The sequence below is a fragment of the Cryobacterium breve genome, assembly GCF_004402375.1.
Classification (GTDB): domain Bacteria; phylum Actinomycetota; class Actinomycetes; order Actinomycetales; family Microbacteriaceae; genus Cryobacterium; species Cryobacterium breve.
The window spans coordinates 1-56,131 of the sequence record NZ_SOGJ01000005.1; the positions used below are offsets into that span (position 1 = coordinate 1).

General features: G+C 67.5%; 54 protein-coding genes (1 of these 54 cut by a window edge). 9 read left to right on the plus strand and 45 right to left on the minus strand.

Annotated features, from left to right (window positions below):
- Positions 1–120: 120 nt before the first annotated feature.
- Complete coding sequence (tyrS, locus tag E3O65_RS00775; protein WP_241985564.1) at positions 121–1,422, minus strand: tyrosine--tRNA ligase; 1,302 nt, start codon at positions 1,420–1,422, stop codon at positions 121–123.
- 124 nt (positions 1,423–1,546) lie between these two features.
- Between tyrS and E3O65_RS00780 the strand changes: the two genes are divergently transcribed.
- Together E3O65_RS00780 and E3O65_RS00785 are read left to right on the plus strand one after the other, a co-directional pair.
- Positions 1,547–2,260 carry a DNA-binding protein gene (locus E3O65_RS00780; protein ID WP_241985565.1) on the plus strand — a complete coding sequence of 238 codons (714 nt, stop codon included), beginning with the start codon at positions 1,547–1,549 and terminating at the stop codon, positions 2,258–2,260.
- A complete protein-coding gene (locus E3O65_RS00785; RefSeq protein ID WP_134361855.1) occupies positions 2,257–2,931 on the plus strand; it encodes a hypothetical protein in 675 nt (224 codons plus the stop codon). Before E3O65_RS00780 ends, E3O65_RS00785 begins: the two co-directional genes overlap by 4 nt.
- A 167-nt stretch (positions 2,932–3,098) precedes the next feature.
- Here the strand turns inward: E3O65_RS00785 and E3O65_RS00790 are convergent, their stop codons facing one another.
- The 18 genes from E3O65_RS00790 to infC all read right to left on the minus strand — a co-directional run bounded on the left by E3O65_RS00790 (position 3,099) and on the right by infC (position 21,102).
- On the minus strand, positions 3,099–3,710 hold the full coding sequence (locus E3O65_RS00790; RefSeq protein WP_134361856.1) for a DNA-3-methyladenine glycosylase: 612 nt from the start codon (positions 3,708–3,710) through the stop codon (positions 3,099–3,101).
- Positions 3,707–5,149 carry an argininosuccinate lyase gene (gene argH / locus E3O65_RS00795; protein WP_134361857.1) on the minus strand — a complete coding sequence of 481 codons (1,443 nt, stop codon included), beginning with the start codon at positions 5,147–5,149 and terminating at the stop codon, positions 3,707–3,709. The genes E3O65_RS00790 and argH overlap by 4 nt, the downstream gene beginning before the upstream one ends.
- A gap of 7 nt (positions 5,150–5,156) precedes the next feature.
- Positions 5,157–6,356, minus strand: coding sequence for an argininosuccinate synthase (locus E3O65_RS00800; protein WP_134361858.1), 1,200 nt, complete (start codon positions 6,354–6,356; stop codon positions 5,157–5,159).
- 63 nt (positions 6,357–6,419) lie between these two features.
- Positions 6,420–7,349 (minus strand): ornithine carbamoyltransferase, encoded by a 930-nt coding sequence (argF, locus tag E3O65_RS00805; RefSeq protein WP_134361859.1) that lies wholly within the window; start codon positions 7,347–7,349, stop codon positions 6,420–6,422.
- A 37-nt stretch (positions 7,350–7,386) separates the two neighbouring features.
- Positions 7,387–8,610 carry an acetylornithine transaminase gene (locus tag E3O65_RS00810; RefSeq protein ID WP_134361860.1) on the minus strand — a complete coding sequence of 408 codons (1,224 nt, stop codon included), beginning with the start codon at positions 8,608–8,610 and terminating at the stop codon, positions 7,387–7,389.
- Positions 8,607–9,491 (minus strand): acetylglutamate kinase, encoded by an 885-nt coding sequence (argB, locus tag E3O65_RS00815; RefSeq protein WP_134361861.1) that lies wholly within the window; start codon positions 9,489–9,491, stop codon positions 8,607–8,609. Before argB ends, E3O65_RS00810 begins: the two co-directional genes overlap by 4 nt.
- A 44-nt stretch (positions 9,492–9,535) precedes the next feature.
- Complete coding sequence (gene argJ, locus E3O65_RS00820; RefSeq protein ID WP_134361862.1) at positions 9,536–10,708, minus strand: bifunctional glutamate N-acetyltransferase/amino-acid acetyltransferase ArgJ; 1,173 nt, start codon at positions 10,706–10,708, stop codon at positions 9,536–9,538.
- Positions 10,705–11,748, minus strand: coding sequence for an N-acetyl-gamma-glutamyl-phosphate reductase (argC, locus tag E3O65_RS00825; RefSeq protein ID WP_134361863.1), 1,044 nt, complete (start codon positions 11,746–11,748; stop codon positions 10,705–10,707). The genes argJ and argC overlap by 4 nt, the downstream gene beginning before the upstream one ends.
- A 172-nt stretch (positions 11,749–11,920) precedes the next feature.
- Entirely contained in the window at positions 11,921–14,455 is a 2,535-nt protein-coding gene (gene pheT, locus E3O65_RS00830) for a phenylalanine--tRNA ligase subunit beta (RefSeq protein ID WP_134361864.1), read from the minus strand.
- Positions 14,455–15,495, minus strand: coding sequence for a phenylalanine--tRNA ligase subunit alpha (pheS, locus tag E3O65_RS00835; protein WP_134361865.1), 1,041 nt, complete (start codon positions 15,493–15,495; stop codon positions 14,455–14,457). The genes pheT and pheS overlap by 1 nt, the downstream gene beginning before the upstream one ends.
- 20 nt (positions 15,496–15,515) lie before the next feature.
- A complete protein-coding gene (locus E3O65_RS00840; RefSeq protein WP_134361866.1) occupies positions 15,516–16,436 on the minus strand; it encodes an amino acid ABC transporter permease in 921 nt (306 codons plus the stop codon).
- Positions 16,433–17,080 (minus strand): amino acid ABC transporter permease, encoded by a 648-nt coding sequence (locus E3O65_RS00845; protein WP_134361867.1) that lies wholly within the window; start codon positions 17,078–17,080, stop codon positions 16,433–16,435. The genes E3O65_RS00840 and E3O65_RS00845 overlap by 4 nt, the downstream gene beginning before the upstream one ends.
- A 121-nt stretch (positions 17,081–17,201) precedes the next feature.
- Positions 17,202–18,071, minus strand: coding sequence for a glutamate ABC transporter substrate-binding protein (locus E3O65_RS00850; protein WP_134361868.1), 870 nt, complete (start codon positions 18,069–18,071; stop codon positions 17,202–17,204).
- 37 nt (positions 18,072–18,108) lie between these two features.
- Complete coding sequence (locus E3O65_RS00855) at positions 18,109–18,897, minus strand: amino acid ABC transporter ATP-binding protein (protein ID WP_134361869.1); 789 nt, start codon at positions 18,895–18,897, stop codon at positions 18,109–18,111.
- Positions 18,898–18,967: 70 nt separating this feature from the next.
- Positions 18,968–19,768 carry a TrmH family RNA methyltransferase gene (locus E3O65_RS00860; RefSeq protein WP_134361870.1) on the minus strand — a complete coding sequence of 267 codons (801 nt, stop codon included), beginning with the start codon at positions 19,766–19,768 and terminating at the stop codon, positions 18,968–18,970.
- Between the two features lie 105 nt (positions 19,769–19,873).
- Positions 19,874–20,260, minus strand: coding sequence for a 50S ribosomal protein L20 (gene rplT / locus E3O65_RS00865; RefSeq protein WP_134361871.1), 387 nt, complete (start codon positions 20,258–20,260; stop codon positions 19,874–19,876).
- 28 nt (positions 20,261–20,288) lie between these two features.
- Positions 20,289–20,483: a 50S ribosomal protein L35 gene (gene rpmI, locus E3O65_RS00870; protein ID WP_104101228.1), complete on the minus strand. Its 195-nt coding sequence runs from the start codon at positions 20,481–20,483 to the stop codon at positions 20,289–20,291.
- Complete coding sequence (gene infC, locus E3O65_RS00875) at positions 20,476–21,102, minus strand: translation initiation factor IF-3 (protein WP_104101226.1); 627 nt, start codon at positions 21,100–21,102, stop codon at positions 20,476–20,478. The genes rpmI and infC overlap by 8 nt, the downstream gene beginning before the upstream one ends.
- A gap of 286 nt (positions 21,103–21,388) precedes the next feature.
- Between infC and E3O65_RS00880 the strand changes: the two genes are divergently transcribed.
- The gene (locus tag E3O65_RS00880; RefSeq protein ID WP_134361872.1) at positions 21,389–21,736 is read left to right on the plus strand and encodes a DUF1844 domain-containing protein; all 348 of its coding nucleotides are present in this window, start codon (positions 21,389–21,391) and stop codon (positions 21,734–21,736) included.
- 107 nt (positions 21,737–21,843) lie between these two features.
- Here the strand turns inward: E3O65_RS00880 and E3O65_RS00885 are convergent, their stop codons facing one another.
- The 8 genes from E3O65_RS00885 to E3O65_RS00925 form a co-directional block, all read right to left on the minus strand.
- Positions 21,844–22,623 carry a DNA-formamidopyrimidine glycosylase family protein gene (locus E3O65_RS00885; protein WP_134361873.1) on the minus strand — a complete coding sequence of 260 codons (780 nt, stop codon included), beginning with the start codon at positions 22,621–22,623 and terminating at the stop codon, positions 21,844–21,846.
- Positions 22,616–27,259, minus strand: coding sequence for an ATP-dependent helicase (locus tag E3O65_RS00890; RefSeq protein WP_134361874.1), 4,644 nt, complete (start codon positions 27,257–27,259; stop codon positions 22,616–22,618). Before E3O65_RS00890 ends, E3O65_RS00885 begins: the two co-directional genes overlap by 8 nt.
- Before the next feature lie 169 nt (positions 27,260–27,428).
- A complete protein-coding gene (locus E3O65_RS00895) occupies positions 27,429–28,229 on the minus strand; it encodes an SseB family protein (protein WP_134361875.1) in 801 nt (266 codons plus the stop codon).
- Positions 28,213–28,959, minus strand: a complete 747-nt coding sequence (gene priA, locus E3O65_RS00900; RefSeq protein ID WP_134361876.1) for a bifunctional 1-(5-phosphoribosyl)-5-((5-phosphoribosylamino)methylideneamino)imidazole-4-carboxamide isomerase/phosphoribosylanthranilate isomerase PriA — start codon at positions 28,957–28,959, stop codon at positions 28,213–28,215. The genes E3O65_RS00895 and priA overlap by 17 nt, the downstream gene beginning before the upstream one ends.
- A 55-nt stretch (positions 28,960–29,014) precedes the next feature.
- On the minus strand, positions 29,015–29,647 hold the full coding sequence (hisH, locus tag E3O65_RS00905; RefSeq protein ID WP_134361877.1) for an imidazole glycerol phosphate synthase subunit HisH: 633 nt from the start codon (positions 29,645–29,647) through the stop codon (positions 29,015–29,017).
- Positions 29,644–30,267 carry an imidazoleglycerol-phosphate dehydratase HisB gene (gene hisB / locus E3O65_RS00910; protein ID WP_134361878.1) on the minus strand — a complete coding sequence of 208 codons (624 nt, stop codon included), beginning with the start codon at positions 30,265–30,267 and terminating at the stop codon, positions 29,644–29,646. Before hisB ends, hisH begins: the two co-directional genes overlap by 4 nt.
- Positions 30,268–30,293: 26 nt before the next feature.
- Positions 30,294–31,382 carry a histidinol-phosphate transaminase gene (locus E3O65_RS00915; protein ID WP_134361879.1) on the minus strand — a complete coding sequence of 363 codons (1,089 nt, stop codon included), beginning with the start codon at positions 31,380–31,382 and terminating at the stop codon, positions 30,294–30,296.
- A gap of 162 nt (positions 31,383–31,544) precedes the next feature.
- The gene (locus tag E3O65_RS00925; RefSeq protein ID WP_134361880.1) at positions 31,545–31,901 is read right to left on the minus strand and encodes a LysM peptidoglycan-binding domain-containing protein; all 357 of its coding nucleotides are present in this window, start codon (positions 31,899–31,901) and stop codon (positions 31,545–31,547) included.
- 282 nt (positions 31,902–32,183) lie between these two features.
- Here E3O65_RS00925 and lexA point away from each other — a divergent pair, with 282 nt between their 5' ends.
- A complete protein-coding gene (gene lexA, locus E3O65_RS00930) occupies positions 32,184–32,885 on the plus strand; it encodes a transcriptional repressor LexA (RefSeq protein ID WP_134361881.1) in 702 nt (233 codons plus the stop codon).
- 90 nt (positions 32,886–32,975) lie between these two features.
- Here the strand turns inward: lexA and metE are convergent, their stop codons facing one another.
- From metE to hflX, 3 genes are all read right to left on the minus strand, one after another.
- Positions 32,976–35,303, minus strand: coding sequence for a 5-methyltetrahydropteroyltriglutamate--homocysteine S-methyltransferase (metE, locus tag E3O65_RS00935; protein ID WP_134361882.1), 2,328 nt, complete (start codon positions 35,301–35,303; stop codon positions 32,976–32,978).
- A complete protein-coding gene (locus E3O65_RS00940) occupies positions 35,300–36,310 on the minus strand; it encodes a methylenetetrahydrofolate reductase (RefSeq protein WP_134361883.1) in 1,011 nt (336 codons plus the stop codon). Before E3O65_RS00940 ends, metE begins: the two co-directional genes overlap by 4 nt.
- A 317-nt stretch (positions 36,311–36,627) precedes the next feature.
- Positions 36,628–38,166: a GTPase HflX gene (gene hflX / locus E3O65_RS00945; protein ID WP_134361884.1), complete on the minus strand. Its 1,539-nt coding sequence runs from the start codon at positions 38,164–38,166 to the stop codon at positions 36,628–36,630.
- Positions 38,167–38,207: 41 nt separating this feature from the next.
- Here hflX and E3O65_RS00950 point away from each other — a divergent pair, with 41 nt between their 5' ends.
- On the plus strand, positions 38,208–38,819 hold the full coding sequence (locus E3O65_RS00950; RefSeq protein WP_134361885.1) for a class I SAM-dependent methyltransferase: 612 nt from the start codon (positions 38,208–38,210) through the stop codon (positions 38,817–38,819).
- Positions 38,820–38,855: 36 nt separating this feature from the next.
- Here E3O65_RS00950 and dapF read toward each other — a convergent pair whose 3' ends face one another.
- The 13 genes from dapF to thyX all read right to left on the minus strand — a co-directional run bounded on the left by dapF (position 38,856) and on the right by thyX (position 53,040).
- Positions 38,856–39,737: a diaminopimelate epimerase gene (dapF, locus tag E3O65_RS00955; protein WP_134361886.1), complete on the minus strand. Its 882-nt coding sequence runs from the start codon at positions 39,735–39,737 to the stop codon at positions 38,856–38,858.
- Positions 39,738–39,746: 9 nt separating this feature from the next.
- Positions 39,747–40,757 (minus strand): tRNA (adenosine(37)-N6)-dimethylallyltransferase MiaA, encoded by a 1,011-nt coding sequence (miaA, locus tag E3O65_RS00960; protein WP_134361887.1) that lies wholly within the window; start codon positions 40,755–40,757, stop codon positions 39,747–39,749.
- The gene (gene miaB / locus E3O65_RS00965; RefSeq protein ID WP_134361888.1) at positions 40,744–42,372 is read right to left on the minus strand and encodes a tRNA (N6-isopentenyl adenosine(37)-C2)-methylthiotransferase MiaB; all 1,629 of its coding nucleotides are present in this window, start codon (positions 42,370–42,372) and stop codon (positions 40,744–40,746) included. Before miaB ends, miaA begins: the two co-directional genes overlap by 14 nt.
- 86 nt (positions 42,373–42,458) lie before the next feature.
- Positions 42,459–43,274, minus strand: coding sequence for a regulatory protein RecX (locus E3O65_RS00970; RefSeq protein ID WP_241985567.1), 816 nt, complete (start codon positions 43,272–43,274; stop codon positions 42,459–42,461).
- 3 nt (positions 43,275–43,277) lie between these two features.
- The gene (gene recA / locus E3O65_RS00975) at positions 43,278–44,411 is read right to left on the minus strand and encodes a recombinase RecA (RefSeq protein ID WP_134361889.1); all 1,134 of its coding nucleotides are present in this window, start codon (positions 44,409–44,411) and stop codon (positions 43,278–43,280) included.
- Between the two features lie 322 nt (positions 44,412–44,733).
- Positions 44,734–44,955, minus strand: coding sequence for a DUF3046 domain-containing protein (locus E3O65_RS00980; RefSeq protein ID WP_134361890.1), 222 nt, complete (start codon positions 44,953–44,955; stop codon positions 44,734–44,736).
- 9 nt (positions 44,956–44,964) lie between these two features.
- Positions 44,965–45,270 (minus strand): helix-turn-helix domain-containing protein, encoded by a 306-nt coding sequence (locus tag E3O65_RS00985; RefSeq protein ID WP_134361891.1) that lies wholly within the window; start codon positions 45,268–45,270, stop codon positions 44,965–44,967.
- Positions 45,271–45,459: 189 nt separating this feature from the next.
- Positions 45,460–45,975, minus strand: a complete 516-nt coding sequence (locus tag E3O65_RS00990; protein WP_134361892.1) for a CinA family protein — start codon at positions 45,973–45,975, stop codon at positions 45,460–45,462.
- Entirely contained in the window at positions 45,968–46,567 is a 600-nt protein-coding gene (pgsA, locus tag E3O65_RS00995) for a CDP-diacylglycerol--glycerol-3-phosphate 3-phosphatidyltransferase (protein WP_134361893.1), read from the minus strand. The genes E3O65_RS00990 and pgsA overlap by 8 nt, the downstream gene beginning before the upstream one ends.
- Before the next feature lie 3 nt (positions 46,568–46,570).
- On the minus strand, positions 46,571–49,486 hold the full coding sequence (locus tag E3O65_RS01000) for an FtsK/SpoIIIE family DNA translocase (RefSeq protein ID WP_134361894.1): 2,916 nt from the start codon (positions 49,484–49,486) through the stop codon (positions 46,571–46,573).
- A gap of 85 nt (positions 49,487–49,571) precedes the next feature.
- Positions 49,572–51,248: a ribonuclease J gene (locus E3O65_RS01005; RefSeq protein WP_134361895.1), complete on the minus strand. Its 1,677-nt coding sequence runs from the start codon at positions 51,246–51,248 to the stop codon at positions 49,572–49,574.
- A 27-nt stretch (positions 51,249–51,275) separates the two neighbouring features.
- Complete coding sequence (dapA, locus tag E3O65_RS01010; protein ID WP_134361896.1) at positions 51,276–52,253, minus strand: 4-hydroxy-tetrahydrodipicolinate synthase; 978 nt, start codon at positions 52,251–52,253, stop codon at positions 51,276–51,278.
- A 49-nt stretch (positions 52,254–52,302) separates the two neighbouring features.
- On the minus strand, positions 52,303–53,040 hold the full coding sequence (gene thyX / locus E3O65_RS01015) for an FAD-dependent thymidylate synthase (RefSeq protein WP_134361897.1): 738 nt from the start codon (positions 53,038–53,040) through the stop codon (positions 52,303–52,305).
- A 78-nt stretch (positions 53,041–53,118) separates the two neighbouring features.
- Here thyX and E3O65_RS01020 point away from each other — a divergent pair, with 78 nt between their 5' ends.
- From E3O65_RS01020 to E3O65_RS01035, 4 genes are all read left to right on the plus strand, one after another.
- Positions 53,119–53,595, plus strand: a complete 477-nt coding sequence (locus E3O65_RS01020; RefSeq protein WP_134361898.1) for a TlpA family protein disulfide reductase — start codon at positions 53,119–53,121, stop codon at positions 53,593–53,595.
- A complete protein-coding gene (locus E3O65_RS01025; protein ID WP_134361899.1) occupies positions 53,567–54,049 on the plus strand; it encodes a DUF4395 domain-containing protein in 483 nt (160 codons plus the stop codon). Before E3O65_RS01020 ends, E3O65_RS01025 begins: the two co-directional genes overlap by 29 nt.
- Positions 54,050–54,124: 75 nt before the next feature.
- Complete coding sequence (locus E3O65_RS01030; protein WP_134361900.1) at positions 54,125–54,550, plus strand: OsmC family peroxiredoxin; 426 nt, start codon at positions 54,125–54,127, stop codon at positions 54,548–54,550.
- 16 nt (positions 54,551–54,566) lie between these two features.
- A complete protein-coding gene (locus E3O65_RS01035) occupies positions 54,567–55,457 on the plus strand; it encodes a TIGR01777 family oxidoreductase (protein WP_134361901.1) in 891 nt (296 codons plus the stop codon).
- Positions 55,458–55,567: 110 nt separating this feature from the next.
- Here the strand turns inward: E3O65_RS01035 and E3O65_RS01040 are convergent, their stop codons facing one another.
- Positions 55,568–56,005: a tetratricopeptide repeat protein gene (locus tag E3O65_RS01040; protein ID WP_134361902.1), complete on the minus strand. Its 438-nt coding sequence runs from the start codon at positions 56,003–56,005 to the stop codon at positions 55,568–55,570.
- Positions 56,002–56,131, minus strand: partial view of a 4-hydroxy-tetrahydrodipicolinate reductase gene (dapB, locus tag E3O65_RS01045; RefSeq protein ID WP_134361903.1) — the 3' portion only. 710 nt of this gene lie beyond the right edge of the window; 130 of the gene's 840 nt are visible here — the last part of the coding sequence; its start codon lies beyond the right edge, outside the window; the stop codon is at positions 56,002–56,004. Before dapB ends, E3O65_RS01040 begins: the two co-directional genes overlap by 4 nt.

Below are 56,131 nucleotides of genomic sequence, written 5' to 3' on the forward strand. Positions count from 1 at the left end.
CCGCACCTGTGGGGTACGTTTGAATACATTACGGTCCCCACACCAAGCCGTCAAAACCAGAAACACCCCGGGCGTGTCACACCCGAAAACCAAAACAACCAAGCAACATCCGTCGCCGGCTCAGACGACGAAAACTCCGGCCAGGGTCTTCTTCCCGCGGCGCAGCACTGCCACTCCCCCGGGAAGAACGGCTCCCTCGATGGTCTGGTCGTCGGCCAACACCTTCACGTTGTTGAGGTAGACCCCACCCTGGCTGATGGCACGGCGCGCTTCGCTCAGACTCATGCTGAGTCCGGTGTCGACCAACAGCTGAACCACAGGAGCATGCGGTGCGGTCGTCGTGTTGGGGAGTTCCCGCAGGGCAGCTTCGAGGGTGGCCTCGTCGAGATCGGACAGCTCGCCCTGACCGAAGAGGGCGTGCGCGGCCTGGATGGCAGCATCCGTTGCCGCCCGCCCATGAACGAGACTCGTCACCGAGACGGCGAGCGTGCGCTGGGCGAGTCGCTTGAAGGGTTCCGTCGCCACGGCCTCCTCGAGTTCCGCGATTTGGGCCCTGGTCAGGAAGGTGAACACCTTGAGCCGGCTGATGACGTCGGCATCGTCGGTGTTGAGCCAGAACTGGTAGAACGCGTACGGGCTGGTGAGGGTAGGGTCCAGCCAGACCGCGTTACCCTCGCTCTTGCCGAATTTGGTGCCGTCACTGTTGGTGATCAGCGGGGTGCCGATGGCGTGGGAACCCTCCCCCTCCGCCTTGCGGATGAGGTCGATGCCGCTGGTGAGGTTGCCCCACTGGTCGCTGCCTCCGGTCTGGAGCACGCAGCCATACGTGCGGAAGAGCTCGAGGAAGTCCATGCCCTGCAGCACCTGGTAGCTGAACTCGGTGTAGCTGATGCCGGCGTCGGAATTCAGCCGGGCACTCACTGCATCCTTCTTGAGCATGCTGCCCACCCGAAAGTACTTGCCGATATCGCGCAGAAAGTCGATGGCGCTGAGCGGCGCCGTCCAGTCGAGGTTGTTCACCAGGGTGACGGCGTTGTCGCCCTCCGAGCTCAGAAAGCGCGAGACCTGATCCTGGAGGTAGCCCACCCACTGGCCGACGACATCCCGCGAGTTGAGTGTGCGCTCGGCGGTAGGACGCGGGTCGCCGATCAGGCCGGTGGAGCCGCCGACCAGACCAAGAGGCTTGTGGCCGGCCAGCTGCAGCCGGCGCATGAGCAGCAGCTGCACCAGGTTGCCGAGGTGCAGGCTCGGGGCGGTGGGGTCGAACCCGCAGTAGTAGGTGACGGGCGGGCCGGCCAGCAGCTCGCGGAGTTCGGTGGCGTCCGTGGACACCTGCACCAGGCCTCGCCAGGAGATCTCCTCCCACACGTCGTCGAAGGTCGGGTCATTGGCTTGCAGGGCGAGGATGGCTGGATCTGACACGAATTAAGGATATCAGCGACCGTCGCGGCACCCTTGACCCTTAGAAGTTCATGATGCTGACTTGATTTTTGATGATTAAGCTATGAAGCTGAATTAGTGTAGATTCATTCATGAAGCTTCATATTTGACCACTTTTCTGACCACTTCGCTGGAGGTTGAAGACATGTTCGTGATCACCGCCGACCAGATCGGCAGCCGCACCGACCGCGACCGGGCGGGAGAGATGATCGCCGCGCTCGACGCCGAATTCAGTCCCGCATTCATTCTGCCGCCCGACCAGACGGCCGGCGACGAGATTCAACTACTGCTGCGGGATGCCGCAACGACCTTGGCCGTACTTCTCGCCCTGCACAGGGACAGCCATTGGAGCATCGGCATCGGCATCGGGGAGGTGCGCACTCCCCTCCCCGCGTCGACCCGGCAGGCATCCGGGGGCGCGTTCGTGGCAGCCCGTGCCGGCGTGACCCGGGCCAAGAAAGCCGAGGCCCGGTTCGCGCTGGCTGTCGACCTGGCTCCGGGTGCCGGGAGCCGCGGCGGTGCGGGTGTCGGCGAGTCGGGCGGTGGGTCGGCTCTCAACGCCGAGGAGGTCGAAGCCCTCATCACCACGCTGCTCCTACTGCGCCAGCGCCGCACGAAGGAGGGCTGGGCGGCCGTCGACCTGCTGCAGGGCGGCCTGTCGCAGGTGGAGATAGCGGCCCTGCTCGGCATTTCAACCGCCGCCGTCAGCCAGCGCATTCACAGCGCCCTCTGGAGGGTCGACCAGTCGGCCCAGCCCGCACTCGTTAGGCTGCTGGAGAACCTCGAGCACGCCACGACCGAAACGGACCCTGCCACATGAACTCCTCGTCCTTCCAGATCGTGGCGTACCTGTACTGGCTGCTGCTGCTCCTCCTCACCTCGGGGTCGCTCGTGTTCGCGATCCTCGCGTTCCGGCGCAAGAAACTCCCGTTCGCAGCCGTCTCGGCGGGAACTCTCGCCGCGGCCCTCCTGGTCGCCGCCCTCCCCACACCCGGGGGATCCGCCGTATCGGGCGTCATTCTGGGCATGCTGGCACTCGGCCTAGCCGTAATCGGCGGCGGACCCGCGGCGCTGCTCACTCTGCGGCTGGCCACCAACAACTCGGTGCCGCAGGGCGATCACGGCGGGATCCTGGTGGAGAACGCCGACGGGAGCGCGGGGCCGGCACCGACGCCCGTCTCGACGCCCGCGGTTACGGTCGAGACTTCCGGGGCTCCCGGTGCTCCCGGTGCTCCCGGTGCTTCCGGTGCCTTCGTGCATGAGGTGCTGCGCGGCGGACTGATGATCGGCATCCTGGAGCGCCTCGCCGTGGCGGGGGCCATCCTGGCCGGTTTCCCGGAGGCCATCGCGGTCGTCGTGGCGATCAAGGGTGTCGGTCGCTTCACCGAGCTGGCCACGGCCGAGGCGCGGGAACGGTTCATCATCGGCACTTTGGCCAGCCTGATCTGGGCGTGCGCGTGCGCCGCGCTCGTGCAGATCGCCCTGGCGTAACCTCGGAGATTTTCGCGACACGCCGGTCGGAACGCCGCCGAAACCCGCGCTCCCCGAAAATCTCCTTCATTGCGTGGCTCCGGATGCCGCAGCGCGGGTTCCGGTGGCGGCGCTCGGCTGACGACGGCGCACGGCTGTCGACGACATCCGCCGGCGGAGATGCGCGGCTAGCGGGAGTCGGGCACAGCGGTCAGCTTCGGGTGCGGCCGGTACGGCGAGACCGAAGCCTCACCCGGGATCCAGAACCGCCACGGATAATCCGCTCCCCCGCCGGCGCCGCCCACCCCGGTGCGGGGCCCGGAGCGGAACGGGACCGGATGCTCGGGCAGCGTCAGCGTGAACGGCGCAAGTTCCAGATCGGCACCGTCATCGCCCAGACCGAGGCCGAGAGCCAGAGTGAGACGCGCTGGGCCGCGCGCCAGGTCGCGGTCACTGCGAGAGGTGGGGCGGCGCATCCGAGCCTCGGGGAGACCGGCCACGATCTCACCGGCGCGCAACAGCACAGCCGACGCCTCACCCTCCGGCGAGCAGACCACGTTCGCGCAGACGTGCATTCCGTAACTGAAGTACGCGTAGACATGGCCGTGCGGGCCGAACATCGAGGCGTTCCTCCTGGTGCGACCGCGGAAGGCGTGTGAGCCGGGGTCGACGCCCTCGCCGAGGTAGGCCTCCACCTCGGTGATGCGCAGGAGCACCCCGGCGCGGCCGAGCAGCGCACCCAACAGCAGTGGCGCGACCTCGACAGCCGGTCGCGCCAGGATTCCCCGTTCGAGGGTCACCTGCCGAGCGCAGCCGCCAGCGCGCGCACTCGGGTGACGAGCACCGCGCGCTGCTCGGCCACGCGCACCGGGGCGGTGCCGCCCTGACCGTCGCGGCGGGACACCGAACCCGTGATGGTGAGCACCTCGCGCACGTTCGGGGTGAGGTGCGGCGACAGCGCGAGCAGCGCCGCATCGTCGACCTCGTGCAGGTCGAGTCCGTTCCGCTCGGCGTACTTCACCAGTGCGCCGGTGATCTCGTGCGCGTCGCGGAAGGTGACCTGCTGCTTGACGAGCCACTCGGCGACATCCGTCGCGAGGGAGAATCCCTGGGGGGCGAGCTCTGCCATCCGTTCGGTGTGGAAGGTCAGGGTCGCGATCATTCCACTGAAGGCCGGCAACAGCACCTCGAGCGTCTCGATCGAGTCGAAGACAGGCTCCTTGTCTTCCTGCAGGTCGCGGTTGTACGCGAGCGGCAGCCCCTTGAGAGTAGTGAGCAGGCCAGTCAGGTTGCCGATCAGGCGCCCCGATTTGCCACGCGCCAGCTCGGCGATGTCCGGGTTCTTCTTCTGCGGCATGATCGACGACCCGGTCGAATACGAGTCGTCGAGGGTGACGAACCCGAACTCGCGGGTGTTCCAGAGGATGATCTCCTCGGCCAGCCGGGACAGGTCGATGCCGATCTGCGCGGTGATGTAGGCGAACTCTGCGACCAAGTCGCGGCTGGCGGTGCCGTCGATCGAGTTCTCCACCACGGCACCGAAGCCGAGGTCCGCCGCCACCAGGTTGGCGTCGAGCCCGAGTGTGTTGCCGGCCAGCGCCCCCGAGCCGTAGGGCGAGAAATCGGCGCGCCTGTTCCAGTCGGTGAACCGTTCGAGGTCGCGCACGAGAGGCCAGCAGTGCGCGAACAGGTGGTGGGCGAGAAGCACCGGCTGGGCATGCTGCAGATGCGTGCGACCCGGCATGATGGCTTCTTCGTTCGCCTCCGCCTGCGACGCCAGGGCGTCGATCAGGTCGATCACGTGGCCGGATATCCCCTGCGCCTTGTCGCGCAGCAGCATGCGCACCAGGGTGGCGACCTGGTCGTTGCGGCTGCGGCCGGCGCGTAGTTTGCCGCCGAGTTCGACGCCGACGATGTCGATCAGGCCGCGTTCCAGGGACGAATGCACGTCCTCGTCGGATTCCGCGGGCAAGAAGCTCTCATCGAGAACGGCCTGCAGGAGGGTGTCGAGGCCGGCGATCATGGCGACGAGTTCCGGGTCGGTCAGGTAACCGGCCGCGGCCAGAGCCCGCGCGTGAGCCTGGGAGCCACGGATGTCGTAGGGAGCCAGCGGCCAGTCGAACTGGGTCGACTTGCTCAGCTTTGCCAGCTCCGGTGACGGTCCCCCGGCGAAGCGGCCGCCCCAGAGGGCGCCCGCCTTCCCAGCGCGGTTCCCGTTCGTGTCCTTGTCGCCAGCCACGTCAGCCCTACTTGCCGGCCAGGTCGCGGCGAGCCGAAATCTTGCTCGGCAGTGACCACAGCTCGATGAAGCCCTTGGCCATGGACTGGTCGAAGGTGTCACCGGTGTCGTAGGTGGCGAGGTTGAAGTCGTAGAGGCTCTGCGACGACTTCCGGCCGGTGACGACGGCGGTTCCGGCGTGCATCTTCAAACGGATGTCGCCGGTCACGTGCTTCTGCGTCTCGTCGATGAACACGTCGAGGGCGCGCTTCAGACCAGAGAACCAGAGGCCGTCGTAGACGAGTTCCGCCCACTTGGACTCGACCGTGCGCTTGTAGCGGGCCAGGTCGCGTTCGACGGTCATGTTCTCGAGCTCTTCGTGCGCGGCGATCAGGGCGATGCCGGCGGGGGCCTCGTAGACCTCCCGGCTCTTGATGCCGACGAGGCGGTCCTCGACGATGTCGATGCGCCCGACGCCCTGGTTGCCGGCGAGCAGGTTCATCATCTCGATGGCTTGCAAAGGGGTGACGACGACGCCGTCGATCGCGACGGGAACACCCTGGTCGAAGCTGATGACGACCTCGGTGGGCTCGCGCGTCACGGCCGGGTCCTGCGTGTAGGTGTAGAGGTCCTCGATCGGGGCGTTCCACGGGTCTTCGAGGAAACCGGTCTCGACCGCACGACCGTACACGTTCTGGTCGATCGAGTACGGGCTCTTCTTCGACTGTGCGATCGGCAGGTTGTGCAGGGCCGCGTATTCGATGGCCTTGTCGCGCGTGAGGGCGAAGTCGCGCACCGGGGCGAGCGAGGTGAGCTCTGGTGCGAGGGCGGCCACAGCGGCCTCGAAGCGCACCTGGTCATTACCCTTGCCGGTGCAGCCGTGCGCAACGCTGTTCGCACCGAGTTCCTTGGCCGTCGAAGCCAGATACTTGGCGATCAGCGGGCGGCTGAGCGCGGAGACGAGCGGGTAGCGCTTCTGGTAGAGCGCGTTGGCCTTAAGGGCAGGCACGACGTAGTCGCTGGCGAACTCGTCCTTGGCGTCGACGACGATGGATTCCACGGCGCCGCAGTCGAGGGCGCGCTGGCGGATAACGTCCATATCCTCGCCACTCTGTCCCACGTCGATGGCGAGGGCCACGACCTCTTTGCCGGTCGCATCCTTCAACCAGCCGATGCCGACCGAGGTATCGAGTCCGCCCGAATATGCCAGCACAACGCGTTCAGCCATGGTTCTCCCTAAAGATTAGATCTGTTTAAGTTTACGGTTACGCCGTGACGCCCGGAGAGGCGTCTATGCGTTGTTCTGTGCGAGCAGCCAGACGAGCAGGGCCTTCTGCGCGTGCAGACGGTTCTCGGCCTCGTCCCAGATGATGCTCTGCGCGCCGTCGATCACGTCGGCGTCCACCTCGTAGCCGCGGTCGGCAGGCAGGCAGTGCATGAAGTGCGCGTCGGGCTTGGCGAGCGCCATCATGGCGGCGTCCACGCGGTAACGACCGAGGTCGCCGAGCCGGATGGCCTTCTCCTCCTCCTTGCCCATGGACACCCAGGTGTCGGTCACAACCACGTCGGCCCCGGCGACGGCCGCGAGCGGGTCGGTGAAGAGTTCGACGGAGCCGCCGGTGCGCTGGGCGATCACCGCGGCATCCGCCATGACCGTCTCGCTCGGCGTATAGCCGACCGGGGAGGCGATGCGCACGTGCATGCCCGCGGTCGCGCCGGCAAGCAGGTAGGACTGGCCCATGTTGCAGGCGCCGTCACCGAGGAAAACGATCGTCTGGCCGGACAGGTCACCGCGGTGCTCGCGGATGGTGAGCAGGTCGGCGAGAAGCTGGCAGGGGTGGAAGTCGTCGGACAGCGCGTTGACGACGGGCACCGTGGTGCCGAGCGCCATCTCCTCGAGTCCGGCCTGACCGTAGGTGCGCCAGACGATCGCGGCCACCTGGCGCTCGAGCACCCGGGCCGTGTCTGAGGCGGTTTCCTTGCCGCCGAGCTGGCTGTTCGCCGTGCTGATGATCAGCGGGCTACCGCCGAGGTCGGCAATGCCCACGGCGAAGGAGACCCGGGTGCGGGTCGAGGACTTGTCGAAGATGACGGCCACGGTCTGCGGGCCGGCCAGGGGTTTGACCGCGAATCGGTCTCGTTTCAGCTCCAGTGCCAGGTCGAGGATCTCGGCCTGTTCGACCGATGAGATGTCGTCGTCGCGCAGAAAATGGCGGGTCACGGGGTCACTTTCGCTTTCAGGAATGGATTGGTCAACTCTAGAGGTTGGCCAGTGCGAGCCCGAACCGGCGCTCGAAATCAGCAAGCTCGGCGTCGCCGATGATGAGGGGCGGTGCCAGACGGATGGTGGACTCGTTCGCGGCGTTCACGATCAGGCCATTGCTCTGGGCCGCGGCGGTCAGGCGGTTGGCGACCGGCTCGGTCAACCCGACTCCGATCAGGAGGCCACGTCCCCGAACCTCTCCGATCAGCGGAGAGTCGAAACCGGTGAGGATCTGCCGCAGCTGATCGCCGCGGCGCGCGGCGTTGGCCACCAGATTGTCGGCCTCGATGGCACTGAGCACGGCATTCGCGGCGGCCGTGACGAGGGGGTTACCGGCATAGGTCGAGCCATGCTGACCGCGCTGAAACAGCTCCGACGCCGCGCCGAAGGTGACGAGGGCGCCGATGGGCAGGCCGCCGCCGATCCCCTTGGCCAGCGTGACCGCATCCGGCAGGATGCCCTCGTGCTGGTAGGCGAACCACTCGCCCGTACGTCCGGCGCCGGTCTGCACCTCGTCCAGGATGAGCAGCACGCCATGCCGGGTGCACAATTCGCGGGCCAGGCGGAGGAACCCGGCGGGCAGGTCGATCACCCCGGCCTCCCCCTGCACGGGTTCGAGGAACACGGCGGTGACGGTGTCGTCGATGGCGGCGGCGAGTGCCGCAAATGTGGCGTCGATGTGCTCGACCCCGGCGGGCACCGGCAGGAACGGCTCGCGCATGGACGGCTTGCCGGAAAGGGCGAGCGCGCCCATGGTGCGGCCGTGGAACGAGTCGTGCAGGGAGAGGATGCGGGTGCGACGACCGCCCTTTGTGTTGAGCCGGGCCAGTTTGAACGCCGCCTCGTTTGCCTCGGCGCCGGAGTTGCAGAAGTAGACCCGGCCGGCCGGGCCTGCGCCGGTGAGGCGCTTCAGCCGTTCGGCCAGTTCCAGCTGCGGCGGCGAAGCGAAGTAGTTCGAGACGTGCGCGAGCCGGCCGACCTGGTCGGTGACCGCGGCGACGACAGCCGGATGCGCGTGGCCGAGCGAGTTAACGGCGATTCCGGCTAGGAAGTCGAGGTACTCGGTTCCCTCGTCGTCCCAGACGTAGCAACCCTCGCCGCGCACAAGCATCGCCAGAGGCGGTGCGATCGTGCGCATCAGGGCGGCGCTGAAACGCTCGCGCCAGTCGTGGATGCCGGAGTCGGCCATCTGATCGCTTCTCGCTTCCGTGGGTGTCATGCGGGGACTACCTCGGTTCCGCTCCCGCTGCCGGTGAAGACCTCGAGCAGGATGGAGTGCGGCACGCGGCCGTCGATGATGGCCGCCTTCGCGACGCCGCCCTCGACCGCGTCGAGGCAGGCCGTCATCTTCGGGATCATGCCCGACTCGAGGTGGGGCAGCAGGGAGCGGAGCGAGTCCACGTCGATGACCGACACCAGCGAGTCGCGGTTGGGCCAGTCGTTGTACAGCCCGGCGACATCGGTCAGGATGACCAATTTGGCGGCGCCGAGGGCGACCGCGAGGGCCGCGGCGGCGGCATCCGCGTTGATGTTCAGGGACTGGCCCGGGACATCCGTGTCGGGTGCGATCGAGGAGACGACCGGGATGCGGCCCGCGGCGAGCTGGGCGTGAACGGCCTCAGGGTCGACGCCGATCACATCGCCGACCAGGCCGAGGTCGACCTCTGCTCCGTCGATCACGGTGCCGCGGCGTCGGCCCTTGAACAGCCCGGCATCTTCACCGGAGAGGCCGGCCGACAACGGTCCGTGCTGGTTGATTCGGCTGACGAGCTCGCGGTTGATCTGGCCGGTGAGCACCATGCGCACGACGTCCATCGCTTCGGGCGTGGTCACCCGGTAGCCGCCACGGAACTCGCTCTCAATGCCGAGCCGGTCGAGCATGGCCGAGATCTGCGGGCCGCCTCCGTGCACGACGACGGGGCGGATGCCGGCATAGCGCAGATAGACCATGTCCTCGGCGAAAGCGGCCTGCAGTTCCTCGCTGACCATGGCGTTGCCGCCGAACTTGACCACAATGATCTGGTCGTGGAACCGCTTGAGCCAGGGCAGCGACTCGATCAGCGTGGCGGCCTTAACGCCCGCCTCCGCGCGGCTGTTCATCTCGTCGCGGCTGGTCTCGTCGCGTGGGGTTCTGTGGGCCGGGTTCAACTCGAGTACGCGCTGTTCTCTTCGACGTAGGCGTGGGTGAGGTCGTTGGTCCAGATCGTGGCCGACTCGGTTCCCTCGTGCAGGTCGATCAGCACGGAGACGGAACGTGGGGTCAGGTCGACGAGCTCGCGCGGCTGGTCGGGCTCCCCCGCGGTGCAGACCTGCACCTCGTTGATGGAGACGTCAATGCCGTAGGGGTCGAAGGCGGCATCCGTCGTGCCGACGGCCGCGAGCACGCGTCCCCAGTTGGGGTCGTTCCCGAAGATCGCGGTCTTGAACAGGTTGCTTCGGGACACCGCGCGGGCGACCGTGACGGCTTCGGCCTCGGAGGCGGCGTTGCGCACCGTGATGGCCACGTCGTGAGCGGACCCCTCGGCGTCTGCCTGCAACTGCAGGGTGAGGTCCTGGCAGATGGCGATGAGGGCATCCGTGAATTCGGCCAGGTCGGCGGCGACGCCGCTGGCCCCGGAACCGAGGAGGGTGACGGTGTCGTTGGTCGACATGCAGCCGTCGGAGTCGAGCCGGTCGAATGTGACCCGGGTGGCCTGACGAAGGGCCGCGTCGAGCTGGTCGGAGTCGAGCACGGCGTCGGTGGTCAGCACGACGAGCATGGTGGCCAGACCGGGTGCGAGCATGCCGGCGCCCTTGGCCATGCCGCCGATGGTCCAGCCGGCGTCGGAAACGAGCATGGTCTGCTTCGGTGTGGTGTCGGTGGTCATGATCGCCCGCGCAGCGGCCAGGCCGGCCGCATCCGATCCGGCGTTCTCTCCCTGCAGGGCCAGGGTTGCATCCCAGACCCCGGCGGTGATCTTGCCGAGGTCGAGCTGTTCGCCGATCAGGCCGGTGGAGCAAACCAGCACCTCGCCGGCGGAGATCTCCAGTCGGTCGGCGATGGCTTCGGCGGTGGCGTGTGTGGTTTGAAAGCCGATGGACCCCGTGTAGCAGTTGGCCCCACCCGAGTTGAGCACGATGGCCTTGACCTGACCGGCCTTCATGACCTGCTCGCTCCAGAGCACCGGGTTCGCCTTGCAACGGTTGCTGGTGAAGACGCTGGCCACGCTGGTGAGCGGGCCGAGGTTCTGGACGACGGCGAGGTCGAGACCCCCGGATTGCTTCAACCCGGCGGTGACTCCGGCGGCGACGAACCCGGAGGGGGCGGTGACACTCATGGGGCAACTCCATTCGTGCTCAGGCCCGTGGTTTCGGGCAGTCCCAGGGCCAGGTTGGCGCACTGGATTGCGGCACCGGCGGTGCCCTTGGTGAGATTGTCGACGGCTGTGATCGTGACGACGCGGCCCACAGCCTCATCGACGGCGAGGCCGATCAGGGCGGTGTTGGCGCCGAGCACGTCAGACGTGCGCGGAAACCGGCCCTCGGGAAGCACGTGCACGAACGGTTCATCGGCGTACGCCGCTTCCCATGCGGCGCGCACGTCGGCCGTGGATGTGCCGGGGACAAGGCGGGCCGTGGCGGTGCAGAGGATGCCGCGGGACATCGGCACGATCACCGGGGTGAGCGAGATGGTCGGCTGATCGGCCCCGGCCCAGCGGAGGCTCTGCTGGATTTCGGGGATGTGGCGGTGCACGCCGCCGACCGCGTAGGGGTTGGCGGAGCCGAGGATCTCGCTGGCCAGGTTCGGCAGCTTCAGGCTCTTTCCGGCACCGGAGGGTCCGACCGCGAGCATGGCGACCAGGTCGCCGGGTTCGATCACACCGGCACGGATGCCCGGGGCCAGGGCCAGAGCCACCGTGCTCGCGTTGCAGCCCGGGGCGGCGATGCGGCGGGAGCCGGCCAGCCGACTGCGCTGCGTGCCGCCGGCCACGGGAAGCTCGGGCACGCCATAGGTCCAGGCGCCGAAATAGTCGCCGCCGTAGAAGGCCGCCCAGTCCGATTCGCTCTCGAGCCGGTGGTCGGCGCCGCAGTCCACCACGAGGGTGTCGGCGGAAAAGTGCGCGGTGAGGGCACCGGATGCCCCGTGCGGCAGCGCGAGGAACACCGCGTCGTGCCCGGCGAGGGTTTCGGGGGTGGTGTCGACCAGGGTGAGATGCGCCAGCGAGCGCAGGTGCGGCTGAACGTCGATCAGACGCTGGCCGGCATTGCTGTGCGCCGTGACCGTGCGCACCTCGAAGTCGGGGTGCCCGGCCAGCAGACGCAACAATTCACCGCCCGCATAACCACTCGCACCTGCCACCGCCACCGAAAAAGCCATGTGCCCAACTTAGCGCGCCGCCCCGCACGCCGAGAATCGCTATTTGCGCCGATAATCGCCGCGGTTCGCTCCAACATCTCTCGGCGGGCACTGGCCCGCCCGGCTCTCCCCCTCCGCTGCCCCTCGCCGCCACTCCTGTTTTCGGGCGACGCTGGCGGACGGGGAGGGCGGACTACTCGCGGAGGGTGGCCCCGAAGCGGGCGGCGGCCACCGCGACGCCGGCGAGCTTGGCGTCGCTGGCCTCCGCGGCGGTCAGGGTGCGGTCGGCCGCCCGGAACCGCAGCGCGAATGTCAGCGACTTGCGCCCGGGCAGGACGCCTGTACCACGGTAGTCGTCGACGAGTTCGGCGTGGTCGAGCAGCGGTCCGCAGCCCTCGAGGAGCGTGCGGAGTACGTCCCCGGCGGGCACGCCGGCGTCCAGAACGAGGGACAGGTCCTGGGTGGCGGCCGGCATCGTGGCGATCGGGGTGGCGCGCAATTCGGCTCCGGCCTGCGCGAACACGGCGGTCAGGTCGATTTCGGCTACGGCCACGACCGCGGGCAGGTCCGCGCCGCGGGCGATGCTGGGCAGCAGTTCGCCGGCGTAGCCGACCGAGGTTGCACCGGCATCCGTCGTCACGAACAGCTCGGCCGTGCGGCCGGGGTGCATTGCCTGGTGCGAGCCCTGGCGCACCGTGATCTCCACACCGGCGCCCAGCGCCACCTGGCGAACGGCGGCGAGGGCGTGCTGCCAGTTGGCGGCCACGGCGGGCTGCCCCGGCTGGGGACGCACGACGGATCCAGTCAGAACGACCGCCACCGACAGCGGCTGCGGCGGGATGCCGGCATTCAGCTCGGCCTCCAGCTGCGCGCTCGGGCGCACCGCGCCGGGCGGCACGACAGCACTGCCGTAGCGAATGCCGGCAACCGGCCGGAACACCAGGCCCAACTCGAAGACGGCCAGGTCGACGAGGCCGCGGGAGCGATTTCGGTGCGCGATGTGCAGCAGCCCCGGAAGGATCGACGTGCGCAAGAACGGCGCCTCCCCGTCGAGAGGGTTGGCGACCTTGATCTGCGGCACGGTGGGACCGGCCGGCAGCCCGAACAGGTTGTTCGACTGCTCCGACACGAACGGGTACGCGAGCACCTCGGTGTGGCCGGTGGCGGCGAGGGTGTGCGCGACCTGGCGGCGCAAGGCCTGCGCGTGAGTGAGGCCCCGCCCGGGCGGAGCGACGGGCAGCACCGACGGGATGCGGTCGTAGCCGACGATGCGGGCGACCTCCTCGGCCAAGGTCCACTTGTCGGTCAGGTCGGGGCGCCAACTCGGCGCGGTGACGTTCAGCCCTGTCTCGGTCTCCTCGAGAGAGGCGCCGATCTCGGCCAGCGAGGAGCGCACCTCGCCCGGCGTGTACTCGAGACCGATCAGGCCGGAGATGAAGCCGATCGGCAACGCGATCGGCTGGGCTTCCGGGGTGGCGTCGTGCAGGGAGCCGAGACCGTCGGCCTCTCCTCCGGCGAGTTCGACCAGCAGCTGCACGACGCGGGCGGCGGCGACGACGGCGACGGACGGGTCGACCCCACGCTCGAAGCGGCGGGACGCCTCGCTCGGCAGCTTGTGCCGGCGGGCCGTGCGCGCGATCGACACCGGGTCGAAGTTCGCGGCCTCGATCAGCACATTCGTGGTTTCGAAGCCGATCTCGGTGCTCTGTCCGCCCATCACACCGGCCAGGCCGATGGGCCCGGATTCGTCGGTGATCAACAGGTCCTCGCCGTTCAGGGCTCGGGTCATGTCGTCGAGGGTGACGAGTGTCTCACCAGGCTCTGCACGGCGCACGGTGATACCACCGGCCAGCTTGTCCAGATCGTAGCCGTGGATCGGCTGGCCGAGCTCGATCATCACGTAGTTGGTCACATCGACGATCAGCGAGATCGAACGGATGCCGGCCAGCTTCAGGCGGGCGATCAACCAGGCCGGAGACGGCCGGGTAGGGTCCACGCCGCGCACCGCGCGGGTGACGAACACGCTCGCGCCGACGCGGCCGCGGATCGGGTTCCGGTCGTCGACCGTGACCGGGAAGGCGACCGTGGACGCGTCTGCCGTCAGGGCGAGGGCAGGGTCGCGGAAGGCAGCTCCGGTGGCGTGCGCGTATTCGCGGGCGACGCCGCGGATCGAGAATGCGTACCCCCGGTCGGGCGTGACGTTGATCTCGACTGCGGTGTCGTCCAGGCCCAGCAGGCTGATCGCATCCGTGCCGATCACGGGGTCGAGGCCGAGGCTGCCGAGCACCAGGATGCCGTCGTGCTCGTCGCCGAGGCCGAGCTCGCGGGCTGAAGCGATCATGCCGTCGGACACGTGGCCGTAGGTTTTGCGTGGCGCGATCGGGAACGGGCCGGGGAGCACGGCGCCGGGCAGGGTCACGACGACCTTGTCGCCGACGACGAAGTTGTGGGCGCCGCAGACGATGCCGTGGACGGCCGGGCCGCCGTCGGCCGCGAGCTCCCCGTCAGCAGCGACGCGCACCTGGCACCAGTTGATGGTCTTGCCGTTGGTCTGCTCCTCGCCGACGAACTCGAGCACCTGTCCGACGACGATCGGACCGGTCAGCTCGAAGCGGTGGATCTCCTCCTCTTCGAGTCCCACGCTGACCAGGGCCGCGTGCACGTCTTCGGGCGTGGTGCCCGGGGCCAGGTCGACGAACTCGCCCAGCCAGCTCAGTGGTACGCGCATCAGACGGTCATCCCGTACTGCTGGCTGAACCGGACGTCGCCTTCGACCATGTCGTGCATATCCTTCACATCATTTCGGAACATCAGTGCCCGCTCGACGCCGACGCCGAACGCGAATCCGGAGTAGACCTCCGGGTCGATCCCGGCGGAGCGCAGCACATTGGCGTTGACCATGCCGCAACCACCCCACTCGATCCAGCGGGCGCCATCTTTGAACGTCGGGTGCCACAGGTCGAGTTCGGCGCTCGGCTCGGTGAACGGGAAGTAGTTGGGGCGGAGGCGCACCTTCGCCTCGGGGCCGAACATGGCCTTCACGAAGTGGTCCAGGGTGCCGCGCAAGTGCGCCATGGTCAGACCCTTGTCGACGGCGATGCCCTCGATCTGGTGGAACACGGGCGTGTGGGTGGAGTCGAGTTCGTCGGTGCGGAAGACGCGGCCGGGCGCGACGACGTAGACGGGCAGCTCGCGGGAAAGCAGGGCGCGCAGCTGCACCGGCGAGGTATGCGTGCGCAGCACGAGGTGGGCGTCGGGCGGGTCGATGAAGAAGGTGTCCTGCATGGCGCGGGCGGGGTGGTCCTCGTCGAAGTTGAGCGCGTCGAAGTTGAACCACTCGCTCTCCAGCTCGGGGCCTTCGGCGACCTCCCAGCCCATGCCGACGAAGACATCCGCGACGCGCTCCTGCAGCAGGGTGAGCGGATGCCGCGCGCCGGGCCTCCAGGTGCACGCCGCCGCGGTCACGTCGACAGTTTCGGCCGCGAGCTGGGCGGTGGCCTCAGCCTCGGTGATCGCGGCCTCGCGGGCGGCAAACGCCTGGGCGACGGCACCGCGGGCCTGGCCGAGGAGCTTGCCGGCGGCGGCCTTCTGGTCGCCGGGCACACTTCGCATGAGCGCGTTGAGCCGGGCCAGCGGGGAGGCCTCGCCGGTGTGCTCGGCGCGCACGGTTTTCAGGGCCGCGGAGTCGTTCGCGGCGGCAATGGCGGCGAGTGCGGCGTCGACGGCCGCGCTCACGACTGGTTCGGAGATCTCAGTGGGGTCAGACACAAGGCACAAGTTTAGTGCTGCTAAACCCCCCGGGCGCCCATCTGGTTGCCGAGGGCCGCGGGGTACACGACCTCGGGATCGGCCGGTTTCACGGGTGGTGCCTTCGTGTCCGTGGTCACGCCTCCAGACTTGGAGCCCGTGCGGCGGGCGATGACGCGAGCCAGCCAGGAGAGCAGCAGGTTCATCGTCAGATAGATCGCGAGCACGACGAGGAAGAAGGAGAACGAATAGCGGCTGCCGAAGAAGTTCGTCATCGAGGTGCCGCTGCGGAGCAGTTCCTCATAACCGACGACGAAGGCCAGCGAGGTGTCCTTGAGCAGCACGACGAGCTGCGCGATGATGATCGGCAGCATCTGCCGGAACGCCTGAGGGAACTCGATTCGCAACCGGGTCGCCACGGGGGTGAGCCCGATGGCCAGCCCGGCCTCGCGCTGGCCGCGGGGCAGGCTTTTGATGCCGGCCCGCAGCGCCTCGCCGATGATGGCCCCGTTGTAGACGGAGAGGGCGGCGACGCCGGCCCAGAAGGACCCGGTGGAGAAGACGAGCAGGATGAAGAGCATCATCAGCAGCACGGGCATTCCGCGCACGAATTCGAGCACGACCGTGGTCGGAATCCGAATCCATTTGGTGTCGGACACGCGTCCGAACGAAAACAGCACGCCGAGCAGCAGCGCGAACACGGCGGCGACGCCGGCCATTCGGAGGGTGTTCAGGGCTCCGCGCCCGAGGGTGCGCCAGACCTCGCGGTCGGAGAAGACATCCCAGCGGGTCGCATCCCAGAGGCCCGGCTGCACGGCGCCGTTGGCGCTGGTCTTGGGCGCACCCAGGGCCAGGATGAGCCAGACGAGGCCGGCGGCGATAAGCAGGGCGGTGACCACGGAGAAGATTCGCGACCGCAGAACGGCCCTGGGGCCGGGAGCGTCGTAGAGCACGGAGGTCATCGGAGTACCGCCACCTTCTTCTCGACCCGCGCGGCGATCAGGCCGAGCGAGATGGTGACCAGGAGGTAGAAGGCTGCCACGGCGAGCAGGATCGCGAGCACCTGGTCACCGCGTTCGTTGGTGATCTTGCGGGCGGCGCCGAAGAGTTCGAAGACGAAGAACGCTCCGGCGACCGAGGTGTTCTTCGTCAGGGCGATGAAAACGTTGATGAGCGGGGGGATGACCATGCGAACGGCCTGGGGCATGACCACGAAGGAGAGGGTCTGGGTGAAGGTCAGTCCCACGCTGCGGGCGGCCTCGGCCTGGCCCACGTGCACGCCGTTGACGCCCGAGCGGAGCGCTTCGGCGACGAACGGAGACGTGTACACGGTGAGGCCGATCATGGCGAGCACGAAGTAGCCCGGCGAGAACTGCAGGTACGGCAGGATGAAGGCGCAGAAGAACAACACCAGGGTGAGCGGGGTGTTGCGTACGATCTCGGTGTAGACCGTGGCGAATCCGCGCAGGGATGCGACGGGCGAGATGCGCATGGCAGCGATGACGATGCCGAGCACGAGAGCTCCCGTGCCGGACAGAAGCAGAAGGCCCAACGTGTTCTTGAAGCCTTCCAGGAACACGGGCAGGTTTTCGATGACTGCGTCCACAACTCACCTCCTCTTCTGTAGTGACTGTCTGGGTATCGTACGGGTGCAGGTTGAAATAGCTGATCGGGGCGGCCGTCTGCTGAGCCCGGCCGCCCCGCTCAGCGGGTGGTGCTGGTTGTGCTCAGTACCGGTTGACTGTCGGCGGGGTCGGGGTCTCGAGCACCGTGCCGGCAGTCGCTTCCCAGGCCTTGGCCCACGTGCCATCTTCAAAGGCCTCTTCGAGGACATCGTTGATGAAGGTGCGGAACTCCATGTCGTCCTTCTTCAGACCGATGCCGTAGGGCTCCTCGGTGAAGGGGTTGTCGACAACCTCGAACTCACCGGCGTTCTGGTCGGCGAGGCCGGCCAGAATGACGTTGTCCGTGGTCACAGCGACGACCTCGCCGCTGCGCAGCGGGCCGAGGCAGTTGGAGTACGTGTCAGTCGCGATCACGTTGTCGGTGTACGCGGCGATGTTCTTTTCCGACGTCGAGCCGCTCACGGTGCAGACGGGCTTGCCGGCGAGGTCTTCCGGGCCGGTGACCTTGTCCGGGTTTCCCGCGAGCACGAGCAGGTCCTGACCGGCCAGGTAGTACGGTCCGGCGAAGTCGACGACCTCCTTGCGGGTGTCGTTGATCGTGTAGGTCGCGACGACGAGGTCAACCTGGCCGTTCTGCAGGAAGGGCTCGCGGTTCGCCGACACGGTCTCGGTCCACTTGATGTTTTCGGCGGCGATGCCGAGCTTGGCGGCGATGAGCTTGCCCATCTCCACGTCGAAACCGACCGGCTTGTCATCCGGGCCCTTGAGGCCGAAGAGCGGCTGGTCGAACTTGGTGCCGATGGTGATCTTGCCGGCCTCATTCAGCTTGGCCATCGTGGTGCCGGCTTCGAACTCGACCGTTTCCTCGACCGGTGCAGCCTCAGGCGTCTCGGCGGAATCGGTACATCCGCTGAGCGTGAGCGCGCTTGCGAGGGCAATGGCCGAAATCATTAGACCTTTTCTGAGTCTCATGGGTATCTCCTGATTGCTGTGTAGTCCTGCACACCGGTTAGTGGGCAAGTATTTTGGAGAGGAAGTCTTTCGCTCTCGTGCTCTGGGGGTTCGTGAAGAACTTCTCGGGCGTGGTCTCTTCGACGATCTCACCCTCGGCCATGAAGATGACCCGGTCGGCGGCTCGACGGGCGAAGCCCATCTCGTGCGTGACGACGATCATGGTCATACCGTCGTTGGCGAGGTTGATCATGACCTCGAGCACCTCGTTGATCATCTCGGGGTCGAGCGCGCTGGTGGGCTCGTCGAGCAGGATGACTTTGGGGTCCATGGCCAGTGCCCGTGCGATGGCGACGCGCTGCTGCTGGCCGCCGGACAGCTGGGCCGGCATCTTCTTCGCCTGGTTGGCCACCCCGACGCGCTCGAGCAGCACCATGGCCTTTTCCTCGGCCTCGGCCTTCGACAGGCCACGAACCTTGATCGGCCCGAGGGTGACGTTCTCGAGAACGGTCTTGTGCGCGAACAGGTTGAATGCCTGGAATACCATTCCGACGTCGGCGCGCAACTTGGCCAGCGCCTTGCCCTCGGCCGGCAGCTTCACGCCGTCGATCGTGATGACGCCCGCGTCGATGGTCTCGAGCCGGTTGATGGCCCTGCACAGGGTGGACTTGCCGGAACCACTCGGTCCGATCACCACGACGACCTCACCGCGGTTGACGACGGCGTTGATCTTCTTCAGCACATGAAGGTCACCGTAGTGCTTGTCGACGTCGCTGATCACGACGAGAGGCTCACCGCGCAACACCGTGATGTTGGACGTCGCCGGCGCAGAATCTGTAGGCTCCATGTCCCCCAACCTAAGCTAGAGGGAGGGTCCTTCAGAACCACCGGCGCGCGGGGTTACCGAGCTGTGATGATCAGCTGCGCTGCGCGAATGCACTTTCGTACAGGCAAACACTGGCGGCCGTCGCCAGATTCATCGATTCGGCGTGACCGTAGATGGGCACCGAAATGGACCGGTCGACCAGGGCGAGGTCTTCGTCGGTGAGTCCGCGAGCCTCGTTGCCGAACAACCAGGCGGTCGGGGCGGTGAGCAGCCCTTCGGTGCGGGCGGTCAGCAGGTCGGTGCCCTTGACGTCGGCGGCGAAAATCTGCAAACCGGCGAACCTGGCGCGCTCGCGCACATCGGAGAGCGTGGCGCTGACGGCGACGGGAAGGTGGAAAATCGATCCTGTCGAGGAACGCACCACCTTCGGGTTGTACAGGTCCACGCTGCGGCCGGTGAGGATCACTGCGTCGGCGCCGGCGGCATCCGCGGCACGGATGATGGTGCCGGCGTTCCCAGGGTCACGCACCTCTTCAAGGATGGCGATGAGCTTGGGCTCGCCCGCGAAGATGTCCTTGACGGAGGTGGGGAACTGGCGGCAGACCGCGACGAAACCCTGAGGCGTGACGGTGTCGGCCATGGTCTCGAGCACCTGCTCGGTGACGAATTCGAGGTCGGCGCCTACCTCTTCGGCAACCTGGGCGATCTCGGGGTGACGCTCAAGGGCGGTGGGGGTCACGAAGAGTTCGACGACGAGCTCGGGCCGGAAGTTCAGGGCCTCGGAGACGGCTTGGGGGCCTTCCAAGAGGAACAGCCCCGTCTCAGAGCGAGCGGCTCGATTCGCCAGTTTCGCGACAGCCCGCACGCGCGGAGAACGGGGATTATCTAACATGCGTCCAGCTTACTTGCCGGGGCATGGGCCCAGTCACGCAAAACGGGAGCGGGCGCTGGGCCCGCTCCCGTGAAGAGTGCGCGTGGTGCTGGTACCGGCTGAAAGCTAAGCGGCGACCCTGGGTGCCGACGTGTCGGCGGGCAGTGCTGCCTTGGCGCTCTCCACGATGGCCGCGAACGTGGCGGGCTCGTTGACGGCCAGCTCGGCCAGCATGCGACGGTCGACCTGAATGCCGGCGAGGGCAAGACCCTGGATCAGACGGTTGTAGGTCAGGCCGTTCGCACGGGACGCGGCGTTGATCCGCTGGATCCACAGGCGACGGAAGTCACCCTTGCGTGCACGACGGTCACGGTAGCTGTAGGTGAAGGAGTGAGTCAGCTGCTCCTTGGCCTTGGTGACCAGACGCGAGCGCTGGCCGCGGTAGCCCTTGGCGCGCTCGAGAATTACGCGACGACTCTTGTGGGCGTTTACGGCCCTCTTTACTCTTGCCATTTTTCTTAGTTCCTTACGGGGTACGGGTCTAGCGACCGAGAAGCTTCTTGATGACCTTGGTGTCGGCCTTGGCCAGCACCTGGTCGTGGTTCAGGCGGGACTTGCGCTGGGTGCTCTTGACCTCGAGGTTGTGGCGCAGGCCGGCCTGCTGCTTCATGATCTTGCCGGAACCGGTGACCTTGAAACGTTTCTTCGTCCCGGAGTGGGTCTTCATCTTAGGCATCTTTTTCCTCCAGTTTCGCTGCTTTATCAGCAACTTTGTCAGCCTTGTCGGCAACCTTTTCTGCCCGATCGGCAGCCTTGTGTGCGTTGATCTCAGCCTTGGCTTCCGCTTTGTTCTTCAGCGGGCCAACGACCATGACCATGTTTCGACCGTCGATGGTCGGGCTAGATTCCACGGAACCGAACTCGGCGACATCCTCGGCAAATTTTTGGAGCAGACGTACACCCTGGTCGGGGCGGGACTGTTCACGGCCACGGAACAGAATCATGGCCTTGACCTTGTCGCCGGCCTTCAGGAAGCCTTCGGCGCGTTTGCGCTTGGTCTCGTAGTCGTGCTTATCGATCTTGAGACGGAAACGTACCTCTTTGAGGATCGTGTTCGCCTGGTTGCGCCGGGCCTCTTTCGCCTTCTGCGCAGCTTCGTACTTGAACTTGCCGTAGTCCATGATCTTGGCAACGGGCGGCTTCGAGGTCGGTGCAACCTCGACGAGGTCAAGGTCGGCCTCCTGTGCAAGGCGCAGCGCAACATCGATGGCCACGACCCCTACCTGCTCGCCGTTGGGACCAACGAGGCGAACTTCGGGGACGCGGATACGGTCATTTGTACGGGGATCGCTGATGCGTCTCTCCTCTTCTCATGCATCGTGACTACAGCCAGGTGACGGATGTCGCCCGGAGACGAAGAGAGGAAGATCGCGTCTGGATTGCCGAGGATTTCTCTCCGAACATCACAGACGACACCCTGACTACCTTCGAGAACCGGATTCCTGTCGGATTCCAGAGCCGCGAAGGCGGAGTGCAACTACCCGGTAACCTTTGTGAAGCGGTATGCGCGGGTGGGAGATTATCCACTTTCGTACCGAGACTTGCATCTCGGAGCCCGGACGAGTCTAACAGAGGAATGCAGTGAGCAACAGCAACGACCACGATGCCGCTCAGGCGACACGCGATATCGCCGATGTGCCGGCCGTGGAGATCATCACAACGGCATCCGTTCACCTGATGAGCGCCGCAGCGGTCAAGGTCGGTCTCGCCGACGATCCCGACAACCAGATCGACCTGGACGAGGCGCGCAAGCTGATCACTGCCCTTGCGGGCCTGATCACCGCCGCCGCCCCCGACATTGCCGATATGCACGCGCGCAGCCTGCGCGATGGACTGCGGTCGCTCCAGCTCGCGTTCCGTGAAGCGTCGACCATCCCGGACCCGATCGGCCAGGGCCCAGGCGAGAAGTTCACCGGCCCCGTCAACTAGGACCTGCCGAACGACTGGCCCGTCGAATCGACAGGTTTGAGGGGTGCGAATGTTTTCGCACCCCTCTCTCCAGTCGGTTCGGCGGGTTATTTCCGTTCTCGGCACCTTCAGGTCTGGCAGCGTGGGCACCACGCGGTCACCCGCAGTTCGAGGTCCGAGCGGCCGAGCAGCCCACGCTGGACGGTGCCGCCACAGCGCCGGCACGGCTGGCCGGCCCGGCCGTAGACCCAGCTCTGCATGCCCCGGCGGGCATTGCCGGTCGTGATCCGCTCCGTGCGATCACGGTTCGCCAGAATCAGGCGACGGGCCAAGGCCACGAGACCTGGGACATCCGTCACCTCGGCGACCGGGCGGGTCGGTAGCAGGCCCCGCAGGAAGCACAGCTCTGTGACGTACACGTTGCCGAGGCCTGCCAGGTTGCCCTGGTCAGCCAGCGCGACGGCGATGGGTTGGTCGGGCCGGCTCTCGAGGCGACGCACCACCTCCTCCGCGTGCCAATCGGGGCCGAGCAGGTCAGGTCCGAGATAGGCCAACAGATCGGCCTCAGCCTGGATCGGCACCACTTCGAGCAACCCGAGCTCGAAGCCCACGGCCACCCAGTCCGCCGTCTCGAGCACGATGCGCGCCTGAAAGGCGGGACGGCGCCACGCGCTCCCTGTGCGATAGAGGTGCCACGAGCCCTCCATCTTCAGATGCGAATGGATGCTGGCTGTTCCCACGCGCATGAGCAGATGTTTGCCGCGACTGACCACTTCATGCACGGTCTGCCCGGTCAGGTCAACGGTGGCGAACGCGGGCACCCGCACATCGCAGCGGGTGAGCCGCGCTCCGTGCAGGGCCCGATCGAGGTTCTGCGCGGTGCGGTAGACGGTGTCGCCCTCAGGCATGAAGCTTCAGCCCCCGCGGGGTGACGTCGAACCCTGACGCCTGCAGGGCGGCACCCACGGGGGTTCCGATCACGAACACCCCATTGACGGTTTCCACGCCGATCTTCGCGACCCGACCGGCGGTGACCGTGCGGGCGAGGGATACGGCGGCGGCCGTCACGGCGGCATCCGGTTCGGTGGCCGGCCTGCCTCCGGGCCGTGCCGGATCCGCTGGCGGGTCGAATGCGAGCACGGTCTTGCCGCCCCGCTCGACGTAGAGCACCAGAGCCCCGTCGACGAGCACGACCAGAGCACCGGCCTTGCGCCCCGGGCGGTGCCCGGTTCCTTCGGGGAGCGGCGGCCAGGGCAGCACGGAACCATACGGGTTGGCCGGGTCGGTGGCGGCCAGGGTGACGGCGGCATGCTGCGGATGCTGCCCATCGGCCACGAAGGACCGCAACCGGTCGATCGTGCCGACCGTGGCGAACTGGGCTGCCCCGAGCCCCTCGATGAAGTAGCCGCGACGGCACCGGCCCACCTCCTCGAAACCGCTGAGGGTGCGGTAGGCCAGCGCGAACCCGCCGGTCACGCCCTCCCCCATCACCGCGCCGCGCGTGACGACGCCGTAGCGTTCGAGCAGGGTCTCGCCGAGGGCGTGCGCACGCCGGGTGGGCGAGTCGTCGGCGACCGGCACGATCGACCAGCGGCCGGACACTGTGGGTGGCCCGGTGCGGGAGGGCAGGGTTCCCCGCGCGGGGATCCGCCCACCGTGCAGCCGTGCCCGCGGGGCCGGCCGGCGGGTGCTGTGCGCCGCGCGCCCGCCGGAGAGCAGGGCGCGCACGGGAGCGAAGGTGTCGTTGCCCACCAGCCCCGCCCAGACCAGATCCCACAGGGCTGCGGCGAGGGCGGTGTCGTCCTGGCTGCCGACGGCATCCGCCAGTTGCCGGAAGAAGAAGCCTCCACCTCCGGCCAGGGTCGTCAGGATCTCCTGCTGCAGTGCCGTGGTCTCCAGCGGTGTGGGCAGCGGGAGGGTGAGCGGCGCGGTGTCGCGCAGGTGCAGGCTGACCCAGCCGTCATTGCCGGCCAGTGTGCCGGCGCCCGCCCAGAGCACCTCTCCGGTGTTGGTGAGCTCGTCGAGCAGTGCCGGCCGGTAGTCGGCGACGCGGGCAGGCAGCACGAGGGTCTCCCAGGCCGACGCGGGAATGCGCGCGCCCTCCAACTGCTCGATGACGGATGCGACGCCGTCGATCCCACGCAGGCGCCCCCCCACATGCTGCCAGGCCGGTAGGAATCGGCCCATTGTCACCTGATCGACCGGCTCCACCTCGTGCCGCAGCGCGGCCAGGGACCGCCGGCGGAGACGGCGCAGCACCTCGGCGTCGCACCACTCGGGCCCGGAGCCGTGCGGGCGGAACTCACCCTCCATGAGACGGCGGGCTCCGGCGAGTCGGCGGAGCGCGACGTGGGCGACCGCGGGACCGAGTCCGAAGCGCGCGGCCACTTCGGCGAGCGTGAACGGGCCGTGGGTGCGGGCGTAACGGCTGACCAGGTCGCCCAGCGGGTCGGGCACCGGCTCAGTGAACACCGCCGGAACCCCCTGCGGCAGGGGAACACCGAGCGCGTCGCGGAGCCGTGCGGAGTCTTCGATGCCCGCCCACCACTGCTGGCCCGCGTACCCGACCGGGATGATGCGACGGGTGTCGACAAGCACCTGCAGGCCCTCGGCGGCGCCCGGGGACCCTTCCGGGTCGAGGCGGGCGGCCACTTCCGCGGTGGTGAGCGGCCCGAGGCCACGCAGCAGGTCGGCGATGCCTTCGATCCCCCGCGCCTTGCGGTCGGGGGCGAGTCGCTGCAGTTCCAGATCCGTCTGGTCGATCACGGCCGGGTCGAGCAGCTCCCGCAGCTCCACCCGGCCGAGCAACTCGGCGAGCAGGCTGGCGTCGAGCGAGAGGGCGGTCGCGCGGCGCTCGGCGAGCGGGGAATCCCCCTCGTACATGAACGCGGCCACGTAGCCGAAGAGGAGGGTGCTCGCGAAGGGGCTGGCGGCATCCGTCTGCGTCTCGACCAAGCGCAGTGCCCGACTGTCGAGGCGGCGGGTCAGGGCCAGCAGCGCGGGCAGATCGTAGACATCCTGCAGGCACTCGCGCACGGTCTCGAGGATGATCGGGAAGGTCGGGAAGGCCCGGGCCACATCGAGCAGCTGCGCAGCCTTCTGACGCTGCTGCCACAATGGCGACCGGCGGCCCGGGTTGTACCGCGGGAGCAGCAGGGCCCGCGCGGCGCATTCCCGGAACCGAGCGGCGAACAGGGCCGACCCGCCGACCTCGTCGGTGACCAACTGTTCGAGCTCGGCGGGTTCGAAAACGAAAAGGGAGCTGCCGGGCGGGTCCGACTCGGTGTCGGGGATGCGCACGACGATGCCGTCGTCGCTGGCGACGCAGGCCCCGTCGAGTCCGTAGCGTTCCCGCACGCGGGCGCCAACCGCCAGGGCCCATGGCGCATGCACCTGGAGCCCGAACGGGGAGTGCAGCACGACCCGCCAGTCGCCGAGTTCATCGCGAAAGCGTTCGACGACGAGGGTGTGATCCGTCGGAAGGTGGCCGGTTGCGGCACGCTGCTCCGCCAGGAAGGCCAGCAGGTTGTCCACGGCCCGCTCGTCGAGGCCGCCGGCCCGGCAGCGAACCCGGGCTTCGTCAGCGGGCAGGGCCGACAGCTCCCGCAGGAACGCGCCGATCGCCTCGCCGAGCTCGGCGGGCCGGCCCAGGCCGTCGCCTTTCCAGAACGGGAGCCGCCCCGGCTCGCCGAATGCGGGAAGCACCAGCACCCGGTCGTGGGTGATCTCCTGGATGCGCCAGCTGGTCGTGCCGAGGGCGAAGACGTCTCCGACCCGGGACTCGTAGACCATCTCCTCGTCGAGTTCGCCGACCCGACGGCCCGTGGTCGCGTCGCCTCCGACCATGAAGACGCCGAACAGGCCCCGGTCGGGGATGGTGCCGCCACTGGTTACCGCGAGACGCTGGGCGCCGGGACGGCCCGTGAGGATGCCGGTGTCCCGGTCCCAGACGATGCGCGGGCGCAGCTCTGCGAACTGATCGGACGGGTACCGGCCGGCGAGCAGGTCGAGGGTGGCCTCATAGGCAGACCGCGGGAGCGAGTGAAAGGGCGCGGCGCGGCGCACGGTGTCGAACCATTCCTCGGCGTGGATGGGTTCCAGGGCTGTCGCCGCCACGGTCTGCTGGGCGAGGATATCAAGCGGGTTCGACGGCACCTGGAGAGATTCGATCAGCCCGGCGGCCATGCGCTCGGCAGCGACGGCCGCATGGATGAGATCGGCCCGGTGCTTGGGGAAGATCACGCCGCGAGAGACCTCGCCCACCTGGTGACCGGCCCTGCCGATGCGTTGCAGCCCGCTCGCCACCGAGGGCGGAGACTCCACCTGTACGACCAGGTCGACGGCACCCATGTCGATTCCGAGCTCGAGGCTGGACGTTGCCACAACGCAGCGCAGCCGCCCGGCCTTGAGATCGTCTTCGATCAGGGCCCGCTGCTCCTTGCTCACAGAGCCGTGGTGGGCTCGGGCGAGCAGTGGATCGGCTCCGTCGCTCTGGCCGCTCGCGCCCATGAGGACGGCCGGCGGACGGGACGCCGCGGCGCCGACCGGCACGAGCGCGGGCTCCAGAGCGTCCTCCAGGCGCTGCGCGTAGATCTCGTTGAAGCGCGCAGTAAGGCGTTCGGCCAGCCGGCGGGAGTTCGCGAAGACGATCGAGGAGGTGTGTGCCAGCACCTCGTCGACGATGGCCTCTTCCACATGAGGCCAGATGGATCCGGTCTGCGGGGCCGCCGCGGCCGTGGCCCCTTCCCGCAGCGGCACCGGGCCGACCTGGCTCATATCGTCGACGGGAACGACAACGCTGAGGTCGAATCGTTTCGTCGACACGGGCGCCACGATCTCCACGGCCGCGGATCCGCCAAGGAACCGGGCTACCTCGGCCGCCGGACGCACGGTGGCCGAGAGCCCGATGCGCTGCGCCGGATGCTCCAAGAGGTCGTCGAGCCGTTCCAGGGAGACGGCCAGGTGCGCACCACGCTTGCTGGCCGCGACCGCGTGCACCTCGTCGATGATCACCGTGTCGACACCGCGCAGAGATTCGCGCGCGGCCGAGGTGAGCATGAGGAACAGCGATTCAGGCGTCGTGATGAGGATGTCGGGCGGCGTTTTGACCAGGCTGCGGCGCTCGGTGGCCGGGGTGTCCCCCGACCGCACCCCGACGGTCACCCGGGGCGGGGCGAAGCCGAGCCGCTCGGCGGCCTGGACAATGCCCACCAGCGGCGCTCGGAGATTGCGTTCCACATCGACGCCGAGGGCCTTGAGCGGCGAAATGTAGAGCACCCGGGTGCGCGGTGGTGCCAATGGTGCCGACACCGCCACCGATGCCTCCGCTCTAGCGGGCGCGGCGGCGGGCGCGGCCGCCAGGCGGTCGATGGCCCACAAGAAAGCCGCGAGGGTCTTGCCTGAACCGGTGGGCGCAACGACGAGCGCGTGCGAGCCGCGGGATATCGCGTCCCACGCCCCGAGCTGGGCCTCTGTGGGCGCGGCGAAGGCCTCGGCGAACCAGGCCCGGGTCGCCGGTGTGAATCGGTGCAGGACCTCGTTCATACAACCATCCTCGTCGATAGGACTGACAACACCCCTGGAACCAATTCGACGGAGATTTTGGGGCCCGCACCCGTTTTTGACCCCAAATGCGGTGGTTCGGCGTGAATCTGCGTCGAATTCGTCAGGGCGCGACTGTAACGCGGGACACGGGACGATGGATGCGGCACACCTATGCGGAGGGGACGAGCTGCACGGTGAGCGAGTCGACCTGCGTGGCGATCAGGTCGCTCGCCGACCAGCGCGCGGCGAGCCGGGCCAAAGTGGCGTCGAGCTCGGTGCGGGTCAGCCCGTCGACGAGTTCGAGGCGCACGATCAGTTCCGGTCCGGCGAGCCGGCCACCGGGGTCGCCGGGAGCCAGCTCCACCCCGAGCACGCTCAGCTCGGAGGCGATGGACTCCGCGAAGGCATCCGCGACGGGGCGGCTGGCATAACTCGGGGTCCAGGGCAGCGATTGGGCGATGGCCCATAGGGCGGGGCGCCGCACCACGAACTCGGTGGTCGCGGTCGGATCGAGAACAACCAGGTCGGTGTTCTCCTGCGCTGCGGCGAGGGCGACGCGCACGCCGTCGGAGGGCACGGGACGGGCCTCGGTGTTCCAGGACGCCATCGCGGCGACCGACGAGAACACCGGCAGCACCGTGCGTCCGTCGGGACCGACCACGGTGATGATCGACAATTCCTGGGTCTTGTCGACGACGAGTCCGGCGTCGGTCACGCCCGACTCACCGAGTTCGGTGACCAGGGGAACGAGTAGGCGCGAGCCACGGATAGCGTCGATCACCGTCTCCTCGCCCGCTTCCCGTGCCTGAAAACGGCGCACAGCGTCCAGCAGAGGTGCGGGCGCGAGACCGTCGTCGTCGGAGTGCAGACTCGGCGCGAACGTGCGCCCTGCCCACGGCTGCCCGGCCGAGTCGCCGCCGCCGGGACCGCCGGACAGGCCGGTGGAGCCGAGGTTACGCGCCCGCGACATCCAGCGCCTCGCCCAAGGTGAATGCTCCCGCGTACAGGGCCTTGCCGACGATGGCACCCTCGAGACCGAGAGGAACCAGCTCACGTAGCGCGCGGAGGTCGTCCAGGCTGGAAATGCCGCCGGATGCGACGACCGGGCGGTCAGTGCGTTCCATGACCTGGCGGAGCAGGTCGATGTTGGGTCCCTGCAGCGTGCCGTCCTTGGTCACGTCGGTGACGACGTAGCGCGAGCAACCGGCTTCTTCGAGGCGGGCCAGCACCTGCCAGAGGTCGCCACCCTCCTTGGTCCAGCCGCGCGCGGCGAGGGTCGTTCCGCGCACGTCGAGCCCGACGGCGACGGCGTCACCGTGCCGAGCGATGATTTGGGCGGCCCACATGGGGTTCTCCAGCGCGGCGGTGCCGAGGTTGATCCGGCTGACACCCGCATTCAGTGCCGCGTCCAGGGACGCGTCGTCGCGGATGCCGCCGGACAGCTCGATCTTCACGCCCGTGACCTCCCGGATCACGGTGCGGATGACATCCGTGTTGTTACCGCGACCGAACGCCGCGTCGAGGTCGACGAGGTGGATCCACTCGGCGCCCTGGCGGGCCCAATCGAGGGCTGCCTCGACGGGATCACCGTAGTTGGTCTCCGTGCCGGCCTCACCCTGGGTCAGGCGCACCGCCTTGCCGTCGGCAACGTCGACGGCGGGCAGCAGCACGAGACGGGGGGAAAGATTGTTCGCAGTCATGGGTGTCCTCGATTGGGAATGGTCGCGGCGACCGGTTGAGTCAGGAGAAGGGAAGTTAGTCGTGGAGCGTGCCGAGCCAGTTGGACAGCAAACGGATGCCGGCCTCGCCGGATTTCTCCGGGTGGAACTGGGTGGCCGTGAGCGGTCCGTTCTCGATGGCTGCCAGAAACGGCTGCCCGTGCTCGGACCAGGTGAGGACCGGCTTCGGAAACGGCGGCATGACGTCGAGAGTCCAGGCGTGAGCGGCGTACGAGTGCACGAAGTAGAAGCGTTCCTGCTCGATCCCGCGGAACAAGGCCGAGCTTTCTCCCGGCGAGACCGTGTCCCATCCCATGTGCGGCAGAACGGGGGCGTCCAGCCGGGTGACCGTGCCGGGCCATTCGCCCAGGCCCTCCGTATCGATTCCTCGTTCGACTCCGTGCTCGAACATGATCTGCATGCCCACGCAAATGCCGAGCACCGGGCGTCCGCCCGCGATCCGGCGGTCGATGATTTCGTCGCCCCGCACCGCCGTCAGCGCCTGCATCACGGCACTGAACGCCCCCACGCCGGGTACGACCAGACCGTCGGCCTCGAGCGCCCGACGACGGTCGCTGGTCAGCGTGACGTGGGCCCCGGCCAGTTCGAGCGCTTTGACGGCGGAGTGCACGTTGCCCGTCCCGTAGTCGAAGACGACGACGTTGGTCACAGGGCACCCTTGGTGGACGGAATACCGGCGACCAGCGGATCAAACGCCTTCGCCTGCCGGAACGCCCGAGCGAAAGCCTTGAACTCCGCTTCGGCGATGTGATGCGGGTCGCGGCCGCCCTGCACCGTGACGTGCACGGTGAGTCCGGCGTTGAAGGCCACGGCCTCGAACACGTGGCGCACCATCGAGCCGGTGAAGTGGCCGCCGATCAGGTGGTATTCGAAACCCGCCGGTTCGCCTCGGTGTACGAGGTATGGGCGTCCGGAGATGTCGACGACGGCCTGCACGAGCGCCTCATCGAGCGGCACGAGGGCGTCGCCGTACCGGGAGATGCCGGACTTGTCCCCGAGGGCCTGTTTGATGGCCTGTCCGAGCAGGATGCCGACGTCTTCGACGGTGTGGTGCACGTCGATCTCGATGTCACCGCGCGCCCGCACGGTGAGGTCAGTCAGCGAGTGCTTCGCGAACGCGGTCAGCAGGTGGTCGTAGAACGGAACCGAGGTCTGAATGTCGGACTCACCGGTACCGTCGAGGTTGAGCGACAAGTCGATGCTGGACTCGCTCGTCTCCCGCTGCAGGTGGGCGAAACGGGGCGGAGTGGTCACGGAGGAGAAGCTCATGCGCCTAGTTTATTGGCCCGGGCGGGTCACGGGTGCCCGAGCGCTTCGAGGGCCGTGAGGAAAGCCGTTGTCTCCGCTTCGGTTCCGGCGCTGACGCGCAAGTGGCCGGGGATGCCGACGTCTCGCACGAGGACGCCGTCGGCCAGCAGGGCCTCGAACGTGGCCCGCGGATCTTCGACCCCGCCGAACAACACGAAGTTGCTCGAGCTCCGCAGTGGCGCGTAACCGAGGAAGGTCAGCTCACTGGTAATGCGCTCACGCTGAGAACGGATGTCATCGACCATCGCGAGCATCGCCGGGGTGTGGGCGAGAGCGGCTACCGCGGCCGCCTGAGTGAGCGCCGACAGGTGGTAGGGCAGGCGCACCAAGCGCAGCGCATCCGTCACGGCCGGGTCGGCGGCCAGATACCCGACTCGAGCACCTGCAAACGCGAACGCCTTGCTCATGGTGCGGGAGACCAGCAGACGTTCCCGGCCGGGCAGCAGGCTCAGGGCGCTGGGGGAATCGGTCGGACCGAACTCATAGTAGGCCTCGTCTACGACCACGATACCGTCGGTCGCGTCGTAGACCGCGGCGATAGTGTCCAGCGACAGTGGCGTGCCCGTGGGGTTGTTCGGCGAGCACAGGAAGACGAGGTCTGGGGCGACCCGGTTAACCCACTCGACGGCCGTGGCCGGGCTGAGTTCAAAATCTGCATCGCGCTCGCCTGCGATCCAACGGGTACCGGTTCCGGAGGCGAGCAGGGAATACATCGAATATGTCGGCGCAAACCCGAGCACGGTCCTCCCGGAACCCCCGAAGGCCTGCAGCACCTGCTGCAGCACCTCGTTGGAACCGTTCGCCGCCCAGATGTTCTTACGGGTCAGGCCGTGGCCGAGGTACCGGGCGAGGGAATCGCGCAGTTCCGTGAACTCTCGATCGGGATACCGGTTGACGGTTCTCACCGCGACCGCCAGCGCGGCGACGATGCCCTGTGCCACATCGTCCGGGATGCCGTGCGTGTTCTCATTCACATTGAGAGCCACCGGCACGTGCAGCTGGGGGGCCCCGTAGGGAGTGAGTCCGCGCAGATTATCGCGGAGGGGCAGGTCGTTGAGACTGGTCACTCCCCCCATGTTACCGGGGAGTCCGGTTCCGCAGGATCAGCACTCGTTCAGTCAGCACTCATCGGATCAGAACTCGTCGGATCAGCACTCATCGGATCAGCACTCATCGGATCAGAAATTGTCGGATCAGAACTTGTCGGATCAGCACTCGTCGGATCGGCACGTGTCGGATCAGAACTCGTTCGGCAGGGCGAGGCGCTGACCGGGCTGCACGCTGTCGGACGGCAATTGGTTGAGACTCACGATCTCGGCGATCACGTCGCGCGGGTCGGACGTCGGGGCGACGGTCTCGGCGAGTTGCCACAGTGACTGGCCCGATTGAATGGTCACGTAGTCGAAGGCCGTGGCCACACGGCCGACCGTCGAGCTCTCGGCGGCGGCGAGACCGCCGTTCAGCACAACGACGAGTGCCGTGACGACGAAAGGCACGCCCGCAAGCGCCGTGAAAACAACGCGACCGCGGCGGGTCAAACGCAGCCGGCTGCGTCCCGTCGCGATCGGGGTGCCCAGATCAAGTGCAGTGCTCATATCTAACCTCCTGTAAGAAGACGCATCCGACTCTCGGCCGGGAGAGCCGGATGCGAACTTATGTTCCGAATGTATATTCGATAATTCGAACAATCAAGCCCTTTTCGATAGTTTCTGAAAAGAATTTCGCGACACACTCGAATACTTGTTTGTTTTCTGAGCGTGGGATGGATACAGTTTCGATTGTCTGGTCGAAACTCAATCAGGCACCCCCGACATTCGCGTGACACGGTCGCCATCCTGGCCGCCGCCAGCGCCAAATCGACACGAGGAGCGACGAACGTGGCACAAGACACCAGCGGTCCCCGCGACAAGGGCGGCACCAGACGACGCAAGAGTCTGAGCGAGAAACAGCTCGCCATCCTCGACGTGATTCAGCGTTCGGTCAGCCAGCGCGGTTATCCGCCGAGCATGCGTGAGATCGGCGACGCCGTCGGGCTCGCCTCCCTGTCGAGCGTCACCCACCAGCTCAACCAGCTGGAATTGAGCGGTTACCTACGCCGCGACCCGAATCGTCCCCGCGCCCTCGAGGTTCTGATCGAGATCCCGCAGTCCCCCGAAGACACCACGACTGGCGCGGAGAACTTCCACACCGGGGTCCAGGTCGGTGACGCCGCGATGGTGCCGCTCGTCGGCCGCATCGCTGCCGGGATTCCGATCACCGCCGAACAGCAGATCGACGAGATATTCCCGCTCCCCCGCCAATTGGTTGGCAAGGGTGATCTCTTCATGCTCAAGGTGATGGGTGAGTCCATGATCGACGCGGCCATCATGGATGGCGACTGGGTCGTCGTTCGGCAGCAGAAGACCGCGGAGAACGGCGAGATCGTCGCGGCCATGCTCGACAACGAGGCCACAGTGAAGGTGTTCCGCCAACGCGACGGTCACACCTGGTTGCTCCCCCGCAACACCAACTTCGAACCGATTGTCGGCGACCACGCAGAAATTCTCGGCAAGGTCGTTGCGGTGCTGCGCTCGGTGTAGGTCCGATATCGCCCGCGCACTGAAGAGGCCGGGAACGAACACCGTGTGGGTGTCGTTCCCGGCCTCCTGCGTGGATGCGGCCGGCGCGGTCTACGCGGGGACGGACAGGCGTGTACGCACGGCGTGGGTGGCGGCGAGCATGTTCTGCAGGGACTCCACCGTCTCGGCGTAGCCCCTGGTCTTCAGTCCGCAATCCGGATTCACCCAGATTTGGCCGGACGGGATGGCTCGGGCGGCCCGCTCGAGCAGGTCGGTGAGCTCGGCGACACTCGGGACCCGTGGCGAGTGGATGTCCCACACACCTGGGCCGATCCCGTGGTCGAAGCCGGAGGTCTGGATGTCCCCGACGACCTCCATGCGCGACCGCGCCGCCTCGATGCTGGTGACGTCGGCGTCCAGATTGCGGATCGCGTCGATGACGACGCCGAATTCGGAGTAACACAGGTGCGTGTGGATCTGTGTCGCTTCGGCCGCACCGGCCGTGGCCAAGCGGAACGAGCCCACCGACCAGTCGAGGTAGTCCGCCTGGTCCTTCTTCTTCAGCGGCAGCAGTTCCCGCAGCGCGGGCTCGTCAACCTGAACGATTCGGATTCCGGCCCTCTCGAGGTCGGCGATTTCATCGCGGAGCGCCAGGGCCACCTGCCGGGCCGTCTCGCCGAGCGGCTGGTCGTCGCGCACGAACGACCAGGCGAGGATGGTCACCGGGCCGGTGAGCATTCCCTTCACCGGCTTGAGCGTCAGACCCTGGGTATAGGCCGACCACTCGACCGTGATCGGCTGCGGCCGGGACACGTCTCCCCACAGGATCGAGGGACGCACGCACCGGCTCCCGTACGACTGCACCCAGCCGTTCTCGGTGACCGCGAATCCGTCGAGGTTCTCGGCGAAATACTGCACCATGTCGTTGCGCTCCGGCTCGCCGTGCACCAGTACGTCAAGGCCGATCTCTTCCTGCAGCGTGACCACGCGCGCTATCTCAGCACGCATCAGGTCGCGGTAGTCCCCTGCGCTCAGCGACCCCGTGAGAAAGTGCGCTCTGGCCCGGCGGATGTCTCCCGTCTGCGGGAAGGATCCAATCGTTGTTGTCGGCAGGAATGGCAGCCCCAGGGTGGCCTTCTGTGCCGCCACCCGTGCGGCGTAGTCGCCGCGGCTGAAATCGGTCGCGGTGAGTGCATCCGTGCGCACCCGCACGGCGCCGTCGTGCACGCCGGGGGCGACCCGTCTCGCGTCGAGGGCTGCAGAGGCGGCCGCGAGTTCGACGGCGATGGCAACACGCCCCTCGGAGAGACCCCGGGCGAGCGTGGCCACCTGGGTGACCTTCTGGTCGGCAAAGGCCAGCCAACTCGTCAACTCGGCGCTCAGCGCCGATTCGTCGTTGACGTCGTGCGGCAGGTGCAGCAGCGAAGTCGAGGTGGAGACTGTGACCCGAGGTGAGAGGCACGCCAAACCGGCCACGGTCTCGAAAGCCCTCTCCAGGTCACCACGCCAGATGTTGTGCCCGTCGATGACACCGGCGACCAGCGTGGTCGTCTCAAGCCCGGCCGTCACGGTGGGCACCGTTCCCCGCACCAGGTCGAGCCCGATGGCTTCCACCGCGGTGGCGGCGAGAACGGGCAGTGCGTCGTCGAGGCTGCCGTAGGGCGCCGCGACGAAGATCGCGGGGCGATCGGCGAGGGCGCCGAGAGTGGTGTACGCGGAGTGAACCGCGGCCAGGGCATCCGCTCGCGGGATGTCGATGCTCTCGCTGACGAGGGCAGGTTCATCGAGCTGTACCCATTCAGCGCCGGCCGCGCGCAGCCGCTGCAGGAGGGCCGCGTAGACGGGCACCAGGTCTTCGAGGCGCTCCAGCGGACTGAAGCCCGTGGGAGCCTCGTCGCTCGGCTTGCTGAGCAGCAGGAACGTGACCGGGCCGACAATGACCGGACGGGTCAGGAATCCGGCGGCTTTCGCCTCCGCGAACTCACGCACAAGACGGTCGCTGGCAAGGGAGAACGCGGTCTCAGGGCCGATTTCCGGCACGAGGTAGTGATAGTTGGAGTCGAACCATTTGGTCATCTCGAGCGGCGGGTGGTCGCCAGCACCACGGGCGAGGGTGAAGTACCCGGCCAGGTCGATGCGCCCATCGCCACCCTGGAGGTTTGCAAACCGCGCCGGGACTGCGCCCACCGTGCACAGGGCGTCCAGAACCTGGTCGTAATACGAGAACGATTCCGGGATTGATGAGTCGTCCCGGCCGAGTCCGAGCCGCACGAGGCGCTCCCGGGTGCTCCGGCGCAGGGCGACCGCGGTGGCTTCGAGCTCGTCCGCGGTGACCGATCCGGCCCAGAACGCTTCGACGGCCTTCTTCAGTTCACGGCGCGGACCGATGCGGGGATAGCCGAGGATGGTGCCGGCGGGGAAAGTGGGGAACGTGGTCATGAGTACTCCTTGGCAGGGTCAGAGGCAGGTGGTGCTGAGGCGGACGGGGCAGAGGCAGAGGAGGTGGGGGTGAGAAGACCGCAGCCGTCGAGAACGGAGAGCACGGTCTCGTGCTGGTTGAAGGCGTAGAGGTGCAGACCGGGGGCGTCGCCGGCGATGAGTTCCCGGGCCAGTGCGGTGGCCTGACGGATGCCGATCTCACGCTGGCCTTCCTTCGTCGGCTCCACCTCCAGGGCGATCGCAAGCTCGGACGGAAGCTCCTCGCCAGACAACTCGAGGATGCGGCGCAGCCGGGCCGGACTTGTGACCGGCATGATCCCGGGCAGGATCGGAAACTCGACACCCGCGGCCCGGGCCCGCTGAATGAAGCTGAGGTAGTGGTCGGCGTGGAAGAAGAGCTGGGTGATCGCCAGGTTCGCGCCGGCGGCCTGCTTGGCCAGCAGCGTGTCGATGTCCTGGGCCGTCGACCGGGAGCGCGGATGGCCGTTCGGGAAGGCCGCCACGGCGATGCGCACCTTGTTCCGCTCCCTCGTGATCGAGCGGGCGGCGGGGAGCCCCGGGATGACGGATTCGCGGTACGGCTCCCGCTCGGCCTGCACCCGGTGGATGAGCTGCACCAGTTCCGCCGCACTGCCCAGGTCGCCGAGGAAGGCTTCCCCCTCACGAGCACCCTCCGGCGGGTCACCGCGCAGGGCCAGGAAGCTCCGCACCCCGGCATCCAGGAATTCCCGGATCAGCTGGCTGGCTTCCGCATTCGAGGATCCGACGCAGGTGAGATGAGCCAGCGGGTCCACTGTGGTGGTGCGCAGGATGTGGGTGAGCACGTCGAGGGAGGACCGCCGTGAGGAGCCGTTCGCGCCGTAGGTGACCGAGATGAAATCGGGGCCCGCGGCGGCAAGCCGCAGGATGGTGGCGTGCAGAGCGGAAGTGGCGGCATCCGATTGAGGCGGATACAGCTCGAACGAGAACGGGATGTTCCCGCACGCAGGGTCCGAGGTGGTTGGCATTGCTCCTCATTCGACAGTTGCCAGTGGCGGGCACTGGGGCCGGGCGGCCGCGGACCGCCAGACAAGCCGGGCGGGTGTTCGCGGGCGGGTGCCGGGCTCGGCTGTCGCTCCATGCCGCCGGCCAGGTGACCCGCAGCAACGATTGAGAAGACTCTAACAAGCACGCCGGAAGGGCGGCCGGCCTGTGACCGAATGTGTCACGAGGCCAGACCGCAGCTTTACCGGCGAGGGACCAAGGCGCGAGAAACGAGCGCGACGGGACGCCCTCCGTCAGGGCGAAGCACCGCACCGATGAACGTTCCGAGTGCGGAGAGCGGTCAGCCGGCGACGGCCGGCCGCACGGCGAACGGTTCGAACTGGGCCTGGATCTCCTCGGTCACGAGCGCTGTCACCTCGGTGCCGGTCTCGGCGTACTCAGTGGAGAGGATTGTGCCCTGCTCGTGCAGAACGGCGATCAGGTCGCCCCGCTCATAGGGGATCAGCAGCTCGAGCTTAATCGACGGCCGCGGCAACAGGTCGGCGGCGGCCGTGAGCAGCTCCTCGATTCCCTCCCCGGTGCGAGCCGAGACGAAGATGCCCTGCGGCCACAGTCCGCGCAGCACGAGCCGGTCGTCTTCGCTGACCAGGTCGCTTTTGTTGAAGACGACAATTTCGGGAATCTCCCGGGCGCCGACCTCGGCGATCACCTCGCGCACGGTGGACAGCTGGCTGGACGGGTCAGGGTGCGAGCCATCGACGACGTGCACGATGACGTCGGCGTCGGCAACCTCCTCGAGGGTGGAGCGGAACGCCTCCACCAACTGATGCGGCAGGTTGCGCACGAACCCGACGGTGTCGGTCAGCGTGTACAGCCGCCCATCGGTCGTGGTGGACTTGCGCACCGTGGCGTCCAGGGTGGCGAAGAGGGAGTTCTCGACGAGAACGCCGGCCCGAGTGATGCGGTTGAGCAGGCTCGACTTACCGGCGTTGGTGTAGCCGACGATGGCAACGGATGGCACGGCGTTGCGCTTTCGATTGGCTCGCTTGGCCTCGCGGGCGGGTTTCATTTCCAAGATCTGCTTGCGGAGTCGGGACATCCGGGTATGGATGCGCCGGCGGTCCAGTTCGATCTTGGTCTCACCGGGTCCGCGCGACCCCATGCCGGCGCCGGCGCCACCCACCTGGCCGCCGGCCTGGCGGGACATGGAATCCCCCCAGCCGCGCAGACGCGGAAGCAGGTACTCGAGTTGGGCGAGTTCGACCTGCGCCTTGCCCTCCCGGCTTTTGGCGTGCTGGCTGAAGATGTCGAGGATCACGGCGGTGCGGTCGATGACCTTCACCTTGACGACGTCCTCGAGTGCGCGCCGCTGGCTGGGGGCGAGCTCAGTATCGGCGATGACGGTATCGGCGCCCATGGCCTTGACGATGCCCGCGACTTCCTCGGCCTTGCCCTTGCCGAGATAGGTGCTGGCGTCGGGCTTGGCCCGGCGCTGCATCAGACCGTCGAGCACGGTGGCGCCAGCGGTTTCGGCCAACGCGGCGAGTTCGCGCATGGAGTTCTCCGCATCCGCCACGGTTCCGTGAGTGTACAGACCGATCAGAACGACGTTCTCCAGGCGAAGTTGGCGGTATTCGACCTCGGTGACATCCTCGAGCTCGGTGGAGAGGCTCGGCACCCGGCGCAAGGCGTTGCGATCCTCCCGGTCCTGCTGCACGCCGTCGTGGCCCTCGTTGTCGTGGGACGGTTCAGACTCGGCCTGCAACGCCTGGGCGGAGCCGCTGCGGAAGAGCGAATATCCGGCGGACTTGCTGTCGGCGCTGGCGAGAACGCGCGCGACCACATCGTCGGTGCCGTCGTTGTCGATTGACTCAGTCATTCCTTTAACACTAGTTCCTCGATGCTTGGTAAGTTCCCTCTATGCCTTCCGACCACTACTTCACCCCGGCGCCCGACAACACCCTGAAACTCCGCCAGGTGACCGTGCAGCTCGGCGGCCAGGCCCGCGAACTGACCACCGCCAATTCAGTCTTCAGTCCGGACCACATCGACACCGGCACCCAGGTGCTGTTGAACACCGCGCCCACCCCACCACCCGGCGGCGATTTCCTCGACCTGGGCTGCGGCTGGGGCCCGATCAGCCTGCATTTGGCTCTTGCATCACCGCGGGCCACGATCTGGGCCGTGGACGTGAATGAGCGCGCGCTCGACCTGGTGCGCTTGAACGCCGAGAAGCTCGGCCTCACCAACGTCACCGCGGTGCGTCCCGATCAGGTGCCTGCCCATGTGATTTTCCGCACCATCTGGTCGAACCCGCCCATCCGGGTCGGAAAGACCGAACTGCACACCCTGTTGCGCACCTGGCTGCCGCGCCTGGAACCGGGTTCGGACGCCTGGCTCGTCGTGCAGCGCAACCTCGGCTCCGATTCCCTGCAACGCTGGCTCGACGGTGACCTTCCCGATGATTTCAGCACCTCCCGGCACGCCATCAGTAAGGGCTTCCGGGTGCTGCGGGTCAACCGCAAGGACTAGCACGCCCCCACGGGTCCGCGTCCCGGGCGCCACGGCTCAGCCGAGGCGGAAGACCCCGTCGAAGACGAGTTCCGCCGGCCCGGACAGCGACACGTGCTCGCCGTCCTCGGTCGGGAACATGCGCACGCCCAGCGTTCCGCCGGTGACCTCCACCTGCCATTGGTTGGGGGCACCCGCGCCGGCCCAGTGCCGCGTGGCGAGGGCCGCGGCGGCCGCACCGGTGCCACAAGAGAGGGTTTCACCGCTGCCACGCTCGTGCACGCGCATCCGGATCCGGCCGACGCCGTTCACGATCAGCGGGTCGTGCGGCAACACGAATTCGACGTTCGCGCCGGCATCCTGGACCGGGTCGAGCTGGGGCACGAAGGTCAGGTCGACGCCCGCGAGTTCGTCGTCGTCGGCGAGAGCCACCACCACGTGCGGGTTGCCCACACTGATGCCGAGACCGGGTCGGGCAACGGGCAGGTTCTTGGCGCGCACGAGCGGTTCGCCCCCATCCAGTCGCCACCGGCCGAGATCGACCTGGTAGCCGGCAGCGCCGCGCTGCACATCGCGCACTCCGCCGCGGGTGCCGATGCTGAGGGTTTCGCCGCGGTCCAGGGAGGCCAGCCCCTGCTCGACCAGGAAACGCGTGTACACCCGGATGCCGTTGCCGCACATCTCGGACACGGTGCCGTCGGCGTTCCAGTAGTCCATGAACCATTCGGCCCCGTCGTCCTCGGCGAGGGCGTCCGCGCCGGCGGCCAGGTTCTTCGAACGCACCGCGCGGATGATGCCGTCGGCGCCGATGCCGAAGCGCCGGTCGCAGACCGCGCGGATCTGGCTCGGTGTGAGATCGATCTGCCCGTCCGGGTCGGAGAAGAGCACGAAGTCGTTGCCGGTGCCGTGGCCCTTGGTGAATAGCAGATCAATACCCATGGAACCAGTTTAGGAGGCCGGACCGGGCGCCCAGTGCTCGGCAGGCTGGGCTGGGTCACCGATGCGGGCCAGCGCCCGGTCGACCCGGTCCGGGGCACCGGCGTTGATCCAGTGCGTGTCTGGTGAGCGTTTGAACCAGCTGACCTGACGCCTGGCATACCGGCGGGTGATCTGCTGCGTCTCTTCGATCGCCTGCGCCTGACTGAGCGTCCCCTTCAGCTGGCCGAGAGCCTGGGCATAGCCGATGGCCCGACTGGCGGTGACGCCGCTTTCGATCCCGTGCGGGATCAGGCCGCGCACCTCCTCGACGAGACCGCGTGCCCACATACCCTCCACCCGGGCATCCAGGCGCGGGGTGAGCTCGGCTCGCTGCACGCGGAGGCCAACCGTCACCGCGGGCATCCAGTAGGCAGGGTTGTCCGGCAGGGCGGCCGTATGAGGTGCCCCGGTCAGCGCCACCACCTCGAGGGCGCGCACCAGGCGACGCCCGTTGCTGGCGCCGATACGGGCCGCCGCGACGGGGTCGACGGCCTTCAGCCGGGTGTACAGCGCGCCGGGGCCCCGTTCGGCCAGCTCCGCCTCGAGTCGGGCACGCAGCACAGCGTCCCGGCCGGGGAATTGGAAGTCATAGACCACGGACGACACGTAGAGGCCGGATCCACCGACCAGGATGGGCACGCTGCCACGGGATAGCACACCGGTGATCGCTGCGCGGGCGTCGGTCTGAAAGCGGGCGACGGTGGCCTCGTCGGTGACCGCGAGCACGTCGAGCAGGTGGTGCGGGATGCCGCGCCGTTCCGCCACGGTCAGCTTGGCCGTGCCGATGTCCATGCCCCGATAGAGCTGCATCGCATCGGCGTTGACGATCTCCGCCGCACGCCCCTCCGCGGCGAGGCGCTCGGCGAGATCGAGAGAGAGATCGGATTTTCCGGAGCCGGTCGGCCCAACGATGACGACGAGTGCCGGCTCGGGAGCGGCGACCGCCGGCTTCGCAGCGGGCACCGGCCTAGCGCTCCCCATCGGTGACGTCGTAGATCGGGGTGGTGCTGGCGGCGTTCGAGACCGGTGACCCCACGCGGAGGGTGGGAAGCCCGAGGGAGACAGCTCCGGGCGCCCCGGATGTCCCGCCGTGACTCGGCACGCCACAGGACTCGGCCTCAAGCCGGTCCCACGCGTCGCCGGCGATGGTGCGACGGATGCGCAGCGGCGCCCCGTCAACAGAGTCGGCGATCAGGTGGAACGGGGCAGCCTGCGTCACGGTGACGGTGACGAGGTCACCGGGTCGGGGATGCTCGGACCCCGCCGGCACGTCGAAGTGCACGAGCCGGCTGTCGGGCGCCCGGCCACTGAGCCGATGCGTGTCGGCATCCTTGCGCCCCTCACCGTTGGCGACGAGCAGTTCGACCTCGCGACCGATCAGGGTCTGGTTCTCCTCCCAGGAGATACGCTCCTGCAGCACGGCGAGGCGCTCGTAGCGGTCCTGCACGACCTCCTTGGGAACCTGGTCGGGAAGCGTTGCAGCGGGAGTCCCGGGACGGATGGAGTACTGGAATGTGAACGCGGTCGCGAACCGGGCCAACTCGACAACCCGCAGGGTTTCCTGGAAGTCTTCCTCGGTCTCACCCGGGAAACCCACAATGATGTCGGTGCTGATGGCCGCGTGCGGCATCTGCGCGCGAACCCGTTCGAGGATGCCGAGAAACCGCGCCGAGCGGTACGAGCGACGCATGGCCTTCAGGATCCGGTCTGACCCGGACTGCAACGGCATGTGCAACTGCGGCATGACAGAGGGGGTCTCGGCCATGGCGTCGATCACGTCATCGGTGAAAGCGGCGGGGTGCGGGCTGGTGAACCGGATGCGTTCCAGCCCTGTGATCTGGCCGACCGCGCGCAGCAGCTTGCCGAACGCAAGCCGGTCTCCGAACTCCACCCCGTAGGAGTTGACGTTCTGGCCAAGCAGAGTGACCTCGATGGCCCCGTCATCGACCAGGGCCTGCACCTCGGCGAGGATCTCGCCGGGACGACGGTCCTTCTCCTTGCCGCGCAGCGCGGGCACGATGCAAAACGTGCAGGTGTTGTTGCAGCCAACCGAGATGGAAACCCAACCGCTGTAGCTCGAGTCACGTTTGGTGGGCAGGGTGGATGGGAACGTCTCGAGTGAATCGAGGATCTCCAGCTGAGCCTCGCCGTTGTGCCGGGCACGCTCGAGCATGCTCGGCAGGGACCCCATGTTGTGGGTGCCGAAGACGACGTCGACCCAGGGCGCCTTCTTCAGGATGACGTCTTTGTCCTTCTGGGCCAGGCAACCGCCGACAGCGATCTGCATGCCCTCGTGGCGGCGCTTGACCGAGGCCAGTTGACCGAGGTTGCCGTAGAGCTTGTTGTCGGCGTTCTCGCGCACCGCGCAGGTGTTCAGCACGACGATGTCGGCTTCCTCGCCGTTGGAGGGCACATAACCCGCCGCCTCGAGCGAGCCACTCAGCCGCTCGGAGTCGTGCACGTTCATCTGGCAGCCGAACGTGCGCACCTCGTAGGTGCGCGTGCGTCCCGAGACGTCGTGCGCCGCCGAGGACGGAGCGATCAGGGTCGGCGCACTGAGGCTGGACAAGGGGCGCGTGGCGGTGCTGCTGGTCATAGTGCCCTCAGCTTACGCGGGGGACCTGCGAAACCGGGCCGGGACGGGCTCGGCGGCACGGGGCCGGCCTCGGCCCCGGGTCCGCGCTACTGGAACCGGACGCGCGACGTCGATCCGCCACGGGAATCCATGGCCGCCTTGACGGCGACGCGCACGATGGACGAGTTATAGCCCTTGCGCATCAGGAACGCATTCAGCCGACGATCGATGGTCTGGTCATCGAGCCGGCCGAGCTGACCCACGCGCTTACACGCGATCTCGATGGCCCGCTCGGTCTCGTCGTCGGGCATCTCGTCGAGCTTCTCGAGGATTAGCTCAGGGTCGATTCCGCGGCGGCGCATTTCGGCCTGCACCCCGGAGCGGCCCAGGCCCTTGCGCTCGTGGTGGCTGTGCACGATTTGGTCGGCGAGGCGACCCTCGTCGATGTAGGCAAGTTCGGTGAAACGCTCGATCACCTCTTCGATCTCGTGCGGGTCGATCTCGGTGCCGGCCAAAACAGCACGGGCCTCTGACATTGACAGCGACCGTGCGCGCAGCCGCTGCAGCAAGACCGCTTCGGCACGCTCGCGGTCGGCCGCGGACCGCACCGCAGCACTCTCCGGCGTCTCTTCCTCGTCGACGTCGACGTCGACGTCGGCTACGGCTACGGCGAACGGGGCGGCGTACGGAGCTTCGCTGTCTGACGGGTCGAGGGCAGGAGCGGGATCCACCGGGACGAGGGACGCCGGAGCGGCGCCGCCGAGGTAGGCGACGGGCGCCAGCCGTTCCGCGCTGGCTGCGGGCATCTCGGGCTCAGCCGGCCGGGAGGCGGTGCCGCGCCCCGCGCCGGTGACGCGTGCCGCACTCTTGCGCCGTGCGGCGCTCAACGATGCGACCTCGTCGGCCGGCTCGAAGTGGACCATTCGCTATGCCCCCTTGCGGGCGGCCAGCCGGGCCTGAACGGCCTCGGCCTTGGCGGCAGCGGCTTCCTTGGCGGCCGCTGCGGTCACCAAGGCTGCTGCGGAGTCGATGGCCGCCTGCGCCTTTTTGGCCGCCGCACCCTCGGGACTGATGCCGAGCTTGAAGAGAATCTTCTGCTCGATCTCGTTGGCCATGTCCGCCTCGCGCAGCAGGAAGTTACGCGAGTTCTCCTTGCCCTGGCCCAACTGGTCACCGTCGTAGGTGTACCAGGCGCCGGACTTCTTGACGATGCCGTGGTCGACACCGAAGTCGATCAGGCTGCCCTCACGGGAAATGCCGATGCCGTAGATGATGTCGAATTCCGCCTGCTTGAAGGGCGGGGCCATCTTATTTTTGACGACCTTGACCCTGGTGCGGTTGCCGACGGCCTCGGTGCCGTCCTTCAGGGTCTCGATGCGCCGGATGTCGAGGCGCACCGACGCGTAGAACTTGAGCGCCTTGCCACCGGCGGTGGTCTCGGGGCTGCCGAAGAAGACACCGATCTTCTCGCGCAACTGGTTGATGAAGATCATGGTGGTGTTGGTCTGACTGAGGCCACCGGTGAGCTTGCGCAGCGCCTGCGACATCAGCCGGGCCTGGAGGCCGACGTGGGAGTCGCCCATCTCGCCCTCGATCTCGGCGCGGGGCACCAGCGCCGCGACGGAGTCGATCACGATCAGGTCGATGGACCCGCTTCGCACCAGCATGTCGGCGATCTCGAGCGCCTGCTCGCCCGTGTCGGGCTGGGAGACCAGGAGGGCGTCAATGTCGACGCCGAGCTTGCGGGCGTATTCGGGGTCGAGGGCGTGCTCGGCGTCGATGAACGCTGCGATGCCGCCGTTCTTCTGCGCGTTCGCAATGGCATGCAGGGTGAGGGTGGTCTTTCCCGAGGACTCCGGGCCGTAGATCTCGACGATGCGCCCACGGGGCAGGCCGCCTATGCCGAGGGCCACGTCCAACGCGATCGATCCGGTGGAGATCGTTTCGACAGGGGCACGTTCGTCGCTGCCCAAACGCATGATCGAACCCTTGCCGAACTGGCGGTCGATGGCGGCGAGGGCGGTGTCGAGTGCCTTTTCGCGATCTGCTGATGATGCCATGAGTGGTCTCCTTCGGTCGTGCGTTTCGGCGCCTATAGGCTGTCGAACCTGGCTACCGGGAGGACCCCGACACCCGCTCTCAACAAGGCATGTGCTCTCTGTCGATGACAAGATCCGACTGTACGCGGCACGTCCGACACAGGCCGGAACGGGTAGCGGCAGTGGATAGCTCGTCTTCGACTCCTGCTGTGGAGGAGCCTATCAAGATACGAACACGCATTCGACACTTCCGCGGAATTCGGGGCGTGTCGTGGGTTCGTCTTCGAGGGCACACCGATAGCTCGGACGAGTCGGAGCCGACGCCTGGGTGCGGCTCGGGCGACTAGCTACGGGCCGCCGGGAGGCCGGCACCGTACCAGCGGGCCTGAGGGACATCCGTCTCGGCACATAGAGCGAGCCAGACGTCGCGCGCAGAAGCTCCGCCGGCCAGAGCCTGGTCGGCGGAGCATCCAAACTGCGTCAGGATGAGGTCTCGAGTCAGAACGCGGCCATAGCCATCGCCGAACTCGTCCCTCAAGGCCTGACGGAACTCACTGAGTCGCATGGAATGGAACTAGCGCACCATCATGCCGTCGTAGTTGGCCACGAGTTCGTCTGGCACGGTGTCCGGGAACCGATCGATTCCCTCGATGACGGCAAGCCGATCACCGACTTCGCGCATGATGACTGAGATCGGGGTCTCCAACGCTTCTGCAACGGAGGCCAGAATCTCGGAAGATGCTTCCTTCTGGCCACGCTCCACCTCGCTCAGATACCCGAGGGCCACGCTGGCCTTGCTCGCTACCTGGCGGAGTGTGCGCCCTTTCTGCAGGCGGAAGTCCCTGAGCACATCGCCGATTTCCTGTCGAACAAGAATCATCGGAACCTCCTTCTCGTACTGATTAAGTCGTGCTTATCGAGTACTGATTGATACTTCTGGCGCCCACTCAACCGGGAGGTTTCGTGTGTTGGATCGCAAGAGTACTACAACCGCGAACACCCTGACACTACCGACAACGACTGGGCTTTGCTTGTGAATCTGCTCGTTGTAACCGCCGAATTCGGGGAACTATTCCACCGGTTCTCGGGCTATCAGCTGGTACACAGCTTGGACGGCTTGGGCCACCGAAGCCGCGCGGATGGCCGCCCGGTCGCCGTTGAGGATTAGAGGTATGGACCACGCCTCCCCCTGCCGGGCGAGGCCGAGGAAGACGATGCCCGGCTCCTGACCGCCCTGCGCGTCGGGACCGGCGACGCCCGTGGTGGCCACGCCGATATCCGCGGGTCGCCCGTCCACGGCCAGCCGCGTGCGCACGCCCGCGGCCATCTGCACGGCCACTTGCGGGTGCACGGGGCCATATGCGTCGAGCAGGGCCGGGTCCACGCCGAGGAGGGTGTGCTTGAGGTCGGTCTGGTAGGCAACCACTCCCCCGTTGACGACGACGGATGCGCCGGGGATGCGGATCAGTTCGGCCGTCAAGCCCCCGCCGGTGAGGGACTCGGCGACGGCTATGGTGAGGCTGCGGCGGGTGAGCTCGGCGATGAGTTCGGCCGTGGCATCCGCGGGCACCGGTTGGTCAGTCATGGTCCTGCCGGCGGCGATTCTCCCGGCGGGCGGCCACGAGGTAGTCGATGCCCGTGATCACCGTGAGCATCAGGGCGAGAGCCATCGCGGTCCAGCTGACCCAGTAGATCCACTCGCCGAAGACGAGCCAGAGCGGCAGGAGTGCGAGCGAGATGGCCACGGACTGCAGCAGCGTCTTGAGCTTGCCGCCCCGGGACGCCGGGATGACCCGGTCTCGCAGCATGACGAAGCGGAACACCGTGATGCCGATTTCACGCACCAGGATGACGACCGTCACCCACCACCACAGCTCACCGAGGATGGACAGACAGATCAGAGCGCTGCCGGTGAGCACCTTGTCGGCGATCGGATCGAGGATCTTGCCAAGGTCGGTGACCAGGTTATGCCGACGCGCAATGGCCCCGTCGATGCCGTCGGTGGCGATGGCCACGATGAAGAGGGCGGCCGCCCACCAGCGCAGCGCGCCGTCTTGGCCGGCGTCGGCGAGGAGCATCCAGATGAAGAGCGGTGCGAGCAGGATGCGTACGACCGTGATCAGGTTCGGAAGGTTCCAATTGCTGGGCCGGGTGACCGGTGTGGATGGTGTGGCCATGGGTCAGTCCCTGTCGGTCAGTTGCCAGGCGTCTTCATCGGGGGATGCGTCTTCTTCAGGGTACCCCTCCGACATTTTGGCGACCGGGTCGTCGGAGTAGCGCGGATCCGCCGGGCCGGACGTCTGGTGGGCAGCGGATGCCTGTGCACTGGCGGTGGCGGCGTGGTGTTCGGCGTCGGACCCGCGCAGCAGGGCCAGCACGCCGGGCAGCTGCTCCACGGAGACGAGCACGTCGCGCGCCTTCGACCCCTCGGAGGGGCCGACGATTTCGCGGGACTCGAGCAGGTCCATCAGGCGACCGGCCTTGGCGAAGCCGACGCGGAGCTTGCGCTGCAGCATCGAGGTGGAGCCGAACTGGGTCGACACCACCAGCTCCGCCGCCGCGAGGAGCACCTCGAGGTCGTCACCGATGTCGGAGTCGATCTCCTTGCGGGGGGCGACCATGGAGACATCCGGCCGATAGTCGGGCCGGGCCTGCAGGGTGACGTGCTTGACGACGCGTTCGATCTCGGCCTCATTCACCCAGGCACCCTGCACCCGGATGGCCTTGGACGCGCCCATCGGCAGGAACAGGGCATCGCCCTGCCCGATCAGCTTGTCGGCACCCGGCTGGTCGAGGATGACCCGGGAGTCGGTGACGCTGGTCACGGCGAAAGCGAGGCGCGACGGCACATTGGCCTTGATCAGGCCGGTGACGACGTCGACGCTCGGGCGCTGGGTGGCGAGGACGAGGTGGATTCCGGAGGCGCGCGCCAGCTGGGTGATGCGCACGATCGAGTCCTCGACGTCGCGCGGGGCGACCATCATCAGGTCGGCGAGCTCATCCACCACGACCAGCAGGTACGGGTAGGGCTTGAGACTGCGCAGGCTGCCGGCGGGGAGCACAATTTCATTGTTCACGACGGCCTTGTTGAAGTCGTCGATATGACGGAACCCGAAGCTGGCCAGGTCGTCGTATCGCATGTCCATCTCCTTCACCACCCACTGCAGGGCCTCTGCGGCCTTCTTGGGGCTGGTGATGATGGGGGTGATCAGGTGCGGGACACCGGCATAGGCGGCCAGCTCGACCCGCTTGGGGTCGATCAGCACCATGCGCACATCGCTCGGCTTGGCGCGCATGAGCAGGCTGGTGATCATCGAGTTGACGAAGCTGGACTTGCCCGAGCCGGTGGAGCCGGCGACCAGGAGGTGAGGCATTTTGGCGAGGTTGGCGAGCACGAATCCACCGCCGACGTCTTTTCCGACGCCGATGGTCATGGGGTGGGTGCTGTTCGAGGCCGCCGGCGAGCGGAGCACGTCACCGAGAGTGACGATTTCACGGTCCGTGTTCGGGATCTCGATGCCGATGGCACTCTTGCCGGGGATGGGCGAGAGGATGCGCACCTCGTTGGACGCGACGGCGTAGGAGAGGTTCTTGCTCAGCGCGGTGACCCGCTCCACCTTGACGCCGGGACCGAGCTGGATCTCGTATTGGGTGACAGTGGGGCCGCGGGAGAATCCGGTGACCTTGGCATCGACCTGGAACTGGTTCAGAACCTCGGTGATGGACTTCACGATCTCGTCGTTGGCCGCCGAGCGGGCCTTGGCGGGCGGGCCCTTGGTGAGGGTCGTGTCCGAGGGCAGCAGGTACGGGACCTCGGGCTGGTCGGCGGCCGGAGAGGCCGGGGGCACGAGGGACAGCGGCACGTCGGTCGGACCGGCGGCGGCACCGGCCGCGGCATGGTCGAGCTCGACGAAACCCGGCAGGACCTCCGTCAGTCCCGTCTGGTCGTCGGCTAGGAGCCCGGTCGACGAACCGTGCGGCAGGTCGATCGCACCCGTGAAGCGTTTGATGGCGTCTTCGGCGCGAAGCAGGTCTTCGAGAACTTCGGTGCCGTAGTGGTCTTTGCTGAGACCGGCCGCCGGCGGCGTTGTCTCGAGAGCGGTGTCGAAGCTCCCCCGCTTGTCTCCTCCCAGCAGAGTGCTGAGCGGGTCGGCGCCGTGCGGACCGGCCGCACTGGGATCATCGGACCCCCGCCCTGAGCCGTGCTCGGTGCTGAGCACCCCGCCGAAGTCAGGGTCTTCCTCCCGCTTGCTCGTGTTGCGCCGCCACCAGGGCAGGGCTCCGGGGTCTTCGTCGGTGTCGTCCACACCGTCCAGTTCGACCTGCACGGCCTTCTCGTGCTTGGCCTCCCGGGCCGCTGCGCGTTCCTCGGGGTCGGGAAGCTGAGCACCGAAGAGCCAGGCATAGAGTTCGCGGCTGCGTGCGCCGATGCGATTGGGCGGGGTCTTGGTGATGATGAAGAGACTCAGGACGAGCAGCAGGATGACGACGATGGTCGCACCGATGGCCGTGGTCAGGTAGATCAAGGGGGCAGCGATCATCCAGCCGATGACACCGCCGGCCAAGGCGAGAGTCTCCATTCCGTCGCTGGGGGCGGGTTGGCCGCCGAAGACGTGGCACAGGCCCGACACGGAGACGAGCAGCAGGGACAGACCGATGCCGATGCGGCCGTTGTCGTGCACCGAACTGGGTTTACGAAACAACCAGAGCGCGAAGAGCAGCATGATCACAGGCAGGGCGAACGCGACCCGGCCGAACAGTCCGCCGAAGCTCCATGCGTCGAGGGTCTGGGCGACCGTATTGTTGATCAGGAACCACTCGATCACGGCGCCCGCGATGGACAGAAGCACGAGGAAGAAGGGCAGGCCGTCGCGGCGCTCCTCTTTGGAGAGCTGCTCCGGTCCGAGTGCCCGGGCGGCGCCCCCGGTGACATGGGCCAGTGCCATCCACGACCGCACGAACAGGCTGGGTTTGACCTCTACCGCGGTGAACTTGACGGTTTTCTGGGCGTTGCTGCGGGCTGCGGGCTTGCGCGCCGGAGTGCCCCGCGCAGGCGTGCTGCGGGCGCGACCGTTCGACTTAGTGCTCGTAGCCATGCACCTACGGTACTTCGAACCCCTGACATTGGGGCGCAGGCACGCCAGAATGCCGACCGCGGTGCGGCATCCGGGGCCGGGTGGGTCAGGCCTCGATCACCAGAGGAACGATCATGGGGCGGCGGCGGAAGGCGGTGTTCACCCAACGGCCGACCGTGCGCCGCACGATCTGCTGCAGGGCGACCGGGTCGCGCACCCCGTGTTCGGCGGCCTCGGCCAGCGCGGCAGCGATCTTCGGGCGAACGGCGTCGAACACCGAGTCGTCTTCGGCGAAGCCCTTCGCGTGAATCTCGGGGCCGACGATCACCGTGCCGGTCGCAGCGTCGACCACGATGATGATCGAGATGAACCCCTCCTCGGCGAGGGTGCGACGGTCCTTGAGGTCGGCCTCCGTGATCTCGCCGACGGTGGACCCGTCGACGTAGACGTAGCCGAGGTCGAGCTGGCCCACTCTCCGGGCCACCCCGTCCCTCAGGTCGATGACCGTGCCGTCTTCGGCGAGGATGACGTTCGCCTCGGGAACACCGGTCTCGATCGCCAGTTTCGCGTTGGCGACCAGGTGCCGGTACTCGCCGTGCACGGGCAGCACGTTCTTGGGCTTCAGGATGTTGTAGCAGTACGTCAGTTCCCCCGCGGCGGCGTGCCCGGAGACGTGCACCTTGGCGTTGCCCTTGTGCACAACCGCGGCGCCGAGCTTGGTCAGGCCGTCGATGATGCGGTAGACCGCGTTCTCGTTGCCGGGGATCAGGCTGGACGCCAGGATGACGGTGTCGCCCGGCCCGACCTCGATCTGGTGGTCCTGGTTGACCATCCGGCTGAGCACGGCCATCGGCTCCCCCTGCGAGCCCGTCGACATGTAGACGATCTTGTCGCCCGGGATGTTGCCGGCCTTCTTGAAGTCGACCAGCACGCCCTCCGGCACCCGCAAATGGCCGAGGTCGGCGGCGATGGTCATGTTGCGCACCATCGACCGGCCCAGGAGGGCGACCCGCCGCCCGTTGGCGTGGGCGGCGTCGAGTACCTGTTGCACCCGGTGCACGTGGCTGGAGAAGCTCGCCACGATCACCCGCCGAGGAGCCCGGGCGATGACATCGTCGAGCACGGGGCCGATGGAGCGCTCCGTGGGGGTGAATCCTGGGACGTCGGCGTTGGTGGAATCGACCAGGAAAAGGTCGACCCCCTCGGTGCCCAACCGCGCGAATTCGCGCAGGTCGGTCAGTCGGTTGTCCAGCGGCAGCTGGTCCATCTTGAAGTCGCCGGTGTGCAGAACCGTGCCGCCGGCGGTTTTGATCGCCACCGCCAGCGCGTCGGGGATGGAGTGGTTGACGGCGACGAATTCGAGGTTGAACGGGCCGAGCCGTTCCGTTTGGCCTTCCGTGACCTGCAGCGTGTACGGCGTGATGCGGTGTTCCTTGAGCTTTGCCTCGATGAAGGCGAGGGTGAGGCCGGAACCGATCAGCGGGATGTCCGCGCGCAACTTCAGGAGGTAGGGGACGGCGCCGATGTGGTCCTCGTGGCCGTGCGTGAGCACGACCGCGAGGATGTCGTCGAGGCGGTGCCGGATGGGGCTGAAGTCAGGCAGGATCAGGTCGACGCCAGGCTGGTGCTCCTCGGGGAACAGCACCCCGCAATCGACGATCAACAGTTTGCCGTCGATCTCGAACGTGGTCATGTTGCGGCCGATTTCGCCCAAGCCGCCGATCGGCGTGATGCGGAGGGTTCCCGCCTCAAGCGGGGCCGGGTCGTACACGTCGATGGGCACAGGCTCTCCTCAGGTTCGGTAAGGCGGTTAGCGTGTCGTTCCGGCGACCTTCGGCAGGGCACCGCCGGCTGCGGCGTTGCGGTCCGGTCGGAAGTTCGAGAAATCCACGCCGGGGATGTTCTTGACCAGGTCGATCTCGTCTTCGATCTGAGCGGCTTCCCACTCTTCCGGCCCGACCAGCGGCAGGCGCACGCGCGGGCTGTTGATGCGGCCGAGGCCGTGCAGGATGTACTTGACCGCGACCGTTCCAGGCACGTGCGTCATGCACGCCCGCACCAGCGGTTCGAGCTTTTGGTGCGCGGCCGTGGCCGTTTTCAGGTCACCGGCGTTGACGGCATCGACCATCTGGCGGTAGGGGGTGGCGGCGATGTTCGCCGTGACGCCGATCAGCCCGGTCGCACCGATCGAGAGGTGCGGCAGCACGTTGGGGTCGTCGCCGGAGAAATACATCAGGTCGGTCTGGTTGAGCACCCGGCTGACCTGGGCCAGGTCACCCTTGGCGTCCTTGACGGCGAGGATGTTCGGGTGCTTCGCGGCCCGCAAAATCGTCTTGTATTCGATCGGGATGCCCGTGCGCCCCGGGATGTCGTAGAGGATCACGGGCAGGTCCGTGGCATCCGCGATCATGCGGAAATGGGTGAGCACGCCGGCCTGGGTGGGCTTGTTGTAATACGGGGTGACGATCATGTTGCCGTCTGCGCCGGCCTTCTCGCTCTGCTTGGCGAGCTGCATGGCGTGAGCGGTCTCGTTCGAGCCGCCGCCCGTGATGATCTTCGCGCGCCCGCTCGACACATCCTTGCCGACCTCGACGAGGCGGATCTTCTCCGGGTCGGTGAGGGTGGAGGTTTCGCCGGTGGTGCCGGTGACGACGATTCCGTCGGCGCCGGCGTTGATGACGTCGTCGATGTGCTGAGCGACGCCCGCCCAATCGACTTCGCCGTCGGCGGTGAAGGGAGTCACCAGGGCAACGAGGACCTGGCCGAAAGGATTCTGAGACATAGACACGAGAGACACGTTACCGTTCAGCGTTAGCCCGTGCACCGCAGCCGGCGCGTTACGGGGCGACGCGACCGTTCTTGTTGAAGGCGGCATAGGTGAGCGGCATCAGGAGCGCGAACTGGTCTTCCATCTTCTCGGCGCACATTTCGATCTCCCGCTGCGGGAACGATGGGAAGTGGGTTCCCTCACGCTTGGTGCGCAGGCTGAGGAAGTTCATCAGCGCCCGCGCGTTCATGGTCACGTACATGGAAGAGAAGATGTTGAGCGGGAGCACGATGCGGGCGACCTCGCGAGCCACGCCGGCTTCCAGCATCCGCTGGTACGCCGCATAGGCGTGAACGGAAGCCTCGCGGGTCGACTGCTCGACCAGAGCGGCCTGTTCGGCTGTTCCGGGCAGGAAGTCATAGGCGCCGGGCTTGCCGACCTGCACGAGGTTGCGGGTGGGAGCCGGAACGTAGAAGACCGGGTTCAGCTCGCGGTAGCGGCCCGATTCCTCGTTGTAGGAGGCGATGCGGTGACGCATGAACTCCCGGAAAACGAAGATCGGCGCCTGCACGTAGAAGGTCATCGAATTGTGCTCGAACGGCGAGCCGTGGCGGTCGCGCATGAGGTAGTTGATCAGCCCCGCGTCGCCCTTGCTCGCTCCCGCGGCATCCGACTCTTCGACCAGGGCCTTGGTCAGGGTCTGCTCACCCTGCGTGGACACCCGTGCGGCGAACAGCACATCGGAGTCGTGGGCGCTGGCACGCACCAGTTCGACGGTTACATCGCTGCGGAACTCGATTTCAGGCACGCGTAAACGATACCCGGTGCACGCGTAACCTGTCGTCACACACCAGCGACCGGCCGGGAAGCCTTGTAGCTTCTCTACATGGACCCGATCATCGCGCTCAGCCTCGTGCTGGCCCTCGTCGCCGGAGCCACCGTGCTCGGCCTGGTCTGGCAGGCCCGCCAGGGGCGCGCGGCCGTGATCGTGCCGGGCGCACCGGCTGCGCAGGGCACACCGCTCACGCAAGCGGATGTCGGCAGCCCGGTTCCGTTCGGCGCAAACGGCACGCTCGTGCAGTTCTCCACCGACCACTGCGCCCGCTGCCCCGGCACCCACGTGCTGCTTGCCGGCCTGGCCCGCCAGCGGCCCGGTGTCGCTCACGTCGACGTGGACCTCACCCACCGGCGTGATCTCGCGAACCGGTTCGGGATCCTGCAGACCCCGACCACGCTCATCCTGGACGGAACGGGACGCGTGCGCGCTCGCATCGGCGGCGTGCCGAACGGGGCCGACCTCCTCCAGCAGCTCGACCACCTCACCGGGAGTAACCATGACCAGCTCAGCCACCACACGCGCTGACACCCGACCGGACCTCGACCCCCGCGGACCGCGCTTCGGTGCCGCGATCACGGCCGTGCTGCTCCTGGTGGTCGTGTTCCTCTCGTTGACCGGAGCATCCGTTGCCGCCCTCGTCGGCCTGGCCGCACTTGGGGCTCTGTTCGCCTGGGGAGCGTTCGCCGGGGCGGGGCGCCACCCGTACAGCGTGCTGTTCAGGAGGTTCGTGCGCCCGCGGCTGAGCCCGCCGGCGGCACTGGAGAACGCCGCGCCGCCCACGTTCGCGCAGGGCGTGGGGCTTCTGGTCACGCTGACCGGCGTTGTGCTCGGCCTGATCGGGCTGGCACCGGCCGTCGGCGTGTGCGCGGCCATCGCCTTCGTCGCGGCGTTCCTCAATGCCGTTTTCGACTACTGCCTCGGCTGCCAGGTGTACGTGCTGCTGGTGCGAGCCGGGGCCTTCGGCCGCCCCGTAGCCTGATCATTCGCTGGGAGGCACCCCCACGTGGGTCAAGTCGACAGTTAGGCTGAAGCTTCACTTTCAGGAGGCAACACCATGGCACTCACCAGCGAAGCAACCACCGTCTGGACCGGCGATCTGAAGTCCGGCAGCGGTACCGTCACTCTCGACTCCTCTAAGACTGCCGAGTTCCCGGTCACCTGGCAGGCGCGGTCGGTCGGCACCCCGAACACGACCAACCCCGAGGAACTACTCGGAGCCGCCCACGCGGCCTGCTTTTCGATGGCCCTCGCCAACGGCCTCAGCGCCGGCGGACACACCCCTGAGAACATCCAGACCACCGCAGCGGTGACCTTTGAAGCCGGCGTCGGCGTTGTGGGCAGCCACCTTCTGGTCAGCGCCACGATCCCCGGGCTGACCGAAGATGAGTTCGCGGTGTTCGCCGAGGATGCCAAGGCCAACTGCCCGATCTCGAAGGCGCTGGCCGGCGTCCCGATCACCATCGAAGCCGAACTGGCCTAGAGCAGGCGCGCCCTTCATGCGAGTTCTCGTTTCCGGCGCGTCCGGACTGATCGGCACGGAACTGTGCACCCAGTTGGCTGCCGCCGGCCACACCGTCGCCCGACTGGTGCGCCGGGAACCGCGTGGGGCAGACGAATTCCGCTGGGATCCCACAGCGCTGAGCCTGGATGAGAACGCGCTTGAGGGTATCGACGCCGTGATCAACCTGTCCGGGGCATCCATTGCCCGCCTACCCTGGACGAAGGCCTACCGCCGGGAAATTCTCGACTCGCGGGTGCAGGCCACACGCACGCTCACGGATGCGATGCATCGCCGGACGACGCCTCCCGCCACACTGCTCAACGCGTCGGCGGTGGGCGTCTACGGCGACCGCCCGAACGAGGTCCTCACCGACGACTCCCCCGCCGGCACCGACTTCCTGGCGAAAGTGACAACCGCCTGGGAGGCTGAGGCTCACCGCGCGCCCGAGCCGACCAGGGTCGTCGCTCTCCGCACCGGGCTGGTCATCGCCAGGGGCGGTGCCCTGAAACCGTTGCTGCCGATCGTGAAGCTCGGCCTGGGCGGCCCGCTCGGCCGCGGCACCCAGCACTGGCCGTGGATCAGCCTCCACGACGAGGCCGCCGCCATCGTGCACCTGCTCACCTCGACCCTCTCGGGCTCAGTCAACCTGGTCGGCCCCACCCCTGCCACGGCGAATGACGTGATCCGGGCGGTCGCCGCCGGGCTGCACCGTCCGTTTCTGATTCCGGTGCCGGAATTCGTGCTCACCCTGGCGCTGCAGGAGGCCGCTCGCGCCCTCCTGCTGGCCGACCAGCGGATTGTGCCCGACCGGCTGCAGGAGGACGGCTTCGTCTTCGCTCATAGAACTGCGGCCGAGTCCGTGCACTGGATGCTCAGCCGACCGTAGCGTGACAAATGTGGCCGGCCGGCCGGTTCGAGGGCCGGGCCCGCCGGTTTTCGACGGGCACAACCGGCGTTCGGACCACTCGCCGACCGAGGCTGGCGCGCCGAGTCCGGCTAGGGGCGTTCCAGGGTGATGGCGGTGCGGATGGCGCCGCGTGCGCGACGCCGGTCTCCCGCGGAATTGTAGGCCAGGCCGAGCCGGAACCAGGCCCGCCAGTCGTCGGGGGCCGCGTCGACGGCCGCCCGGTAGACCGGGAATTCGGCGTCGGCCGCGTCGCGCAGGGGACGTCCACTGGGGCGGATCGGCAGGTCCTCCACGGGAAGTCCACCCTCTGCCTCTAGCCGCCGCACAAGCCGCTCGGAGTTGCGACCGAACCGGAGTTCGGCAACGAGGGCCCACGCTCCGATCAGCGGCAGCACGAGCAACGCCACACCGATGACGATGCCCACGGGTTCCCCGCTCTGCAGGAACAACACGGCCCGCCAACCCACGAGGCCCAGGTAGAAGAGGAGGAGCAGGGCCATCAGGCCGGCGGCGACGCGGCCCTTCATTTCGAGGACCCGGTCGCCTCTGAACCGCCCGCCTCTGAACCGGTCGCCTCTGAACCACTCGCCTCTGAACCACTCGCCTCTGAACCACTCGCCTCTGAACCACTCAGACCGAGGTCGATGATCTGG

What these genes read in the sequence shown, in the direction of transcription:
- rplT (WP_134361871.1), bottom strand. Translation starts at nt 20,260, where the DNA reads ATGGCAAGAGTAAAGAGGGCCGTAAACGCCCACAAGAGTCGTCGCGTA.
- E3O65_RS00980 (WP_134361890.1), bottom strand. Translation starts at nt 44,955, where the DNA reads ATGCGACTCAGTGAGTTCCGTCAGGCCTTGAGGGACGAGTTCGGCGAT.
- E3O65_RS00800 (WP_134361858.1), bottom strand. Translation starts at nt 6,356, where the DNA reads ATGGCTGAACGCGTTGTGCTGGCATATTCGGGCGGACTCGATACCTCG.
- E3O65_RS00785 (WP_134361855.1), top strand. Translation starts at nt 2,257, where the DNA reads ATGAACTCCTCGTCCTTCCAGATCGTGGCGTACCTGTACTGGCTGCTG.
- E3O65_RS01040 (WP_134361902.1), bottom strand. Translation starts at nt 56,005, where the DNA reads ATGAAGGGCCGCGTCGCCGCCGGCCTGATGGCCCTGCTCCTCCTCTTC.
- miaB (WP_134361888.1), bottom strand. Translation starts at nt 42,372, where the DNA reads ATGACCAGCAGCACCGCCACGCGCCCCTTGTCCAGCCTCAGTGCGCCG.
- E3O65_RS00860 (WP_134361870.1), bottom strand. Translation starts at nt 19,768, where the DNA reads ATGTTAGATAATCCCCGTTCTCCGCGCGTGCGGGCTGTCGCGAAACTG.
- pheT (WP_134361864.1), bottom strand. Translation starts at nt 14,455, where the DNA reads ATGCGCGTACCACTGAGCTGGCTGGGCGAGTTCGTCGACCTGGCCCCG.
- E3O65_RS00895 (WP_134361875.1), bottom strand. Translation starts at nt 28,229, where the DNA reads ATGTCGCGGGCGCGTAACCTCGGCTCCACCGGCCTGTCCGGCGGTCCC.
- E3O65_RS00840 (WP_134361866.1), bottom strand. Translation starts at nt 16,436, where the DNA reads ATGACCTCCGTGCTCTACGACGCTCCCGGCCCCAGGGCCGTTCTGCGG.
- E3O65_RS01030 (WP_134361900.1), top strand. Translation starts at nt 54,125, where the DNA reads ATGGCACTCACCAGCGAAGCAACCACCGTCTGGACCGGCGATCTGAAG.
- E3O65_RS00985 (WP_134361891.1), bottom strand. Translation starts at nt 45,270, where the DNA reads ATGATTCTTGTTCGACAGGAAATCGGCGATGTGCTCAGGGACTTCCGC.
- E3O65_RS00890 (WP_134361874.1), bottom strand. Translation starts at nt 27,259, where the DNA reads ATGAACGAGGTCCTGCACCGATTCACACCGGCGACCCGGGCCTGGTTC.
- E3O65_RS01000 (WP_134361894.1), bottom strand. Translation starts at nt 49,486, where the DNA reads ATGGCTACGAGCACTAAGTCGAACGGTCGCGCCCGCAGCACGCCTGCG.
- rpmI (WP_104101228.1), bottom strand. Translation starts at nt 20,483, where the DNA reads ATGCCTAAGATGAAGACCCACTCCGGGACGAAGAAACGTTTCAAGGTC.
- dapF (WP_134361886.1), bottom strand. Translation starts at nt 39,737, where the DNA reads ATGGGTATTGATCTGCTATTCACCAAGGGCCACGGCACCGGCAACGAC.
- E3O65_RS01020 (WP_134361898.1), top strand. Translation starts at nt 53,119, where the DNA reads ATGGACCCGATCATCGCGCTCAGCCTCGTGCTGGCCCTCGTCGCCGGA.
- E3O65_RS00915 (WP_134361879.1), bottom strand. Translation starts at nt 31,382, where the DNA reads ATGGGGGGAGTGACCAGTCTCAACGACCTGCCCCTCCGCGATAATCTG.
- miaA (WP_134361887.1), bottom strand. Translation starts at nt 40,757, where the DNA reads ATGGGGAGCGCTAGGCCGGTGCCCGCTGCGAAGCCGGCGGTCGCCGCT.
- recA (WP_134361889.1), bottom strand. Translation starts at nt 44,411, where the DNA reads ATGGCATCATCAGCAGATCGCGAAAAGGCACTCGACACCGCCCTCGCC.
- E3O65_RS00950 (WP_134361885.1), top strand. Translation starts at nt 38,208, where the DNA reads ATGCCTTCCGACCACTACTTCACCCCGGCGCCCGACAACACCCTGAAA.
- E3O65_RS00855 (WP_134361869.1), bottom strand. Translation starts at nt 18,897, where the DNA reads ATGGAGCCTACAGATTCTGCGCCGGCGACGTCCAACATCACGGTGTTG.
- E3O65_RS01035 (WP_134361901.1), top strand. Translation starts at nt 54,567, where the DNA reads ATGCGAGTTCTCGTTTCCGGCGCGTCCGGACTGATCGGCACGGAACTG.
- E3O65_RS00970 (WP_241985567.1), bottom strand. Translation starts at nt 43,274, where the DNA reads ATGGTCCACTTCGAGCCGGCCGACGAGGTCGCATCGTTGAGCGCCGCA.
- E3O65_RS01025 (WP_134361899.1), top strand. Translation starts at nt 53,567, where the DNA reads ATGACCAGCTCAGCCACCACACGCGCTGACACCCGACCGGACCTCGAC.
- hflX (WP_134361884.1), bottom strand. Translation starts at nt 38,166, where the DNA reads ATGACTGAGTCAATCGACAACGACGGCACCGACGATGTGGTCGCGCGC.
- E3O65_RS00850 (WP_134361868.1), bottom strand. Translation starts at nt 18,071, where the DNA reads ATGAGACTCAGAAAAGGTCTAATGATTTCGGCCATTGCCCTCGCAAGC.
- E3O65_RS00990 (WP_134361892.1), bottom strand. Translation starts at nt 45,975, where the DNA reads ATGACTGACCAACCGGTGCCCGCGGATGCCACGGCCGAACTCATCGCC.
- argC (WP_134361863.1), bottom strand. Translation starts at nt 11,748, where the DNA reads ATGGCTTTTTCGGTGGCGGTGGCAGGTGCGAGTGGTTATGCGGGCGGT.
- pgsA (WP_134361893.1), bottom strand. Translation starts at nt 46,567, where the DNA reads ATGGCCACACCATCCACACCGGTCACCCGGCCCAGCAATTGGAACCTT.
- argB (WP_134361861.1), bottom strand. Translation starts at nt 9,491, where the DNA reads ATGAACAGCCGCGCGGAGGCGGGCGTTAAGGCCGCCACGCTGATCGAG.
- priA (WP_134361876.1), bottom strand. Translation starts at nt 28,959, where the DNA reads ATGACTGCGAACAATCTTTCCCCCCGTCTCGTGCTGCTGCCCGCCGTC.
- E3O65_RS00925 (WP_134361880.1), bottom strand. Translation starts at nt 31,901, where the DNA reads ATGAGCACTGCACTTGATCTGGGCACCCCGATCGCGACGGGACGCAGC.
- E3O65_RS00885 (WP_134361873.1), bottom strand. Translation starts at nt 22,623, where the DNA reads ATGCCTGAGGGCGACACCGTCTACCGCACCGCGCAGAACCTCGATCGG.
- hisB (WP_134361878.1), bottom strand. Translation starts at nt 30,267, where the DNA reads ATGAGCTTCTCCTCCGTGACCACTCCGCCCCGTTTCGCCCACCTGCAG.
- E3O65_RS00940 (WP_134361883.1), bottom strand. Translation starts at nt 36,310, where the DNA reads ATGCCAACCACCTCGGACCCTGCGTGCGGGAACATCCCGTTCTCGTTC.
- argJ (WP_134361862.1), bottom strand. Translation starts at nt 10,708, where the DNA reads ATGAGTGTCACCGCCCCCTCCGGGTTCGTCGCCGCCGGAGTCACCGCC.
- metE (WP_134361882.1), bottom strand. Translation starts at nt 35,303, where the DNA reads ATGACCACGTTCCCCACTTTCCCCGCCGGCACCATCCTCGGCTATCCC.
- E3O65_RS00810 (WP_134361860.1), bottom strand. Translation starts at nt 8,610, where the DNA reads ATGACACCCACGGAAGCGAGAAGCGATCAGATGGCCGACTCCGGCATC.